At 61.4% G+C, this 57,671-nt stretch carries 50 protein-coding genes (2 of these 50 running past the window's edge); 42 read left to right on the top strand and 8 right to left on the bottom strand.

The genetic code is table 11. The features are described from left to right. From purH to P353_RS05695, 5 genes are all read left to right on the top strand, one after another. Positions 1-654: the 3' portion of a bifunctional phosphoribosylaminoimidazolecarboxamide formyltransferase/IMP cyclohydrolase gene (purH, locus tag P353_RS05715; RefSeq protein ID WP_034366482.1), read on the top strand. Its footprint begins 945 nt before the window's first position; 654 of the gene's 1,599 nt are visible here — the last part of the coding sequence; the start codon falls outside the window, past its left edge; the stop codon is at positions 652-654. A 181-nt stretch (positions 655-835) separates the two neighbouring features. Continuing rightward, on the top strand, positions 836-1,282 hold the full coding sequence (locus P353_RS05710; protein WP_034366480.1) for a c-type cytochrome: 447 nt from the start codon (positions 836-838) through the stop codon (positions 1,280-1,282). Positions 1,283-1,422: 140 nt separating this feature from the next. After that, positions 1,423-2,118, top strand: coding sequence for a hypothetical protein (locus P353_RS05705; RefSeq protein ID WP_052084737.1), 696 nt, complete (start codon positions 1,423-1,425; stop codon positions 2,116-2,118). A 311-nt stretch (positions 2,119-2,429) separates the two neighbouring features. Continuing rightward, the gene (locus P353_RS05700; RefSeq protein WP_034366476.1) at positions 2,430-3,914 is read left to right on the top strand and encodes an amino acid permease; all 1,485 of its coding nucleotides are present in this window, start codon (positions 2,430-2,432) and stop codon (positions 3,912-3,914) included. 138 nt (positions 3,915-4,052) lie between these two features. After that, positions 4,053-4,688: a DNA-3-methyladenine glycosylase I gene (locus P353_RS05695; RefSeq protein WP_052084746.1), complete on the top strand. Its 636-nt coding sequence runs from the start codon at positions 4,053-4,055 to the stop codon at positions 4,686-4,688. A 33-nt stretch (positions 4,689-4,721) separates the two neighbouring features. Here P353_RS05695 and P353_RS05690 read toward each other — a convergent pair whose 3' ends face one another. From P353_RS05690 to thiD, 3 genes are all read right to left on the bottom strand, one after another. Further along, entirely contained in the window at positions 4,722-6,494 is a 1,773-nt protein-coding gene (locus tag P353_RS05690) for an alkaline phosphatase D family protein (protein ID WP_034366600.1), read from the bottom strand. 159 nt (positions 6,495-6,653) lie between these two features. After that, entirely contained in the window at positions 6,654-7,958 is a 1,305-nt protein-coding gene (gene hemL, locus P353_RS05685; RefSeq protein WP_034366473.1) for a glutamate-1-semialdehyde 2,1-aminomutase, read from the bottom strand. Beyond that, the gene (gene thiD, locus P353_RS05680) at positions 7,942-8,910 is read right to left on the bottom strand and encodes a bifunctional hydroxymethylpyrimidine kinase/phosphomethylpyrimidine kinase (RefSeq protein WP_034366470.1); all 969 of its coding nucleotides are present in this window, start codon (positions 8,908-8,910) and stop codon (positions 7,942-7,944) included. Before thiD ends, hemL begins: the two co-directional genes overlap by 17 nt. Before the next feature lie 115 nt (positions 8,911-9,025). Here thiD and P353_RS05675 point away from each other — a divergent pair, with 115 nt between their 5' ends. Genes P353_RS05675 through P353_RS05650 form a run of 6 tightly spaced genes read left to right on the top strand, consistent with a single transcriptional unit; the run spans position 9,026 to position 19,436 of the window. Continuing rightward, on the top strand, positions 9,026-9,178 hold the full coding sequence (locus P353_RS05675; protein ID WP_034366468.1) for a rubredoxin: 153 nt from the start codon (positions 9,026-9,028) through the stop codon (positions 9,176-9,178). Between the two features lie 50 nt (positions 9,179-9,228). Further along, complete coding sequence (locus P353_RS05670) at positions 9,229-9,633, top strand: response regulator (protein ID WP_034366465.1); 405 nt, start codon at positions 9,229-9,231, stop codon at positions 9,631-9,633. After that, a complete protein-coding gene (locus tag P353_RS05665) occupies positions 9,633-9,995 on the top strand; it encodes a response regulator (protein WP_003071159.1) in 363 nt (120 codons plus the stop codon). The genes P353_RS05670 and P353_RS05665 overlap by 1 nt, the downstream gene beginning before the upstream one ends. A 15-nt stretch (positions 9,996-10,010) precedes the next feature. Continuing rightward, on the top strand, positions 10,011-10,538 hold the full coding sequence (locus tag P353_RS05660) for a chemotaxis protein CheW (RefSeq protein ID WP_034366462.1): 528 nt from the start codon (positions 10,011-10,013) through the stop codon (positions 10,536-10,538). A 19-nt stretch (positions 10,539-10,557) separates the two neighbouring features. Continuing rightward, positions 10,558-12,801 carry a methyl-accepting chemotaxis protein gene (locus P353_RS05655; RefSeq protein WP_034366458.1) on the top strand — a complete coding sequence of 748 codons (2,244 nt, stop codon included), beginning with the start codon at positions 10,558-10,560 and terminating at the stop codon, positions 12,799-12,801. A gap of 59 nt (positions 12,802-12,860) precedes the next feature. After that, entirely contained in the window at positions 12,861-19,436 is a 6,576-nt protein-coding gene (locus P353_RS05650; RefSeq protein ID WP_034366456.1) for an Hpt domain-containing protein, read from the top strand. A 181-nt stretch (positions 19,437-19,617) separates the two neighbouring features. On the opposite strand, the gene P353_RS05645 is transcribed toward P353_RS05650, so the two are convergent. Next, positions 19,618-21,108, bottom strand: a complete 1,491-nt coding sequence (locus P353_RS05645; RefSeq protein WP_034366454.1) for a cryptochrome/photolyase family protein — start codon at positions 21,106-21,108, stop codon at positions 19,618-19,620. 22 nt (positions 21,109-21,130) lie between these two features. Between P353_RS05645 and P353_RS05640 the strand changes: the two genes are divergently transcribed. From P353_RS05640 to P353_RS05600, 9 genes are all read left to right on the top strand, one after another. Then, positions 21,131-21,730, top strand: coding sequence for a YqgE/AlgH family protein (locus tag P353_RS05640; protein ID WP_034366452.1), 600 nt, complete (start codon positions 21,131-21,133; stop codon positions 21,728-21,730). Then, positions 21,727-22,239: a Holliday junction resolvase RuvX gene (ruvX, locus tag P353_RS05635; protein WP_034366450.1), complete on the top strand. Its 513-nt coding sequence runs from the start codon at positions 21,727-21,729 to the stop codon at positions 22,237-22,239. The genes P353_RS05640 and ruvX overlap by 4 nt, the downstream gene beginning before the upstream one ends. Then, positions 22,236-22,754, top strand: a complete 519-nt coding sequence (gene pyrR / locus P353_RS05630) for a bifunctional pyr operon transcriptional regulator/uracil phosphoribosyltransferase PyrR (RefSeq protein WP_034366447.1) — start codon at positions 22,236-22,238, stop codon at positions 22,752-22,754. The genes ruvX and pyrR overlap by 4 nt, the downstream gene beginning before the upstream one ends. A gap of 2 nt (positions 22,755-22,756) precedes the next feature. Further along, complete coding sequence (locus tag P353_RS05625; RefSeq protein WP_003051536.1) at positions 22,757-23,719, top strand: aspartate carbamoyltransferase catalytic subunit; 963 nt, start codon at positions 22,757-22,759, stop codon at positions 23,717-23,719. 209 nt (positions 23,720-23,928) lie between these two features. Next, positions 23,929-25,221, top strand: a complete 1,293-nt coding sequence (locus P353_RS05620) for a dihydroorotase (protein WP_034366444.1) — start codon at positions 23,929-23,931, stop codon at positions 25,219-25,221. Between the two features lie 187 nt (positions 25,222-25,408). Continuing rightward, complete coding sequence (locus tag P353_RS05615) at positions 25,409-26,170, top strand: lysophospholipid acyltransferase family protein (protein WP_052084736.1); 762 nt, start codon at positions 25,409-25,411, stop codon at positions 26,168-26,170. A gap of 50 nt (positions 26,171-26,220) precedes the next feature. After that, a complete protein-coding gene (locus P353_RS05610) occupies positions 26,221-27,129 on the top strand; it encodes a LysR family transcriptional regulator (RefSeq protein WP_034366440.1) in 909 nt (302 codons plus the stop codon). Between the two features lie 103 nt (positions 27,130-27,232). Further along, on the top strand, positions 27,233-28,621 hold the full coding sequence (locus P353_RS05605) for an 8-oxoguanine deaminase (RefSeq protein ID WP_034366437.1): 1,389 nt from the start codon (positions 27,233-27,235) through the stop codon (positions 28,619-28,621). A gap of 284 nt (positions 28,622-28,905) precedes the next feature. Beyond that, on the top strand, positions 28,906-30,258 hold the full coding sequence (locus P353_RS05600) for a nucleobase:cation symporter-2 family protein (RefSeq protein ID WP_034366435.1): 1,353 nt from the start codon (positions 28,906-28,908) through the stop codon (positions 30,256-30,258). A gap of 18 nt (positions 30,259-30,276) precedes the next feature. Here P353_RS05600 and P353_RS05595 read toward each other — a convergent pair whose 3' ends face one another. Next, on the bottom strand, positions 30,277-31,287 hold the full coding sequence (locus P353_RS05595) for a Bug family tripartite tricarboxylate transporter substrate binding protein (protein ID WP_034366432.1): 1,011 nt from the start codon (positions 31,285-31,287) through the stop codon (positions 30,277-30,279). Positions 31,288-31,420: 133 nt separating this feature from the next. Here P353_RS05595 and arsC point away from each other — a divergent pair, with 133 nt between their 5' ends. The 9 genes from arsC (at position 31,421) to P353_RS05550 (ending at position 41,269) form a co-directional block, all read left to right on the top strand. Beyond that, the gene (gene arsC, locus P353_RS05590; protein WP_052084734.1) at positions 31,421-31,801 is read left to right on the top strand and encodes an arsenate reductase (glutaredoxin); all 381 of its coding nucleotides are present in this window, start codon (positions 31,421-31,423) and stop codon (positions 31,799-31,801) included. A gap of 162 nt (positions 31,802-31,963) precedes the next feature. Then, entirely contained in the window at positions 31,964-33,505 is a 1,542-nt protein-coding gene (locus tag P353_RS05585; RefSeq protein WP_034366593.1) for a Do family serine endopeptidase, read from the top strand. 285 nt (positions 33,506-33,790) lie between these two features. Next, the gene (locus P353_RS05580; RefSeq protein ID WP_034366425.1) at positions 33,791-35,350 is read left to right on the top strand and encodes an ATP-binding cassette domain-containing protein; all 1,560 of its coding nucleotides are present in this window, start codon (positions 33,791-33,793) and stop codon (positions 35,348-35,350) included. 85 nt (positions 35,351-35,435) lie between these two features. Further along, positions 35,436-35,840 carry a hypothetical protein gene (locus P353_RS05575; RefSeq protein WP_034366422.1) on the top strand — a complete coding sequence of 135 codons (405 nt, stop codon included), beginning with the start codon at positions 35,436-35,438 and terminating at the stop codon, positions 35,838-35,840. 148 nt (positions 35,841-35,988) lie between these two features. Next, positions 35,989-36,648 (top strand): response regulator transcription factor, encoded by a 660-nt coding sequence (locus P353_RS05570; RefSeq protein WP_034348534.1) that lies wholly within the window; start codon positions 35,989-35,991, stop codon positions 36,646-36,648. Then, entirely contained in the window at positions 36,645-38,012 is a 1,368-nt protein-coding gene (locus tag P353_RS05565; protein ID WP_034366419.1) for an ATP-binding protein, read from the top strand. The genes P353_RS05570 and P353_RS05565 overlap by 4 nt, the downstream gene beginning before the upstream one ends. Before the next feature lie 156 nt (positions 38,013-38,168). Beyond that, positions 38,169-39,191: a sensor domain-containing diguanylate cyclase gene (locus P353_RS05560; protein WP_034366416.1), complete on the top strand. Its 1,023-nt coding sequence runs from the start codon at positions 38,169-38,171 to the stop codon at positions 39,189-39,191. Positions 39,192-39,310: 119 nt separating this feature from the next. Further along, entirely contained in the window at positions 39,311-40,780 is a 1,470-nt protein-coding gene (locus tag P353_RS05555) for a sensor domain-containing diguanylate cyclase (protein ID WP_230847565.1), read from the top strand. A 183-nt stretch (positions 40,781-40,963) separates the two neighbouring features. Beyond that, positions 40,964-41,269 (top strand): MliC family protein, encoded by a 306-nt coding sequence (locus tag P353_RS05550; protein ID WP_034366413.1) that lies wholly within the window; start codon positions 40,964-40,966, stop codon positions 41,267-41,269. A 149-nt stretch (positions 41,270-41,418) separates the two neighbouring features. Here P353_RS05550 and P353_RS05545 read toward each other — a convergent pair whose 3' ends face one another. Next, the gene (locus tag P353_RS05545) at positions 41,419-42,309 is read right to left on the bottom strand and encodes a LysR family transcriptional regulator (RefSeq protein WP_034366410.1); all 891 of its coding nucleotides are present in this window, start codon (positions 42,307-42,309) and stop codon (positions 41,419-41,421) included. A 169-nt stretch (positions 42,310-42,478) separates the two neighbouring features. Here P353_RS05545 and P353_RS05540 point away from each other — a divergent pair, with 169 nt between their 5' ends. The 4 genes from P353_RS05540 (at position 42,479) to P353_RS05525 (ending at position 47,260) form a co-directional block, all read left to right on the top strand. Then, a complete protein-coding gene (locus P353_RS05540) occupies positions 42,479-43,477 on the top strand; it encodes a Bug family tripartite tricarboxylate transporter substrate binding protein (RefSeq protein WP_034366407.1) in 999 nt (332 codons plus the stop codon). Between the two features lie 76 nt (positions 43,478-43,553). Then, positions 43,554-44,837 carry a hypothetical protein gene (locus P353_RS05535; protein ID WP_034366404.1) on the top strand — a complete coding sequence of 428 codons (1,284 nt, stop codon included), beginning with the start codon at positions 43,554-43,556 and terminating at the stop codon, positions 44,835-44,837. Between the two features lie 326 nt (positions 44,838-45,163). Then, entirely contained in the window at positions 45,164-46,519 is a 1,356-nt protein-coding gene (chrA, locus tag P353_RS05530) for a chromate efflux transporter (RefSeq protein ID WP_034366401.1), read from the top strand. 123 nt (positions 46,520-46,642) lie between these two features. Beyond that, entirely contained in the window at positions 46,643-47,260 is a 618-nt protein-coding gene (locus P353_RS05525; protein ID WP_052084732.1) for a YdeI/OmpD-associated family protein, read from the top strand. 592 nt (positions 47,261-47,852) lie between these two features. Here P353_RS05525 and P353_RS05520 read toward each other — a convergent pair. Then, positions 47,853-48,353 carry a winged helix-turn-helix transcriptional regulator gene (locus P353_RS05520; protein ID WP_034366397.1) on the bottom strand — a complete coding sequence of 167 codons (501 nt, stop codon included), beginning with the start codon at positions 48,351-48,353 and terminating at the stop codon, positions 47,853-47,855. A gap of 154 nt (positions 48,354-48,507) precedes the next feature. On the opposite strand from P353_RS05520, the gene P353_RS05515 reads away from it, so the two are divergent. From P353_RS05515 to P353_RS05490, 6 genes are all read left to right on the top strand, one after another. Beyond that, positions 48,508-49,293 (top strand): SDR family NAD(P)-dependent oxidoreductase, encoded by a 786-nt coding sequence (locus P353_RS05515; protein ID WP_034366394.1) that lies wholly within the window; start codon positions 48,508-48,510, stop codon positions 49,291-49,293. 27 nt (positions 49,294-49,320) lie between these two features. After that, positions 49,321-49,755 (top strand): tautomerase family protein, encoded by a 435-nt coding sequence (locus P353_RS05510; protein ID WP_034366391.1) that lies wholly within the window; start codon positions 49,321-49,323, stop codon positions 49,753-49,755. A 165-nt stretch (positions 49,756-49,920) separates the two neighbouring features. Further along, positions 49,921-50,691 (top strand): IS5 family transposase, encoded by a 771-nt coding sequence (locus P353_RS05505; protein WP_232776272.1) that lies wholly within the window; start codon positions 49,921-49,923, stop codon positions 50,689-50,691. Positions 50,692-50,726: 35 nt separating this feature from the next. Then, positions 50,727-51,380 (top strand): cytochrome b/b6 domain-containing protein, encoded by a 654-nt coding sequence (locus tag P353_RS05500; RefSeq protein WP_034366388.1) that lies wholly within the window; start codon positions 50,727-50,729, stop codon positions 51,378-51,380. After that, complete coding sequence (locus P353_RS05495; RefSeq protein WP_034366386.1) at positions 51,377-52,159, top strand: molybdopterin-dependent oxidoreductase; 783 nt, start codon at positions 51,377-51,379, stop codon at positions 52,157-52,159. The genes P353_RS05500 and P353_RS05495 overlap by 4 nt, the downstream gene beginning before the upstream one ends. 70 nt (positions 52,160-52,229) lie before the next feature. Beyond that, entirely contained in the window at positions 52,230-52,541 is a 312-nt protein-coding gene (locus P353_RS05490) for a hypothetical protein (RefSeq protein ID WP_034366383.1), read from the top strand. A gap of 125 nt (positions 52,542-52,666) precedes the next feature. On the opposite strand, the gene P353_RS05485 is transcribed toward P353_RS05490, so the two are convergent. Further along, positions 52,667-53,347: a phosphoribosyltransferase gene (locus tag P353_RS05485; protein ID WP_034366380.1), complete on the bottom strand. Its 681-nt coding sequence runs from the start codon at positions 53,345-53,347 to the stop codon at positions 52,667-52,669. 700 nt (positions 53,348-54,047) lie between these two features. Here P353_RS05485 and P353_RS05480 point away from each other — a divergent pair. From P353_RS05480 to P353_RS05470, 3 genes are all read left to right on the top strand, one after another. Continuing rightward, the gene (locus P353_RS05480) at positions 54,048-55,253 is read left to right on the top strand and encodes a tyrosine-type recombinase/integrase (protein ID WP_034366377.1); all 1,206 of its coding nucleotides are present in this window, start codon (positions 54,048-54,050) and stop codon (positions 55,251-55,253) included. Positions 55,254-55,934: 681 nt separating this feature from the next. Next, complete coding sequence (locus P353_RS05475; RefSeq protein WP_052084730.1) at positions 55,935-57,026, top strand: AAA family ATPase; 1,092 nt, start codon at positions 55,935-55,937, stop codon at positions 57,024-57,026. Next, positions 57,019-57,671, top strand: partial view of a S8 family serine peptidase gene (locus P353_RS05470; protein WP_052084726.1) — the 5' end (the start) only. The gene runs 1,597 nt beyond the window's last position; only the first 653 of its 2,250 coding nucleotides appear in the window; the start codon lies at positions 57,019-57,021; the stop codon falls past the right edge of the window. Before P353_RS05475 ends, P353_RS05470 begins: the two co-directional genes overlap by 8 nt.

Here is a 57,671-nt window from a genome sequence, read left to right as displayed (position 1 = left end):
ATCATCGCCTTCAACCGTCCTGTGGACAAGGCCGCTGCCGAAGCCGTGTCCAAGCAGTTCGTCGAAGTGCTGATGGCTCCCGAGTTCAGCGCCGAAGCCCTGGAAATCTTCAAGGCCAAGGTCAATGTGCGCCTGATGAAGATCGCTCTGCCCGCCGGCGGCGCAACCGACTGGGACAACGGCCGCAACGCCATCGAGTCCAAGCGCATCGGCTCGGGCCTGCTGCTGCAGACCTCGGACAACCATGAGCTCAAGCTGGCCGACCTGAAGGTCGTGACCGTCAAGCAGCCAACGCCTGAAGAGCTTCAGGACTTGCTGTTCGCCTGGAACGTGGCCAAGTTCGTCAAGTCCAACGCCATCGTCTTCTGCAAGAACGGCATGACCATGGGCGTGGGTGCAGGTCAGATGTCGCGCCTGGATTCGGCCCGCATCGCCTCCATCAAGGCCGAAGCCGCCAAGCTGTCGCTGCAGAACACCGTCGTGGCGTCGGATGCCTTCTTCCCCTTCCGCGACGGCCTGGACGTGGTGGTCGATGCCGGTGCTACCTGCGTGGCCCAGCCTGGCGGCTCCATGCGCGATCAGGAAGTGATCGATGCGGCCAACGAGCGTGGCGTGGCCATGGTCTTCACCGGCGTGCGCCACTTCAGGCACTAATTGCTTCCCCTGAGGCGCTATCGCGCCTTCCCCCTCTCTGGCGCTGAGCGCCGCAGGGGGACGACAGCCTCGCTGCGAGGCGGCTCTTGCTCGCTGTCCCTTTGATGGGGCATACCTGTTCGGGTAAGGTGCTCAATGGCTGGCGTCTGCCGGCCATACTTTTTTGTGAATCTGCTTTGGTATGACTGATCCTATCGACGACGAAGAAAACTACCCGCCGCGTCCGCGCTGGATTGGCTGGCTGATCGGGCTGGTCATGCTGGCGTCGGCCCTGGGCGTGGCCAATATCGGCTGGCGCATCATGCGCGTCAGCTCTGCCGAGCAGGCCACGGAGGCGCTGGTGCAGAAGCACCCGGAGCTGGCCCAGGGCAAGAAGCTGGTGGAGCAGTCCGACTGCATGCGCTGCCATGGATGGGATCGCAAGTATGTGGGACCGTCCTTTGTCTCGATTGCCCAGAAGCACGAGGCCCAAAGCGATGCGCAAACCTATCTCGCAGGCAAGATTCGCGCTGGCAGCGTGGGTGTCTGGGGCAATGTCATCATGCCGCGTCACCCGCAGATCAGCGAGGAGCAGTCCTTGCTGATGGCGGCCTGGGTGTTGTCGGCCCAGCCGGTTCAGGCCGAGTAGGCTGGTGGATGGAATCAGACGGATGGGGGCGGATCGCTTGTCCGGCCTGAACGCGCAGGCCGCTGGCGTCTGTCGTCGGCCGCCCTTTTTGGCCCTGCCGCCCCTGTCCTGTGCCGCGGCGCTGCTTTCATAATCTGCACATGGCAAAACCCGCGCGTGCTCCCGCTCTTCGTCCCGCCGATCAAGCAGTCCATGGACCCGGGCCTGGTCCGGCCCGCCAGCGTGGCTTTGTCTTCTGGGCCATATGGGTGAACATCGCCACCTATGCGATCTATCCCACGGCCAACTGGCTGGCTAGCCTGCGCGACCAGCGCTATGACTTCATAACGCGCTGGGATGCCATGATTCCGCTGGTGCCGGAATTCATCTTTGTCTATTTCTCGTTTTTCCCGTTTCTGGCCCTGCCGTTCTGGCTGGTGGGGCAGCCCGGTACGGCGGCACTGGGCAAGCGCCAGGTGTTGGGTACGCTGATCTGCGGTCTGATCTTCGTGCTGTTCCCGGCAAATTTGGCCTTCGAGCGCGCGATTCCCGAATTCGAGCCCTATCGCAGCATTTTTGCGACCATGTTCTTTGTGGACAAGCCGCACAATCTGCTGCCCTCGCTGCACATCGTCTACACGGCGCTGACCTGTCTGGCCATCTGCCAGGCGCAATGGCAGCGTGGTCGCTGGGGGCTGTGTCTGCTGATTGCGCTGTGGAGCGCGGCAATCTGCGCCTCAACCATGCTGGTGCATCAGCACCATGTGCTGGATGTGGTCACTGCGCTGATGCTGGTGCCAGTGCTCTGCCTGCTGATTCGCCCGGCCGATGTGCCGCCGCAGCCTCCGCGCATCTGAGCCGGACAGGATCGCTGTGCCGCGGGCCTTTTTTGAATCCTGCGCCAGTGCTCGCTTGCGTGCAGGACTGCAGCGCGATTTTTGAGCGCGGTGCAGGCTTCGTGAAGCGCGGGCCTGACTAGTCTGTTTTGAGATGGGCGTGCAGCCGGGCCTGCACAAAACATGCAGATGCACTGGTGATGCTGCAGGGAATCTGCGCATCATTGGTGAAATCCCTAGGATGCCTTTTTGACAAAAAGGACCGGGCCGAAGACGCCGCGCCAAAAGCGTGGCTAAGAACGTGTTTACGTTCTCAAAGCCCGGGGATATGCATGCAGTGGCTGAAAACCAAAACCATTGAACAGGCGCTGGCCGATTCCGACGAGCCGGGCCGCCAGCTCCAGCGCACGCTGGGTGTTTTCGATCTGATGATTCTGGGCCTGGCCGTGGCCGTGGGCGCAGGGATTTTCTCGGTGGGGGCTCGCGCAGCCGGCAGCTTTGCCGGCCCGGCCGTGATTTTTTCCTTCATTTTGGCGGCCGCGACCTGCGCGCTGGCCATCATGTGCTATGCGGAGTTCGCCTCCACCGTGCCCGTCACGGGCAGCGCCTATACCTATACCTATCTGACGCTGGGCGAGGGCCTGGCCTGGATCATTGGCTGGAACCTGCTGCTGGAGATGATCTCGGCCGCTGCCGTGCTGGCCAAGTACTGGGGTATCTATCTGTCGGCCGTGTTCTCCACTGCAGGGCTGGAGATCGCGCAGAGCGTCGAGATCGGCGGCTTCTCGCTGAACTGGGGGCCGTTCTTCATCGTGGCCGTGTTCACGGCCTTGCTGATTGCGGGCACCCAGGTCTCGGCCAAGGTCAACAACCTGTTCACCGTCATCAAGCTGGCGATCACCGTGTTTGTGATCGTCGTCGGCTTCACCTATATGAACACCGACAACTTCACGCCCTTTGTTCCCGCCGCACAGCCGCCTGTGGTGGCCCATGGCGTCAGCGGCGATGTGTGGGGCCAGCCCATGCTGGCCTGGCTGTTCGGTGCCGAGCCCAGCCAGTATGGCTGGCTGGGCGTGATCTCGGGCGCATCGCTGGTGTTCTTCGCCTTCCTGGGCTTTGATGTGGTGGCAACCTCGGCCGAAGAGGTCAAGGACCCGCAGCGCACGCTGCCGCGCGGCATTCTCGGCGGGCTGGTGCTGGTGACGGTGCTCTACATCCTGGTCACGCTGGCGCTGACCGGCATGGTGCCCTATACGGCACTGGCCAGGGCCGAGAACCCGTCGCTGGCCACTGCATTCATTGCCGTGGGCGCTGGCTGGGCGGCGCAGGTCATCTCGGTGGGCGTGCTGATCGGCATGACCACCGTGGTCATGGTGCTGCTGATGGGCAGCTCGCGCGTGTTGCTGGCCTTGTGCCGCGACGGCCTGCTGCCGCGCAGCTGGGGCGTGACATCGGCCAGGCGCAAGACGCCGGTTCGCCTGCAACTGGCTGTGGGCGTGATCGTGGCGCTGCTGGCAGGCTTTACCAAGGTGGAGCTGCTGGAGGAGATGATCAACATCGGCACGCTGTCGGCCTTTGTGCTGGTCAGCATCGGCGTGCTGGTGCTGCGCAAAAAGCGTCCCGACGCCGGAGCCGGCTACCGAGTGCCTTTTGTGCCTGTGCTGCCTGTGCTCTCGGCCCTGCTGTGCTTTTATCTGATGCTGAATCTGACCACGCTGACCTGGCTGCGCTTTGTGGGCTGGATGGCGCTGGGTGCGCTGATCTACATGGCCTATGGCATGCGCCATTCGCGTCTGGCTCAGGCAGATAAAAAGTGAGCTGCTAACGCTTGATATTCATAGATTTCAATATGTTTTATATCTGAAATCGTTTTATAGCAAGCGTAATAAGCTATCAAAATAAAAGCCCTGCGGGGAATGCTCTGCAGGGCTTTTGCATTGGTTAGAGTGCTGGGCATGAGTACCGAACCCACCGAGACCACGCCGACCCGCACCCCCATCCAGTCCGCCGAAGACGGCCAGCAGCGCTGCCGCTGGTGTCTGGCCACGCCCGGCTATGTGCACTATCACGACCGCGAATGGGGGTTCCCGGTGGACAGCGATCAGCGTCTGTTCGAGAAACTCTGTCTGGAAGGCTTTCAGTCCGGCCTGAGCTGGCTGACCATTCTCAACAAGCGCGAGAACTTCCGTGCAGCCTTTGCGGGTTTCGATTTCCGGCGCGTCGCGCAGTTCGGCGAGGCCGATGTGCAGCGCCTGCTGCAGGACGCAGGCATCGTGCGCCACCGCGGCAAGATCGAGGCCGTGATCAACAACGCCCAGCGGGCCATCGAAATGGTCCAGGCCGAAGGCTCGCTGGCCGCGTTCTTCTGGCGCTATCAGCCGGCGGTGCCCTCGGCGGGAGGGACCATTCAGGCCCAGACGCCGGAGTCGCAAACCCTGTCCAAGGAGCTCAAGAAGCGCGGCTGGAAGTTTGTCGGGCCAACCACCATGTATGCGCTGATGCAGGCCATGGGCATGGTCAACGACCATGCGCCGGGCTGCATCACCAGAGCGGAAGTGGAGCGCGCCAGAGCCGCTTTTCAGAGGCCCTGAGGGCGGGCTTGTTCTGCCTTGCAGGCCCGGGGGTCAGACCTTGACCAGCAGCCCCGGCGCGCTGGCCAGAACTTTCATGGAGGCTTCGGTGCTGGCCGTGAACTGGCGGCTGCTGATGGTGTTCACATATACCCAGTCGGCGCGGCAGGCATCCGCCGTGGCCGTCACCAGCATATAGCCGCGGCGCGAGGTGTCGCAGTATTTGAGCGGCTTGATGAGCTGCTGCAGCGCAGCGGCCAGCGTGGCGGGGTCTTCGCCCGGCAGGTATTGCTCAAAGCCCGGCGAGCTGACCGAGGAGGTCGCAAACTCCACGCCCACGGCCTTGCCGTTCATGTCCTGCAGCTCGCTGGCCCAGGCGTTGTGCGTGTCGCCTGCCAGCACCACCAGCTTCTTGCCGAGCTGACGCGCGGAGCCCAGAACGGTCTCGCGCGCGGCCTGATAGCCATCCCAGGCGTCCAGGTTGTAGGGGATCGAGGGCTGGGCCAGGATGGCCTGCTCCTGAGGCGTGAGTGTGGCCGGCGCGGTCTGCGCCTTGGCCGCCAGCGCTGCATACTGCGAGACCGATACGCCCGCGCCTGCTTGAATGGTTTCCATGAGTATGGGGGCGGGAATGTTCATGCGCCCCATCAGCACCTGCTGGCCCAGCACCTGCCAGGTGGCACGGGAGGCCGCCATCTGCTGTTGCAACCACTGTGTCTGGGTCTGACCCAGAAGCTGACGCGCCGGGTTGGCCATGGCCGTGGCGAAGCCCGCCGAGTCGATGCCGGCAGAGGTCATGAAATCGGCATAGTCCAGCTGCTTGTCGCGGCCTATCACGCGGGTGTCCAGCATGTGCAGCGAGACCAGATCGCCAAAGTCGAAGCTGCGGTAGATCAGCTCGGCGCTGGCAGTGCGCGTAGGCATCCACTCGTGGTAGGCCTGCATGGCAGCGGCCTTGCGCATGGCAAAGTCGCCCTCGCCGGGCTGGTGATTCTCGGCTCCCGCACTCCAGGTGTCGTTGGCAAATTCGTGGTCGTCCCAGATGGCAATCATGGGCGCGGCAGCATGCAGAGCCTGCAGGTCTGCATCGCTCTTGTACTGGGCGTGGCGCTCGCGGTAGTCGGCCAGCGAGAGAATTTCTCCGGCAGGATTGACCAGGCGGCCCATGGCTCCAGCCTGGGCCGAGGCATAGCCGCCGCGCGCGTATTCATAGATGTAGTCGCCCAGGTGTACCGTGGCATCCAGGTCGCTGCGCCTGGCCGCATCGGCGTATACATTGAAGTAGCCGGCCGGATAGTTGGCGCAGGAGAAGACAGCCAGCCTGACCTGGGCCACCGAGCCGGTGGGCAGGGTGCGCGTGCGCGCTGCCGCCGACGTCACGCCATGGGCGCGGAAGCGAAAGTGATAGGCCGTGGCAGGCTTGAGGCCGCCGGCATCGACCTTGACCGTGAAGTCCCTGGCTGCGGTGGCGCTGCTCTCGCCACGCGCCACGATGGAGGCGAACGCTGCATCGCTGGCAAGCTCCCACTGCACGGGAATGTCTGCCTGGTGGCCGGCGGGCGGGGTGATGCGGGTCCAGAGCATCACGCGGTCGGACAGCGGATCGCCGCTGGCCAGGCCATGGGCGAAGCTGACCTTGGGGATGGCTGGCTCCGTCGCCGGCTGGCCGTCATCGCCGCCGCCGCAGGCCGCCAGCGGCAGCACGGTCATGGCGCCGGCGCTCCAGGCCATCTGGCGCACAAAGTGGCGGCGGTTCAAGTCACTGGCTTCGGCTGCAGTGTCTTTGAGCAGGTTGTGCAGCGTCGGCTTGCTGGATTCGTCGGTCATGGTGCTTTCATTGCTGACAAAAACGCGAGCGTGGCAAGCGTCCATGACGTGGCTGTGAAAGCAAACATGTCTTTGCAGAAGGCGGCGCAAGCGCTGTCTGCTGCAGAAAATAAAAAGCCCTGCAGACATCGGCTGCAGGGCCTGGGCGGAGCGGCGAATTTACAGCGTCCTGAACACTTCGCGTGCCGCTTCGATGGTGCGGTCGATATCTTCTTCGCTGTGCGCTGCGCTGACAAAGCCTGCCTCATACAGCGCCGGTGCAAAGTAGTGGCCGCGCTCCAGCATGCCGTGGTAGAACTTGTTGAAGACCTTGCCGTCGGTCTTCATGACCTGCGCGTAGTGCGTGGGCAGCTCGGGCAGGAAATAGAAGCCGAACAGCCCGCCTTGCCAGTCCACGCTGAAGGGAATGCCGGCGGCATTGGCTTCGGCCTTCAGGCCCTGCATCAGGTGGCCGGTCTTGAGGTGCAGCTCGGCGTGGAAGCCGGGACGGCTGATCAGCTCCAGCGTCTTGAGGCCGCAGGCCGTGGCAATGGGGTTGCCCGACAGCGTGCCGGCCTGGTAGACGGGGCCCAGCGGCGAGAGCTTTTCCATGATCTCGCGGCGTGCACCGAAGGCCGCCATGGGCATGCCGCCGCCGATGACCTTGCCCATCACGGTGATGTCGGGCGCAAAGCCTTCGATCTCCTTGGCGTACAGGCTCTGGGCGCTGCCCAGGGCGACGCGAAAGCCCGTCATGACTTCGTCATAGATCAGCAGCGCGCCATGCTCGCGGGTCAGCTCGCTGATGCGACGGGTGAAGTCCACCGAGGCGCGCACAAAGTTCATATTGCCGGCAATCGGCTCCATGATGACGCAGGCGATGTCGCCGCCCATCTTGGCAAAGGCCTCTTCGAGCTGAGCGATGTCGTTGTACTCCAGCACGATGGTGTCTTTGGCCACATCGGCGGGCACACCGGCCGAGGACGAGGCGCCAAAGGTGGCCAGGCCCGAGCCGGCCTTGACCAGCAGCGCATCCGCATGGCCGTGGTAGCAGCCGTTGAACTTGATGATCTTGTTGCGGCCGGTGTAGCCGCGCGCCAGGCGCAGCGCACTCATGCCGGCTTCGGTGCCGGAGCTGACCAGGCGCACCATGTCCATGCTCGGCACGAGGGCGCGAATCTTCTCGGCCAGCACGACTTCACGTTCGGTGGGAGCGCCGAAGCTGAAGCCTTCGAGCACTGCGGCCTGCACGGCCTCGACCACTTCGGGGTGGCCGTGGCCCAGGATCATGGGGCCCCAGCTGCCGATGTAGTCGGTGAACTGCTGATCGTTCTGGTCCCAGAAATAGGCGCCTTGCGCGCGCTTCACAAAGCGCGGCGTGCCGCCCACGGCGGCAAAAGCGCGCACGGGCGAGTTCACGCCGCCAGGGATCACGCCCTTGGCGCGCTCGAACAGTGCAGTATTCAGATCAGTGTTTTGTGTCATGGGAAGGAATCACAAAGCCTTCAATCGGCTTGGAGTCGGGTTCGTCATCGGTGGAGTCTTCGGCCTGCTCGTCTTCGGACTCCTCGTCCTCGGTGGGCTGGGCCCAGAAAAGACGATCCGGCAGATAGTGGCCCATGCCGGGGCGAAAGCCTGCATCCAGGCTGTGGTCCAGGTATTCCAGCGCCTCCAGGGTTGCGGCGCCCAGATCGTTGCCGGTGGCCAGCAGGGCCGTGATCGCTGCGGACAGCGTATCACCGGCACCTGTGAACGTGGCGTCAAACAACTCGTACTTGCTGTTGCCCAATACGGACTGGGCCGTGGTCAGCACGTTGTCCACGAACTGGTCGGGCAGGGGGATGCCGGTCACCAGCACATAAGGCACTTCCAGCGCCTCGGCGGCCATGGCGATGTCGCGCGCCGTGGGCGCGCGGCTGTTTTCCCAGTCCGGCAGCAGCCAGCGCCACAGCGTGTTGTGGTTTCCAACCAACACCGAGGTTTGAGGCAGGACAAGCTCCTTGAACGCATCCAGGTACTGATCCTGCTTGTCGTCCTCCCACCAGGACAGGTCCGGCATGTAGCTGATGATGGGAATGTCGGGGTAGTCCGAGGAGATCGTGGCAATGGCGGCCAGGTTGGCAGGACTGCCCACGAAGCCGACCTTGATGGCGGTGACGGCAATGTCCTCCAGCACCATGCGCGCCTGCTCGGTCACCGCGTCGTCGTCGAGTGCAAAGTGCTCGTAGATGCGGGCCGTGTCTCTGGCGTAGGCGCCGCAGGCCACCGGCAGCGCATGACCGCCGATGGAGGAGATGGTGGCGATGTCGGCCGAGAGTCCGCTGGCTCCGCTGGGGTCACTGCTGTTGAAGGACAGCACGCAGACGGGAGCGGATTCTGTCGCTTCTTCCTGGCGGGTGCGGCGAGGGGGGGGGGAGGAGATGGGATTCAATGCCATGGCGCACCCCAGTTTGCACCCGGGAATGCAAGGGTGGGAGCCGGGGTTGTGACTAGATACAATCGTTGCATTCTATGTGAAGCCCCTTTAAGCTGTGACTGACCCTAAAACCTGGATGTGTTTGACCTGTGGCTGGCTTTATGACGAAGCCCAAGGCAGCCCCGAACATGGAATTGCTCCGAACACCCGCTGGGAAGATGTGCCCATGAACTGGACATGCCCGGAATGCGGTGCACGCAAAGAAGACTTTGAAATGGTGGAAATCTGAGTGCAAGAGCCGCTCACTCCATCAACGACTGAATTGGGAGGAATTTCACCGTGACAGCATCTGGTGCGCCTTTGCGCGTTCTGGTCGTGGATGACAGCAACACCATCCGCCGCAGCGCTGAAATTTTTCTCAAGCAAGGTGGTCACGAAGTTCTTCTTGCCGATGATGGCTTCGATGCCCTGTCCAAGGTCAATGACTACCAGCCCCAGCTCATCTTCTGCGACATTCTGATGCCCAAGCTCGATGGCTATCAGACCTGCGCCATCATCAAGCGAAATGCTCGCTTTGCCAATACGCCCGTCGTGATGCTGTCATCCAAGGACGGTGTATTCGACAAGGCCCGAGGTCGCATGGTGGGCTGTCAAGACTATCTGACCAAACCATTTACCAAAGATCAATTGCTGCAAGCCGTACAACAATTCGCGCTGCATGCTGCAGATGTGGGAGCTGCATGATGACAATTCAAAAAGTTCTGGTCGTTGACGATTCCAAGACGGAGCTGATGGCTCTGAGCGATATTTTGCAAAAGCAGGGCATGCAGGTGCGTACCGCGGAAAATGGCGAGGAAGCCATGAAGCGCCTGGCCGAAGACAAGCCCGACCTGATCCTGATGGACGTGGTCATGCCCGGACAGAACGGCTTTCAGCTGACGCGCGCCATCTCGCGCGATCCTCTGTATGCCGATGTGCCCATCATCATGTGCACCAGCAAGAATCAGGAAACCGACCGGGTCTGGGGTATGCGTCAGGGCGCACGTGGCTATATCACCAAGCCCGTGGATGCAGCCGAGCTGCAAGCCAAGATCGCCGCTCTATAACGAGCTGCGCTGCTTATGGCGAACCGTGAAGCCCTCCGAGATCTTCAATCCCGTCTGGCCGGGCGCCTGCAGGCAGCACGCAGCGAAGGCGTCAGCGTGGCTGCCTGGCTGGCAGTGCAGGCTGGCGGACGGGATTATTTGCTGCCGCTGAATCAGGCGGGAGAAATCTTTCCCTGGACTGGCGTTCAGCCCGTCCCATACACACAGGCCTGGTTTCTGGGCATCGCCAATCTGCGCGGTGCTTTGATGGGGGTTGTGGACCTGGCTCAATTGCTGGGCCATGGCAATGTCCGCAATGAGCAGGAGTTGATGGACTGCAGCCTGCTGGCCTTCAACCCTGCCTTGGAGGTCAACGCGGCCCTGCTGGCCGATCGTCTGCTGGGCCTGCGCGCCGCCGACGCGTTTTCCAGGTCCGAGCCCGCGCCTGAGCACTCCCCGAGTTTCTTTGGAGCCGTCCATATCGATGCGAGCGGCCGCCGCTGGCAGGAGCTGAAATTGCAGCCCCTGTCTCAAACCGCCAAATTTTTGAGCATTCGTGCTTGAGGTTCCTGGATACAGCGCTATGTCCTTTGCACAGAAAATAAATCAGTTGTTCCGACGCAAGCCCATCGGGGCAGCCGCCAGTGGTGATAGCAGCATGATGGGAGACACGGTCGTACAGGATCTGTATGACGGCTCGCTCAACAGCGTGCAGGGGGCACCTTCCGTCTTTGGCGTCGAGGAGGCTGCCCGTGCGGATGAGCTGGTGAGCCTGCCCATTCTCGGCACGGCCACGACGGCCAAGCACCAGCGCACCTTGTTCACCTTGCTCGGTGGCTCGGTGCTGGTGCTGGTGGTGCTGTCGGCCTGGATGCTGCGCGAAGCCAGCAACTCCAACCAGCAGCTGGCGGCAACCGGTCAGGCGCTGATGCAGTCGCAGCGTCTGGCCAAGTCGGTCTCCATTGCCATGACGGGGGCCGCTCCAGCGTTTGCCGACGTCAAGGACAGCGCCGGTGTTTTGGCGCGCAACGTGCGAGCGCTGGCTGCCGGCGATTCCGACCTGGGCGTGAATGCACTGGGCGGTGGTTTGCAGGACGAGCTCAGCTCCATCAGCACCCTGATGGAGCGCGCTGAAAAGAGTGCGGGGCTGATCCTCGGGCAGCAAAAGACGCTGACCCAGGTGGGCGACGCGCTGCGCACCATCAACCGTCAGTCCTCCGATCTGCTGGAAACCGCGGAAACCATTTCATCGCTGAAGCTGCAGCAAGGCGCCGGCGCGGCCGAGATCTCTGCGGCCGGCCAGCTGGTGATGCTGACCCAGCGTATTGCCAAGTCGGCCAACGAATTCCAGACTCTGGAGGGTGTGAGCCCCGAGGCCGTTTTCCTGCTGGGCAAGGACTTGAACTCCTTCAAGGAAATCTCCGAAGGTCTGCTCAATGGCAGCGCCGAGATGCGGCTGTCGGCGGCACGCGATCCCCAGGTGCGTGAACAGCTCGAGACGCTGATCAAGCAGTACGACGATACGCGCACGCAGGCCAGCGCCATTCTGGGCAATCTGCAAGGTCTGGTGTCGGCCCGTGAAGCGCAGACCAGCATCAACAACGACAGCGAACCGCTGCGCCAGCAGCTGGAGCAGCTGCAGACGGCTCTGCAGGGACTGGGCGGGGCCAGCATGCTGCAGCTGGCTTTGCTGGCCATCGCCATTTTGACCGTGGTTCTGAGCGGTATCGGCATCTCGCGCGTGCAACTGCTGGACAGCCGGGCGCGCCAGCAGGAAGCCGAGCGTCACCAGGTCGATGCCCGTTTGCAGGAGCAGGAAGCCAAGCGCATCAACGACGCCAACCAGGCCGCCATTTTGCGTTTGATGAACGAGCTGCAATCGGTGGCCGAAGGCGATCTGACGCAGGAAGCCACCGTGACCGAGGACATCACCGGCGCGATTGCCGACTCGGTGAACTACACGGTGGAAGAGTTGCGCGCGCTGGTGGGCTCGGTGCAGAACACCGTGACCCGCGTGGCCCAGACCACCGAGCAGGTGGACGTCACATCGACCGAACTGCTGGCTGCATCGAACGAGCAGCTGCATGAAATTCGCGAAACCGGCAAGTCGATTCTGGACATGGCCGGCCGTATCAACAACGTCTCGGCCCAGGCGCAGGAATCGGCACAGGTGGCCCGCCAGTCGCTGCAGGCTGCGGACTCGGGTCTCAAGGCCGTGCAGAACGCCATCGGCGGTATGAACTCCATCCGCGATCAGATCCAGGACACTTCCAAGCGAATCAAGCGCCTTGGTGAATCGTCCCAGGAGATCGGTGAAATTACCGAACTGATTTCGGACATTACCGAGCAGACCAACGTGCTGGCGCTGAACGCTGCCATTCAGGCCGCATCTGCCGGTGAAGCCGGTCGCGGCTTCTCGGTGGTGGCCGAAGAAGTGCAGCGTCTGGCGGAACGCTCGGCAGACGCCACGCGACAGATTGCCGCGCTGGTGAAGGCGATTCAGACCGATACCCAGGATGCCGTGGCCGCCATGGAGCGTTCTACCCAGGGTGTGGTCGAAGGGGCCCGTCTGTCCGACTCTGCGGGTACCGCACTGTCTGAAATCGACAGCGTGTCGCGCCGACTGGCCGAGCTGATCGAGCAGATTTCCAGCTCCACTTCGCGTGAAGCCAATATGGCCAACGGCGTGGCGGAAAACATTCAGCACATTTTTGCCGTGACCGAGCAAACCGGCGAGGGCACCCGCACCACGGCACAGCAGGTGCGCGAGCTCTCCCATATGGCTGAAGAGCTGCGTCAGTCCGTTTCCCGATTCAAGATTGCCTGATTTGACCGGCTCTTTCTCTCGTAAAAATGCACGACCCTTGAGGGTTAAGGAACTAGAGCATGTCAGTGGTTGACGACTCGCCAATACGTGCAGCCATGTCTGCAACTGCAGAGCTGGATCTGGGCCCGCTGGCCTGGGTGCTCGACGAAGTGCGCAAGTCGCTGGAGGCCGCGTCCAAGGCGGTGAACCGTTTCATGCGCGATGCGGATGCAGCCCGTTTGTCTGATCTTGAGGAGTTGGATACATCGGCACTGCGCATTGCTCGCCAGCAGTTGCACCAGGCCTGCGGGGCGCTGGAGATGGTGGGCGTCACCGCTCCGGCGCAGGTGATGCGCAGCATGGAAGCTGCGGTCAACCGCTTTGTACAGCGTCCCGAATACTGCACCCAGGAAGCGGCGACTACGCTGGAGCGCACGCACTTTGCGCTGATGGAATTCCTGGAGGCCGTGCTGGCCGGTCAGCAGGTCTCTGCCGTAGCCTTGTTCCCCCAGTATCGTGAGACCCAGGTGCTGGCCGGCAACGACAAGGCACACCCGGCAGACCTGTGGCCGGCGGAGCGCCGTGCGCGCGAGCCCCGCTGGACCGGAGTCATGCCCGAGCCTCTGGCCTATGGCCCGCATGCACGTGGCATGCTGGACGGCGTGGTGCTGCGCATGGTCAAGAGCGACGACCGGGAGGCGGCAGCGCAGATGTGCGAGCTTTGCCGGCGCTTTGCGGCCGCTCAGCCCGAAGATGTGGCGGCGCGCAGTTTCTGGAAGATTGCCGCGGCTTTCTTTGATGCTCAGGCTCGCGGGCTCATCACGGCCGACATCTACGTCAAGCGCATGGCCTCGCGCGTGCTCATGCAGTACGCCAGCATGGCCAAGGGCGATAGCCTGCCGCCCGCACGTCTGCTGCAGGACCTGATGTTCTTCTGCGCGCAGGCCAGGCCCCGCGAGCAGGCCGGCGACAGCCTGAAGGCCGTGCACGAGGCCTATGCCATGGAGCACATGCCGGCGGTGGACTACCACGTGGCACGCTTTGGCCGCTTCGATCCCTCGGTGCTGGTACAGGCGCGCAAGCGCATTGCGGCCGCCGCCGAGACCTGGTCAGCGGTCGCCGGCGGCGATCGCAGCAAGATCAGATCCATGGCCGAGCAGTTCGGGCTGGTGTCCGAGTCACTGGTCAAGCTGCAGCCTGTCAGTCACGGTCTGGCGCGCGCGCTGATTCGTGTCGCCGAGACGGTGGAGCGCATCGGCGAGCCGCCACCGGCCGAGCTGGCCATGGAGGTGGCGACTGCAGTGCTGTATCTGCAGGCCAGCTTCATGACGGCCGGGCATGACGACGAAATACAGGCCGCCCAGTCCAGTGTGCTGGTTCAGCGTCTGGATGCGGCGCTGCATGGCGCTCAGTCCGAGCCGCTGGAAATCTGGATGGAGGAGCTCTACCGTCAGGCCAGCGACCAGCAGACCATGGGATCGGTGGTGGGCGAGCTGCGCATCACCCTGGGCGAGGCAGAAAAGCACCTGGATCTGTTCTTTCGCAACCCCTCCGATACCTCGGTGCTGGCCTCGGTGCCGGGCCAGATGGGCCAAATGCGCGGCGTGCTGTCGGTGCTGGGCTTCGAGCAGGCCGCGACCGCCATGCAGCGCATGCGTGACACCGTCGAGCATCTGATGCTCGGCGAGGTGACGGTCGAGAATCAGCCGCGTATCTTCGAGAAGCTGGGCAGCAGTCTGGGCGCCATGGGTTTTCTCATCGACATGCTCAGCTACCAGCGCAATATGGCGCGCAAGCTGTTCGTCTATGACGAGGAAAAGGACGAGCTGCGCATCGTCATGGGTCACAGCCGCAGTCGCGGCCCCGAAGCCTTCCGTCCGACCGTGGATATTCCCATGGAGGGCGTGCCGTCTGCGCAGCCTGCGGTCTCTGCCTCCGCCACGGCGGCCACCCCAACAGCTGCAGCGGCCGTCGAGCCTTCGGTCGCAGCACCGCAGCCGCCCGCCCTAGTGCGGCCGGTGGCCCAGCCGCAGCCCTTGCAGGCCGGGCTCACTGACGACGAGGACAGCCCGCCATGGGCCGCAACCGAGCCAGGTGCCTTGCCCGACTTCGAGGCCATGGCCGCACCAGTTGTGGCCGAGCCGGCAGTGGCAGGCTCCGATGCTCTGGCCGATGCCATGGCCCAGGTGTTTGCGGACATGCAATCGGGCAGGCCGGCCGCGGATGACGCCGCCACCGCCTCCCATTCAGGCCAGGATCTGGCCGGCCCGAGCGGCGCAGCAGTTGCGGCGACGCAGCCCCCGTCTGTGTCCGCCGAGCTGAGTGCCCAAGAGCTCGATGGCGACGACGAGCTGCTGTCCATCTTCCTGGAGGAAGCCCGTGAAGTCGTGGATAACGGCCTGCAAGCCTTGCAGGCTCTGGCCGATGAGCCCGGCAATCTGAGCGAGCAGACCACGCTGCGCCGGGCGTTTCACACGCTCAAAGGCAGCTCGCGCATGGTGGGGCTGGATGAATTTGGCGAAGCTGGCTGGGCCATGGAGCAGATGCTCAATGCCTGGCTGGCAGAGCAGCGGCCCATGCCGCAGGCCATGCAGCAGCTGGCTCAGGACGCTCTGAAAGCCTTTGCTGCCTGGGCACAGGATATCGAGAACCAGCAGGCGCAGAACTGGTCGGCCACGGCCTTCCGCGCTGCCGCCGACGCCATGCGTCTGCAGGGCGAGCGTGCCGACGTGGCCCTGGTTCCGCGTCGCTCCGAGCGCGCGCAGCGCACGGAGCCGGTGTGGGACGTGGCCGAGGTGTCAGCCGCCGTAGCGCACGAGCCAGTGCAGGAGCTGCCGCCCGCGCTGGCCCAGGAGCTGGAGTGGTCGCCGGAGTCCGGGGCCGTGGCTGCAGAGCCCGGTGTTGATGCTCAGCTTGCCCAGAGCGAGCCCGCATTTGCCATGCCGGAGCTGGACTTCTCCCTGGAGGATCTGTCTGCCGTGCCTGTGCAGGAGCCCGAGCCCGAGCCGGAGCAGACCGAATACGCTGCTGCCGATGCTGTGATCGAGGCTCAGGCCTCGCAAGAGCAAAGCAGCAGTGCGCAAGATGTGCAGGAGCTGGACTTCGCCGCCTTCGAAGCGGCCATGCGCGAAAGCGAACAGGCTGCCATCGCCGCGCAGGCCGCCATGGAGACTGGCCCCGGGGAGACGGCTTCCGCAGAGACGGCCTCCGCAGAGATGGCCTCCGTGGAGACAGCCTCCGTGGACTCGGTGGTCGAGTTGCCGTCCGCAGAGGCAGTGCTTGAGCTGGAGGCGATTGAAGCTTTGCTGGATGGTGTGCCCGAGCCAGTCATGGCCGAAGAACCCGTTCAGGCCGCAGAGCCCGAAGTCTCGGCGATGGAGCCGGTGTCCGGGCAGACAGCCGAGGAGCTGGACGACGGCTATCGCAATATTGACGGCCTGCGCATCAGCGCAGCGCTGTACAACGTCTATCTCAACGAAGCGGATGACTGGTCCGAGCGACTGGGCGAGGTGTTGCAGCAGTGGCTGCAAGAGCCGGCTGCCGCCGTTCCCGATGATGCGATCGCGCTGGCGCATTCGCTGGCAGGCAGCTCCGGCACCGTGGGCTTCAAGGCCTTGTCGGAGCTGGCGCGTTTGCTCGAGCATGCTCTGCTGCATCTGCAGCCTCAGGGCTATGCCAGCGCGCTGCAGATTCAGCAATGCATGACCGCATCCGATGAAGTGCGCCGTTTGCTGCATCAGTTTGCGGCAGGCTTCCTCAAGGACGCTTTACCCGCGGTCGAAGACGCGCTGCGCGAAATCCTGAACACTCCGATCGATGCCGGTGCAGCAGCTGACACTGCCGATCTTGAGCTGTCCGATCTGGCTGAGCTGGCCGAGCTGGATGAGGCAGAGTGGCCCGAGGTGCAGGCGCTGCAGCCGCCTGCAGATCCCAAGGACTTGCCACTGGACTTTGCTGCCGAGCTCTCGCAGGAGGTGACCGAGGCGACCTTGCCCGAGCTTGCGGGTGATGGACTCAAGGATGTGGCCGAGGAAGAGGCGGGAGCATCGGCAGCCGACCCGTTGCTGGATGTCGTGGTGCACGCCGCGGATCCGGCACCGTATTCCATGGTTCCTGCCGCAGGCAGCGTGGAGCATGAGGCCGAGCTGCAGCGCCGCATCGATGAAGCCATTGCTCTGGCAGTGCATGCCGGAGATGACGAAGACGATATCGATGTGCTCGATCAGGTCGATGCCGACCTGTTTCCCATTTTCGAGGAAGAGGCTATCGACCTGCTGCCCAAGCTCGGCGCCGCACTGCGCCGCTGGCATGGGCGCCCGACGCTGGATGAGGCTCGCAACGAAGCCCTGCGCGCGTTGCACACCATCAAGGGCAGTGCCCGCCTGGCGGGTGCCATGCGCATGGGTGAGATGGCCCACCGCCTGGAGTCAGCGGTGGAGCGCATCGACCAGGAGCGTCCCGCAGCCGACGCGATCGAGCCGCTGCTGAGCAGCTTTGACGCTTTGCAAGCCAGCTTCGATGTGCTGCGCATGGCTGGTGAGCAGGAGCCCGAGCAGCCGCTGGCGCAACTGGACGATCTTCTTGCTCAGGCGCCTTTGCATCTGAGCGCGGCGGAATCTGATGTAACGCAAGCAGCAGCGCAAGCTCAAGCCGGAGAAAAGGCTGCCGCAGATCCTGCGCAGGCCATTGAGCTGCCGGCGCCGGTGGTGCCGCGTCCTGCATCGCAGCAGACCGTGCGTGTGCGGGCGCAGCTGCTGGACCGCCTGATTTCCCAGACCGGTGAAGTGCTGATTGCCCGCTCGCGTGTCGATGCGCGGCTGTCGCAGGCGCGTTCGGCGCTCAATGACTTGACGGGCAACCTCGAGCGCCTGCGCACGCAGCTGCGCGACATCGAGGTGCAGGCCGAAAGTCAGATGCAGTCGCGTCTGGCCCTGTCCAAGGACACGGCTGCCGGTTTCGATCCGCTGGAGTTCGACCGCTTCACCCGCGTGCAGGAACTCACGCGCATGATGGCCGAGTCGGTCAACGACGTGGCCACCGTGCAGCGCAATCTGCAGCGCGATCTGGCCGCTGCCGAAGACGATCTGGTGGCCCAGGGCCGGCAGGCGCGTGATCTGCAGCGCGATCTGCTGCGCACGCGCATGGTGGAGTTCGACTCCTTTGCCGAGCGCCTGTACGCCGTGGTGCGCCAGACGTCCAAGGAAATGGGCAAGCAGGTGCGCCTGAACATCCTGGGCGGCACCATCGAAATGGACCGCGGCATGCTCGAGCGCATGATGCCGGCCTTCGAGCATCTGCTGCGCAACTGCGTGGCTCACGGCATCGAATCGCCCGAGCGGCGCCAGGAGCTGGGCAAGCCGGCTGTCGGCACCATCGAGATCGTGCTGGGTCAGGAGCGCAACGACGTGGCGCTGTCCGTGGAAGACGACGGGGCCGGTCTGGATCTGGAGCGGATTCGCAGCAAGGCCATCAGCCTCAAGATGTGGACCGACGAGCGTCCCATGACGCTGGAGGATGCGGCGCGTCTGATCTTCGAGCCGGGATTTACCACCGCCGCCGAGGTGACGGGCGTTGCCGGTCGCGGCATCGGCATGGATGTGGTGCGTTCCGAAGTCAACGCGCTGGGCGGTCGTATCGAGACCCATACCGAACCGGGCAGGGGCAGCGCCTTCCGTCTGGTGCTGCCGCTGACCACGGCCGTGACCCAGGTGGTGATGCTGCGCATGGGCGCCGTATCCATGGGCGTTCCCGCCAACCTGGTGGAAATCGTGCGCCGCGTGCCCGTCGATGTGCTGGAGGAAAGCTACCGCAAGCAGGAGTTCCAGGACGGCAGCGAAGTCATGCCTTTTTACTGGGCCGGCGCGCTGTGGCAGACCTCGCTGCGCAGCGAGGAGAATCTTGGCCGCACGCGCCCCGTGGTGATCGTGCGCAGTGCCTCGCAGCGTGTGGCGCTGCATGTGGACGAAGTGCTGGGCAACCAGGAAGTGGTGATCAAGAACCTGGGCCCGCAGCTGTCGCGCCTGCCGGGCCTGACCGGCATGTCCGTGCTGCCTTCGGGGGCAGTGGTGCAGATCTACAACCCGGTGGCGCTGGCCAACGTCCACGGCGAGCATGTGCGTGCCATGCTGGCCAAGGCCGAGCAGGCCGCAGCCGATGGCGAACTGCAGGCCCGCTCAGGCGGTGCCGATCTGCTGGGCGCCGAAGCTGCGCAGACCACGGTGCCACTGGTGCTGGTGGTGGATGACTCCATCACCGTGCGCCGCGTCACCCAGCGTCTGCTGCAGCGCGAAGGCTACCGCGTCACGCTGGCTGCCGACGGCCTGCAAGCCATGGAGCGTCTGCAGGACGAGCGCCCGACCCTGGTGCTGTCCGACATCGAAATGCCGCGCATGGACGGCTTCGATCTGTTGCGCAATATTCGCGCCGATCAAAAGCTCGAAGGCATGCCGGTGGTCATGATCACTTCACGCATTGCCCAGAAGCATCGCGAAATGGCCCGTGACCTGGGAGCCAATCACTACCTGGGCAAACCTTATTCCGATGAGGAACTGCTGGGGCTGATCCAGCACTACGCCTTGCAGCGCAGCGGCCCTGCACCCGAGCGCAGCCCGCTTGGCGGACTTGCACCGCAGGAATCGGGATTGGCGGCCGAATAAGCACTGCTCCTGATAAGGAAGCGGCTTGCGCTTGTCAGTATTGCTTTTCAGGTTGATATCAATCTGAAATGCATGAAGGACTTGCGCAAGCCGCTTCTTTTTTTGAGTGGCAGCCTATTGGACGGTTGGCAGCCGAGCACACCGGGATGTGGAGCTCCGCAGGGCCTGGAGCCAGGCAAGCTCAAGCTTCTTTCTTGAGGATTCCGTAGCGCGCCAGGGTTTTCTCCCGCGCCGCCGCGTGATCCACGACGGGCAGGGGATAGTCGCGCCCCAGCGTGATGTCTGCCTCGGCCAGCTCCAGCGGCTTGGCCAGCCAGGGGGCATGCCGCAGTTTGGCGGGCAAGGGCGTCAGCTCGGGGACGTAGCGCGCGATAAACTTGCCGTCCGGGTCGAACTTCTCGCTCTGGGTCACGGGGTTGAAGATGCGGAACCAGGGCTGGGCATCGCAGCCCGTGGAGGCCGCCCATTGCCAGCCGCCGTTATTGGCGGCCAGATCGAAGTCATTGAGCTTTTCGGCGAAATAGGCCTCGCCCCGGCGCCAGTCCAGGCCCAGGTCCTTGACCAGAAAGCTGGCCGTGACCATGCGCAGCCGGTTGTGCATATAGCCGCTGGTATTGAGCTGGCGCATGGCGGCATCGACCAGCGGGTAGCCGGTGCGGCCCTCGCACCAGGCGGCGAAGAGGGCGTCGGCCTCGGTTCCCGTCTCCCATTCGATAGCGTCATACGCAGGCTTGAAGCTGCGTTCCACGACATAGGGCTGGTGGGCCAGGATCTGGAAGTAGAAGTCGCGCCAGATCAGCTCGCTGAGCCAGGTGGCCGCGCCTTCGCGCGCGGCGGCAGACCAGTCCTCGTTGTGGGCTGCCTCATGGGCGAGGCGGGCCAGCTCGCGTATCGAGACGGTGCCAAAGCGCAGATGCACGCTGAGGTAGCTGGGCCCCTTGAGGGCCGGAAAGTCGCGCGCCGTCTTGTACTGCGGCAGGCGCGGAAGAAAGTCTGCCAGCAGCTGGCGCGCGCCGCTGACGCCGGTGGGCAGGCGCAGGCCGGCCAGCGTGTCCGGGGCAAAGCCCAGATCCGCAGCCGTGGGGGTCGGGCGGCGCTCGGTGTCGGGCAGATCGGCCAGTCTGGCCGCGAGATCGCGCTCGCTGGGGTAGGCCGAGAGGTAAAAGGGCGTGACCTTCCTGAGGCAGGCGTTCTTGTAGGGCGTGAAGACCGAAAACGGCGACAGGCTCTGGGTCAGCACCTCGTCGCGCGCAAAGATGCGGTGGTCCTTGAAGCGCAGCAGCAACTGCCCCTGGCTCTTGAGGCTGCGCGCCACCTGGGCGTCACGGGCAAGAGCTGCCGGTTCGTCGTCGTCGTTGCAGAAGACGGCACCTGCGCCCAGTTGCCGGGCCAGGGCCGGGATGATGTCCTGGGGCAGGCCGCGCCGGGTGATCAGTCCTGTCTGCGGGCGTCCCGCGGTCTCGCGCAGGGCAGCATCCAGCTCGGCCAGACTCTGGCAGATGAACTCCACGCGGCGGTCGGCGTGGGGCAGGGCGGCAAGAATGCTGTCGTCGAAGACAAAGACGCAATACAGCTTTTCACATTGCTGCAATGCGTGATAAAGGGCCGCGTTATCGGCCAGACGCAGGTCGCGCCGCAGCCAGATCAAGCCCACAGGGTAAGAAGGAGTCATGGATCGCCAGTAAAATCGCCGTATGTCTGCAGAATCTGCGCCTATCAACTTGACGCACCACTTCCTGATTGCCATGCCTGGCCTGGAAGATGAGTCGTTTTCGCGCAGCGTTGTCTACCTGTGCGAGCATAGCGAGCGTGGCGCGCTCGGTCTGATTATCAACAAGCCCTCCAAGCTCAGCCTGCAAGGCCTGCTGCAAAAAGTGGATTTGGGTCTCAAGCGCGATGACTTGCGCGACCAGCAGGTCTTTACCGGTGGCCCGGTGCAGACCGATCGCGGCTTTGTGCTGCATGAGCCCATGATCATCGAAGGTGCACCCGAGAACGAATCGGCCTATGCCTCGACCATGACCATTCCAGGCGGGCTGGAGATGACCACGTCCAAGGATGTGCTCGAAGCCCTGTCGGACGGTGCGGGCCCCAAGCGCGTGCTGGTCACGCTGGGTTACTCCTCCTGGGATGAGGGCCAGCTCGAATCCGAAATCGGCGAAAACGCCTGGCTGACCGTGGAAGCCGACCCCGAGGTGATCTTCAGCACCCCGGTGGACGAGCGCTATGACCGCGCTCTGGGCCTGCTGGGCCTGCAGCGCTGGATGCTGTCGCCGGAGTCGGGTCGCGCATGAACGATATTTCCTCTTCCAACAAGGCCGCCGATGCGGCCTTTTCCTCGACTTTTTCCTCGGCCGAAAATGCGGCTGCCAGGCCTGCGGCGGCGCCCGCGCCGCAAAAGCCCCAGGTGCCGGCCCATTTCCAGCAGTTCCTGGGCTTTGACTTCGGCATCAAGCGCACGGGCTGCGCCTCGGGCAACCGCGTGCTGGGCGGCGCCAACCCGCTGCCCACCATCAAGGCCGAAGGGGCGGATGCACGCCTGGCCGCGGTGGAAAAGCTGATCCGCGAGTGGCAGCCCAATGCCCTGGTGATAGGCGTGCCCTACCACCCCGATGGCGCGGCCCACGAGAACACGGCCCGGGCCCTGAAATTCGGCCGCCAGCTCAGAAGCCGCTTCAAGCTGCCGGTGTACGAGGTGGACGAACGCTACAGCACGACCGAAGCCCTGGCCGGTGGCGCACGCGACGCCGACGCGGCTTCGGCATGCATCATTCTTGAACAGTTTTTGAGGAGTCTCCCATGAGTGAAACCATTGCGGGTCAGGGCAGCCTGATCCTGGACGCCGAAGCCCTGTATAGCGAGCTGCTGCGCGGCGTGCAGCGCATCATGGGCCCCAATACCCGTCTGGCGGGCATCACCTCGGGCGGTGCCTGGCTGGTCGAGCGTCTGCACAAGGATCTGAACCTCAAGGGCAAGCCCAGCGTGCTGTCTTCCTCGCTGCACCGCGACGATTTTGCCCAGCGCGGCATGGCTTCCAGCGCCCAGACCCAGATCGCCTTCGATGTGAACGGCGCCGATGTGCTGGTGCTCGACGATGTGCTCTACACCGGCCGCACCGTGCGTGCCGTGCTCAACGAACTCTATGACTACGGCCGTCCCGCCAGCGTGCGACTGGCCGTCCTGGTGGACCGGGGAGGGCGCGAGCTGCCCATCCAGGCCGACTTTGCCGCAGCGCGCGTGGCGCTGCCGGCCGACCGTTCCCTGGCGCTGGCGCGCGACGAGAGCGGCGTTTTCCACTTCCGCATTCAAGAGGCCTGATCGTGCTGTACAAGCGCAACCCCCAACTCAACAAGAACGGCGAGCTGATCCACCTGCTCTCCACCGAAGGACTGTCCAAGGACATCCTGACCCAGATTCTCGACACGGCCAGCAACTTCGTCAGCGTCAACGACCGTGAAGTCAAGAAGGTGCCGCTGCTGCGTGGCAAGAGCGTGTTCAATCTGTTCTTCGAGAACAGCACGCGTACCCGCACCACCTTCGAGATTGCGGCCAAGCGCCTGTCGGCCGACGTGTTCAACCTGGACATCGCGCGCAGCTCTGCCAGCAAGGGCGAGACCCTGCTGGACACCATCGACAACCTCTCGGCCATGGCGGCCGACATCTTTGTCGTGCGCCACAGCGAGTCCGGTGCTCCTTACCTGATCGCCAAGCATGTGGCGCCCCATGTGCATGTGGTCAATGCCGGCGACGGCCGCCATGCCCACCCCACCCAGGGCCTGCTGGACATGTACACCATCCGCCACTACAAGCAGGACTTCTCCAATCTGCGCGTGGCCATCGTGGGCGACGTGCTGCACTCGCGCGTGGCGCGCTCGGACATCCACGCCCTGACCACGCTCGGCGCTGCCGAGGTGCGCGTGGTAGGCCCGCGCACCCTGGTGCCCTCGGACATGGCCAGCATGGGCGTGCGTGTCTTCCACAATCTGGAGGAGGGCATCAAGGACTGCGACGTCATCATCATGCTGCGTCTGCAGAACGAGCGCATGAGCGGCGCGCTGCTGCCTTCGAGCCAGGAATACTTCAAGAGCTTCGGCCTGACTGAAAAGCGCCTGGAGCTGGCCAAGCCCGATGCCATCGTCATGCACCCCGGCCCCATCAACCGCGGCGTGGAGATCGACTCCGCCGTGGTGGACGGCCCGCAGGCCGTGATCCTGTCGCAGGTGACCTTCGGTATCGCCGTACGCATGGCTGTCATGTCCATCGTTGCGGGGAATGAGGCTTGAACACCCCCTGAGCCGCTGCGCGGCTTCCCCCTCTCTCGCGATGCGGGAGGGGGACGACACCCTCGCGTCGGGGCGGCCCTAGCTTGGTGTCCCGTGCGAAAGTCGACGAAGCAAACTGCAGTGGCTGGTGGTGACGGTTTTTTTTGAGATATTTTTATAGCTGCTAGCGCTTGTGTGGCAAGGGCTGGAAGCCAATTTGGTGCCAAACCATGAAGATTCTGATTCGCAATGGCCGGGTGATGGACCCGGCACGAGGTTTCGACCAGCAGGCCGATATCGCCATCGATGGCAGCGTGATCGCCGCCATCGGCACGGTGCCCGATGGTTTTGTGGCCGAGCGTGAAATCGACGCCTCGGGCCAGTGGGTGCTGCCCGGTCTGGTGGACCTGGCCGTGCGCCTGCGCGAGCCCGGTCACGAGCATGAAGGCATGCTGCAGTCCGAGATGGCGGCTGCCGTGGCCGGCGGCGTGACCAGCCTGGTCTGCCCGCCCGATACCGAGCCCGTGCTCGACGAGCAGGGCCTAGTGGAAATGCTCAAGTTCCGTGCCGAGAAGCAGCACAAGTCGCGTCTGTTCCCCATGGGCGCGCTGACCATAGGTCTCAAGGGCGAAACGCTGACCGAGATGGCCGAGCTGACCGAGTCCGGCTGCGTGGCCTTCGGCCAGGCGGATGTGCCCCTGTCCAGCATCACCACGCTCAGCCGTGCGCTGAGCTACGCCAACACCTTTGGCTATGCCGTGTGGCTGCGCCCGCAGGACAAGGATCTGGGCAAGGGCGTGGCCGCCAGCGGCGCGCTGGCCACTCGCATGGGTCTGGCCGGCGTGTCCGTGGCGGCAGAGACGATTGCGCTGCACACCATCTTCGAGCTGATCCGTGGCTCGCAGACCCGGATTCACCTGTGCCGCATCTCCAGCGCCGCGGGCGTGGAGCTGGTGCGCCGAGCCAAGGCCGAAGGCCTGAACGTGACCGCCGACGTGTCCATCAACTCGCTGCTGCTCACCGAGAACGACATCGGCTACTTCGACAGCAGCGCCCGTGTGGTGCCCGTGCTGCGTCAGCAGCGCGACCGCGATGCGCTGTCTGCCGCGCTGGCTGACGGCACCATCGATGCGCTGGTCTCCGATCACTGCCCGGTGGACGAGGACGCCAAGGTGCTGCCTTTTGCCGAAGCCGAGCCCGGTGCGACCGGCGTGGAGCTGCTGCTGTCGATTGCCGTGAAGTGGAGCCGCGACTACAAGGTGCCGCTGAACCGCGCACTGGCTGTCGTGACTTCGGCACCCGTGGCCGTGCTGGGCAGCGCCCTGGGCGAGCAGCAGTCTTTGCTGGGGCAGCTTAACGTGGGCGGCGTGGCAGATCTGTGCATCGTCGACCCCGAGGCTGAGTGGACGGTCGATCCCAAGGCGCTGCAAAGCCAGGGCAAGAGCACGCCATTCAACGGTTACGAACTGCCTGCGCGCGTGGTAACGACTATCGTTGACGGCGCTGTCGCTTATCAACGATAGGCTCCCCCTGAGCGGCTTTGCCGCTTCCCCCTCTCTCGATGCGTTGCATCGGGAGGGGGACGACACCCTCGGTGCGCGGCGGCGCTTCCTCGGTGCCTCTGACTTTGCATTGCGCCAGTCTTAGGCGCTTGCCGGTTTCAAGTTGGTGCAACTTGTGCGAGGCGAGTCGCTAAACTCTTTGAGAATCATGGCAAACGGCTTGCACAAAATCAGAACCGGCTCGCGCGCGGTATGGCGCGGACTGCGTCTGCTGGCCCATGTGGCCAAGGGCGCCTGGATCGTGGCGTTTCGCTTTCCACAGCTGCACTATCTGCAGCAGCACGAGCATGTGCAGGCCTGGGCCGCAACGATGCTGCTGCGCGCCGGGGTGCAACTGCAGCTCAAGGGGCAGCCACCGGCCAAAGGGCCGGTGCTCATGGTCAGCAACCATATCTCCTGGCTCGATATTCCGCTGCTGCATGCAGCGCGCCATTGCCGTTTCATCTCCAAATCCGACGTCAAGGGCTGGCCCATCATCGGCACGCTGGCGACGGCTGCAGGCACGCTCTACATCCAGCGCAGCTCGCGCCGCGATGCCGTGCGCATGGTGGGAGCCATGGAAGAGGCCTTCAAGCGCGGCGAAATCCTCGCCGTTTTTCCCGAAGGGACGACGGGCGATGGACGCAGCCTACTCTCGTTTCACTCCAATTTGCTCGAAGCCGCCGTGCAATGCGATGCGCCGGTACAGCCCGTGGGGTTGCGCTTTGTCGATGGCAAGACAGGCAGCACCAGCTATGCCGCAACCTATGTCGGCGATGAGACCTTGCTGGGCTCCATCTGGCGCGTGCTTTGCTCGGAGCAGCTGATTGCCGTGGTGCACTATGGCGATGTGCAGAGCGCACAAGGGCGCGACCGCCGCGCCTGGGCCAAGGACCTGCACACCGAAGTGGACAGGCTGCGCCAGAGCTAGGCGCTCTGCCGGCGCTTTGCGCGCCCAGTCAAACCCTGTAGGCTGCGCGCATGCACGCCAGAGTTTTGCGCTATCTCGATGAAGTGGTTCGCCGCGGCTCCATCCGCAAGGCGGCCGAGCACCTGCATGTGGCTCCCACGGCCGTGAACCGGCAGATTCTCGATCTGGAGGCCGAGCTCGGGGCGCCGCTGTTCGACCGCATCCACAACCGCCTGCGCCTGACGCCTCTGGGAGAGATGGTGCTGACCCATGTGCGCAGCACCTTGCGCGAACATGCAGCGCTGCGCGAGCGCATTGCCGACTTCAAGGGCATGAGACGCGGCGAGATCACGGTGGCGGCGACGTCTGGCCTGGCAGGCTCCTTGCTGCCATCGCTGGTGCATGACTTTCGCAGCAGCCATCCGGGGATGGTCGTGCGTGTCATCGACATGCCGACGCAGGCCATTGTGTCGGCCGTGGAAGCCGGGGAGGTGGACCTGGGTCTTGCCTACGATCTGGCCCCCAGGCCCGGTCTGCGCATGCTGGCGGCCAGCGAATGGCAGATTGGAGCCATCCTGCCGATCAAGCACCCGCTGGCCCATCATTCGTCGCTGCTGCTCAGCGAATGCGTGGGCCATCCGCTGATTCTGCCGGCACCGGCGCTGACCATACGCAGTCTGCTCGACGAGGCCTTCGCGCGCAGTGCCATCGAGGTGACGCCGGTGGCCGAGTCCACCTCCATGGCCTTGATGCAGCGCCTGGTCATGCTGGGCGAGGGTATTGCCCTGCTCAACGCGCTGGATGTGCTGGAGGAGCTCGATCGCGGCTCGCTCAGTTTTGTGCCCCTGCGCGATGCGCATCTGCAGCGCCAGACCCTGATGCTGTTCGTGCGCAAGGGCGCGGAGCTGAGTGCGGCTGCCGAGCTCATGGCCGCAAGCATCGAATCCGCGCTGGCGCGGCTTTACGCCAGAAAACACTGATTTTCTGTCCACATTTTGTGGACATGCTTGGCGGAATTTGGCGCTATCGCGCGCTTGGGTGCCTCTCTAGACTTGCGCTTCTTGTTTAGACAGAGAGAGACCCATGACCCTGATAGCCCTGAATGCCGACGTACTGGTCACCATGGATGCGCAGCGCCGCGAGATCAAAGGCGGCGCGCTGGTGGCAGACGGCCCGGCCCTGCTGTGGGTGGGAGCCACGGCCGAGCTGCCGGCGCAATACCGCCGCATGGCCGACGAGGGCCAGGCGCGCGTGCTGGACATGCGCGGCAAGGTCGTGACGCCGGGCCTGGTCAACACCCACCACCACATGTACCAGAGCCTGACGCGCGCCGTGCCGGCCGCGCAGGACGCAGAGCTGTTCTCATGGCTGCAGAACCTGTACATGCTGTGGTCGCATCTGACGCCCGAGATGATCCATGTCTCGACCCAGACCGCCATGGCCGAGCTCATGCTGTCGGGTTGCACCACCACCAGCGACCATCTGTACCTGTTCCCCAATGGCTCGCGCCTCGATGATTCCATCGCAGCCGCGCAGCAGATGGGCATGCGCTTTCATGCAGCGCGCGGCTCCATGAGCCTGGGCCGCAGCAAGGGCGGTCTGCCGCCCGATGTGGTGGTGGAGGAGGAAGAGGCCATTTTGCGCGACAGCCTGCGCCTGATCCAGCAGTACCACGACGGCTCGCGCCACTCCATGCTGCGCGTGGTGCTGGCCCCATGTTCGCCGTTCTCGGTGACGCGCGATCTGATGCGCGAATCGGCGGTGCTGGCGCGTGCACATGGCGTCTCGCTGCACACCCATCTGGCCGAGAACGACAACGACGTGGCCTTCTCGCGCGAGAAGTTCGGCCTGACTCCGGCGCAATACGCCGAGGATCTGGGCTGGGTGGGGCGCGACGTCTGGCATGCGCATTGCGTCAAGCTCGATCCCGAAGGCATTGCGCTGTTTGCGCGCACCGGCACCGGTGTGGCGCACTGCCCATGCTCCAACATGCGCCTGGCCTCGGGCATTGCTCCCATCCGCAGCATGCGCGATGCCGGCGTGCCCGTGGCGCTGGGTGTGGACGGCAGTGCCTCCAACGACGGCGCTCACATGCTGGGCGAGGCACGCCAGGCCATGCTGCTGCAGCGCGTGGGCTACGGCCCGGCGGCCATGAGCGCCCGAGAGGCGCTGGAGATCGCCACGCTGGGCGGCGCGCGCGTGCTCAACCGCGACGACATCGGCGCACTGGCTCCCGGCATGTCGGCCGACTTTGTGGCCTTCGACATGGAGGACGTCGGCTATGCGGGGGCCGGCCACGACCCCGTGGCGGCGCTGGTGTTCTGCACGCCGGCCAATGTATCCAGCAGCGTCATCAACGGGCGTGTGGTGGTCGAGGACGGCCGCCTGCTCACGGCCGACCTGCCTGTGGTGCTGGGCCAGCACCGCCGTCTTGCGCGCAGCTTGTTCGAGCGAGCCGCAGCAGGGCATTGAGACCTTTTCGGTGACGGCCATCGCTGGTGCACTGCGATGGCTGGACATCGGTGAGAGAGATTTCAGGCCTTTTGGCGCTGGAATAAAAGTGGGCTCGGGACTGGTGTCAGGTGACTTGGAGTGCCAGAAGTTTTTTCTCGATGCCTGCCGATCTATACGGCGCCGCGCATGGGCGGTATCGGCAATGGCGTATGAGAGCTCCCGGTTGCGTGCTTAGTCTTGTGGCCTTCGCGGGGAAGCCTATTCCCCGGCGATTGCATACCTAAAAAACAGGAGACAAGACCATGGAAAAACTGCTTTACGGGGTGGAAGACCGTCCGCCCAGCCTCATCACCACCACACTGCTCTCGCTGCAGCATCTGCTCGCCGCCCTGGGCGGCATCATCGCCGTGCCGCTGGTGTTCGGCGGTGCGCTCAAGCTGCCGGCCGACCAGATCGTGGCCCTGGTCAATGCGGCTTTGCTGGGCTCGGGCGTGGTCACCATCATCCAGTGCCGCGGCGTGGGACCGGTCGGCATACGCCTGCCCTGCGTGATGGGTACCAGCTTCGCTTTTGTGGGTGCGGGCATCAGCGTGGGACTGGAGCACGGCGTGCCCGGCATCCTGGGCTCCTCTCTCGTGGGCTCGCTGGTGATGATCGTCGGCAGCTTCTTCATGCCGGTGATCCGTCGTTTCTTCCCGCACACCGTCACCAGCGTGGTCGTGACCATGATCGGGCTGTCACTCACTCCCGTGGCCGTGGACTGGGCCGCAGGTGGCGTGGGCAGCGGCAGCTACGGCGCGGTGGGCAATCTGGCGATTGCCGGCTTTGTGCTGGCGCTGGTGATCGGCTTTGTGCAATGGGGCAAGGGTGTGATCTCTGCATCGGCCGTGGTTCTGGGCATTGCCTGCGGCTATCTGCTGTGCCTGGCACTGGGCTTGATCGATTTCACCCAAGTGCGCGAGGCACCCATCTTCGCGATTCCCCAGCCGCTGCATTTCGGCATGAGCTTTCCCGTATCGGGCATCGTTGCCATGTCCATCGCCTTTCTCGTGACCATTGTCGAGACCACGGGCACTTTCATGGCCCTGGGGGCGGCAACGCAGACGCCTATCCGAGGCAAGCGCCTGGCCAGCGGCATGCTCTGCGACGGCGTGGGATCGGCCTTTGCCGCCGTGATGTCGAGCCCGCCGGTTTCCACCTTCGCGCAGAACGTGGGTGTGGTGTCGCTCACCGGCGTGGCCAGCCGCCATGTGGTGATGCTGACCGGCGTGATGCTGCTGCTGGCCGGACTGTTCCCGGTGCTGGGAGCGCTGGTGGTGACGATTCCCCAGCCAGTGCTCGGCGGTGCGGGCCTGATGATGTTTGCCATGATCATCCTGGCGGGCATCCGCATGCTCAGCAGCGCAGAGCAGACGCGCCGCAGCGGCCTGATCATTGCAGTCTCGCTGGGCTGCGGTCTGGCCGTGACGGTGCGCCCCGATCTGCTCTCCAAGATGCCTGCCTTTGTGCGCGAGGTTTTCGGCTCGGGTATCACCGTGGGTGCGCTGGTGGCCGTGGGCCTGAATCTGCTGCTGCCGGGGCGCGAGTTCGATGCCCACGAGGAAGAGCTGGAGCCGGTGACGGCTGCCGTGACCGCCGCTTCCCCTGCGGTCTGATGCCTCAGAGCTACCCGCTCACAGAGTCATCTTGCTGTCGACGATGACCTTGCGCCAGCGCGCGAGGTCCTTGACGATGAGGTCGGCAAAGACCTTGGGCGTGCTGGGCATGGGCTGGGCGCCTTCGCTTTGCAGACGCTCGAGGATGGCGGGGCTTCGGAGTGAGGCATTGATCTGCTGATTGATCTTGGCGACCACGTCGGCGGGCATATTGGCAGGGCCGACCACGCCATACCATTGGTCGGCCTCAAAGCCGGGCAAACCTGCTTCGGCCACGGTAGGCACATTGGGCAGTGCAGGGATGCGCTGAGGTGATGAAACGGCGATCGCCTTGATCTGGCCGGAGCGAATTTGGGCCAGCACGGCGGGGATGCCGGTGAACAAGGCCTGAACCTGGCCGGCCACCAGGTCGTTGACGGCCGGTGCCGTGCCCTTGTAGGGCACATGCTGCATCTTCAGCCCTGCTTGCAGGCTCAGATAGGCCATGGTCATATGCGCGGCACTGCCGTTGCCCCCCGAGCTGAAATTCACTGCGCCCGGGTTGGCCTTGGCGTAGCTGATGAACGATGCCAGATCATTGACCGGCAGCGATGGATGCACGACCAGCACGTTGGGCACACGCGCTACCCAGGCCAGAGGCGTAAAGCTCTTGATAGGGTCGTAAGGCAGCTTGGGGTAGAGCGTGGGTGTAACGGCCAGCGTGCCGACATGGCCCATTAGCAGGGTGTAGCCATCGGCACTGGCCTTTGCCACGCGGTCCGCTCCAATGCTGCCGCCTGCGCCGGCGACGTTTTCGGGCACCACACTCTGGCCCCAGGCGCTCGTCAGCTCATGACCTATGGCGCGACCCAGAATGTCTGCAGAGCCGCCGGGCGTGAACGGAATGACCATGCGTATGGCCTTGCTGGGGTACCTCGAGTCCTGCGCCAGAGCAGTGCCGGTCAGACTGCCCAAGGCGGTGGCAGCAGCCCATTGGCTCCATTGGCGACGGCTCAGAGTGGAGGGTTCACGTGCGGTGAAAGCGGGCATATTGTCTCCTCATGATGTTTTGCAGACAGTCTATGAGATGGCCCTGTGCCTGGCTCTGGCGCAGCCGGCATAGCTGCTATGCAGTGACTGCCTGCCAAGCCTTGAGCAGGCGCAGGCTCGCTACACTGCAGTCATGACGACAAGTACAGACACCCCCGTGAATCGCCCTGACATCACCATTTTTCACAACAACCGCTGCAGCAATTCGCGCGGCGCGCTGGCGCTGCTGCGCGAGCATGGCATCGAGCCCAATATTGTGGATTACATCGCCACGCCGCTGACGGCGCCAGAGCTGGCAGAGCTGGTGACACACATGGGCGTTCCGGTGCGTGACTTGCTGCGCAGCAAGGAAGCGCAGTTCAAGGAGCTGGGCCTGGATAACGCCGCCGTCAGCGATGTGCAGCTGATTCAGGCCGTGGCCGCGCACCCGGTGCTGCTCAATCGACCCATCGTGGTCACGCCCAAGGGCGCCATGCTTTGCCGTCCGCCGGAGCGGGTGCTGGAGCTGATCTGAGGCTGCAAAGAGCCTGAACACGCCAGACAGCGCGCGAGAGCCGGCGGCTGCCGGATCAGGCCTTTGGCCCAGAGCTGCACGGGCCTAAGTCTGGCCTAAGTGTGCATGTTCAAACTTCCCTTCAACGACACCGATCCGGTGCTTTTCTTTGAAAGGATGACCATGAACACAATTCTGTCCACACCTCGCCGACTGGTGATGGCCCTGGTGGCTGCTGGTGCGATTGGCGCACTGGGCGCCACCGGCGCCGGCCTGGTCGGAACCCGCAGCGCTGCACAGGCGCAGGTGACGCAATCTGCAGTGGCAGCGCAGCCCGCAGCCCTTAACCTGCCCGCGGTGAATGCTCCCAATTTTGCAGATATCACGGCACGCAACGGCGCGGCCGTGGTCAATATCAGCGTGGTAGGTTCCTCTCGTGCCATGAGCGACGATGAAGGCGACCAGGCCAGCGAACGCCAGCAACAGGGTCCGGGCATCAGCCCTGACGATCCCTTCTTTGAGTTCTTTCGCCAGTTCGGCATTCCAGGCATGCCCGGTGGTCAGGGCATGGGGCCGCGTGCGCAGCAGCCCGATACACCCATGCGTGGACAAGGCTCGGGCTTTATCGTGTCCAGCGATGGCGTGATTTTGACCAACGCCCATGTGGTGCGCGGAGCCAAGGAGGTGACGGTCAAGCTCAACGACCGTCGCGAGTTCAGGGCCAAGGTGCTGGGAGCCGACCCCAAGACCGATGTGGCGGTGCTCAAGATTGACGCCAGCGGCTTGCCCACGGTCAAGCTGGGCCAGACCAGCCAGCTGCGTGTGGGCGACTGGGTGCTGGCCATCGGCTCGCCTTTCGGTTTTGAAAACAGCGTGACGGCTGGCGTGGTGAGTGCCAAGGGGCGCTCTTTGCCCGATGATTCCTTCGTTCCCTTCCTGCAGACGGATGTGGCGATCAACCCCGGAAACTCTGGTGGCCCGCTGTTCAACGCACAGGGCGAGGTCGTGGGCATCAACAGCCAGATCTACACCCGCTCGGGCGGGTATCAAGGGGTGTCGTTTGCAATTCCCATCGAGCTGGCAACCCGTGTGCAACAGCAGATTCAGGCAACGGGTAAGGCCCAGCATGCCAAGCTGGGCGTGAGTGTGCAGGAGGTCAATCAGGCCTTTGCCGATTCCTTCAAGCTGGATAAGCCCGAAGGTGCATTGGTGGCCAGTGTCGAAAAGAACGGCCCTGCCGCCAAGGCCGGACTGGAGCCAGGCGATGTGGTGCGCAAGGTGGATGGCAAACCCGTTGTTGGCTCCGGCGATCTGCCAGCCTTTATCGGCCAGGCCTTGCCCGGGCAGGAAGTGACGCTAGAAGTCTGGCGCAAAGGTGAATCCAAGACCCTGAGCGCGACCCTGGGCGATGCCAGCGACAAGGCTGTGAAGGTGGCCAAGTCCTCTGCGGATGCCGACAAGGGAAAGCTGGGGCTGGCTTTGCGCCCCCTGCAGCCTGAGGAGAAAAAGCAGATTGGCGTGGACTCCGGTCTGCTGGTGGCTCAGGCCAGCGGTCCGGCAGCAGCAGCAGGTATCAGCCAGGGAGATGTGCTGCTGTCCATCAATGGCGCACCTGCCGGAAATATCGACGAGGTGCGGGCCGCAGTCGCCAAAGCGGACAAGACCGTGGCCGTGCTGATCTGGCGCGATGGCAACAAGATCTTCGTGCCGGTGCGCCTGGGCTGAGTTGATCCCTTGTCGTATGAAAAACCGCATCCTTATGGGTGCGGTTTTTCTTTGTCTGTTTTTATCGATTAAAAACAAAAAATATATGAATAAATAAACGCTCGTTGAATTTTCGTACGTTTTTGTCATGTTCCTCTAGGGGTAGCGAGTTTATGGGGATGTAATGCCATAAACTGTCAAGTCGAAGCATTCATTTGTCTTTTTGACGTCGTGTGGTGGCGATTCGGCTTGACCGCAAATACATCGTGACGGCTCCCGGAGCAGGCGTTGCGACGGGAGGAGTTTTTGAATCAGCAACACAGTCTGCAGGTGCAAGGCCTGGGCGCTTCATTTGGTCCACGCGTAGTTCTGGCCGAAGTGGACTTCACGCTGCCGCAATCAGGCGTAACCGCTTTGCTGGGGCCTGCGGGCACGGGCAAGTCCACGTTGCTGCGCACGCTGGCCGGGCTGAATGCGAGCAATCCGCGCTTTCGCAGCTGGGGACAGGTGGTCTATGTCGATCAGCCATTGGACATGCCTTGGAGCGCCAACGGCGTGCAGGCCTTGCCGAGCCTGGTACAGCAGCATGCCCGGCTCATGCGCGCCAACACCCTGGATGCACTGATCGAGAAGGCGCGCCAGAGGGATCCACGTGCGCCACTGGAGTGGCGCCATTGGGTGAGCGAGCAGCTGCAGCACTATGGACTGGCCGAGCTCGCCCAGATGCTGGACAAGCCCACCATGCTGTTGAGTGCGGTGCAGCAACGCGTCGTGGCCATTTTGCGCGAGGCCTGGGCCAAGCCGGCGGTGTTGATGATCGATGAGCCCACGGCCGAGCTGGAGGGCTATGAGGCATTTTTGCTGCTGGACGTGATCAAGCAGATCGGTCAGCAGCGCAGTGTGCTGTTGATCACGCACCAGCAGCAGCATGCCCGGGCTGCTGCGCAGCAGATGCTGTTGCTCGCAGGCGGGCGTATCCAGGAAGCCGCAGCAATGGCTGCGTTCACTCAGCGGCCGCTCAGTGCCGCTGGTCAGCAATTCCTGCGTACCGGCAGCTGCGCTGTCCCCATGCCGGGTACCCCTTTGAATGAGCTGGCCGACGATGTGCTGCCGCCACCTCCCTTGCCTGCCGCCGCCTTGGCGGCCATTGCCGAATTTTCTGACCTGCCTGCATCTTCGGCAGCAGTGAGTGAGGTCGTGGCTCCCCTCAAACTGGAGCCCGTGCTGCCTGCGCCAACGTCGGCCTCTGCGCCTGAGCCTGCTCTGTCGCAGCCGGCAGCGGTCGCGTCATCTGGCCTGTCCTCCGCAGCCCGCTACCAGCCTCGCACCCCGAATGCGGCTGTGCTGATGGAAATGCAGCCATTGCTGGCCGCTGAAAATGCCATGCCAGCCAGCCGCGGCCCGAACGGATTTTCCTGGCTGGTGCCAGGGAGGCTGGCAGGTACGCCCTGGCCGGGCGTGGTGCACGACATGGACGCCGACCTCAAAGCTCTGAGCCGTTGCGGTATCACCATGCTGATCACGCTGACGGAAAAGGACTTCCCGCAGGATGCCTTGGCCCGCAATGGGCTCAAGAACTTTCACCTGCCGGTCTATGACCAAGAGCCACCGACAGTGGCACAGATGCAGATGCTGCTGGCACGCATGTCGGTCGCCCTGCGCCGTGGAGAGGTGCTTGCCGTGCACTGCCTTGCCGGATTGGGCCGCACCGGAACCGTGCTTGCCGCCTGGCTGGTGCGCGAGGGCCTGACTGCCGAAGAGGCGCTGCGCCGTGTGCGATTGATTGATGCTCAGTATGTGCAATCCAAGGCGCAGGAAGCGCTTCTTTATGAATTCGAAAACGCACTGCTGCAAAAGATGGCGTGATGTTTTCAAGACCACCAAAGCATGGCCGCTGCGCACTGCAAACGGCCATGACGCGAAAGATTAGCAATAGGAAAGTGAGAACGTAATGAGTTTGGATTCTGTATTGACGAAGGCCGTGGCTTCGGTCCCCGAGTGCCTGGCCGCTGGTTATGTGGATGCTGCTTCGGGCATGTTGCTGTCGATCCGTACCGTGGACTCCCATCCGCGTGAGGTGATTGATCTGGTGGCGGCGGCAACGGCCGACCTGTTCAACGGCCCCAATATCTCCATGATCGAGACCATGTTCAAGCGTTCGCGCGGCCTCAGCGATGATGGTCACCACTATTTTCAGGAAATCATCGTCAACAGCGATAACCTGATTCACGTCTTTCTGCGTAGCAAGGCAGTGCCCGACTATGTCGCAGTCTTTGTCTGCCGCCGTACCGCCAACCTGGGCATGGCATTGACCAAGGCACGTCTGGCAATGCCGAGCATCGAAGCTGCGGTGTAACCGGCAGCCCCTCATGTGAGGTGGCGGCTTGCCCGCTTGGGGGTGAGGCTGCCTCGCTTGCCGCCTTGCGCGGCATGCAGGCTGCGTGCGATGCATCCTTTGTTTCTGGTGCTGGGCATTCCCGCTATAGCGACGCTATCCTTGCGCCATGCGTTTACTGCTCGTTGAAGATGACACCATGATCGGCCAGGCCGTGCTGGCGCTGCTGCGCGGTGAGGGCTATGTGGTGGATTGGGTTCAGGATGGAGCCCAGGCCGATACAGCCTTGCATGGCCACCAGTACGATCTGGTGCTGCTCGACTTGGGCTTGCCCAAGCTTGATGGCTTGCAGGTGCTGCGCCAGTTGCGTGCGCGCAAGGATGCCACGCCGGTGCTGGTGGCGACCGCGAGGGACGCCGTGCGTGACCGCATTGCGGGGCTGGACGCCGGGGCCGATGACTATGTCATCAAACCCTATGACATGGATGAGCTGCTGGCCCGCATTCGCGCGCTAACGCGGCGTGCGGCAGGGCATCTGGATGCGGTGTACGAGCATGAGGGCATCATGCTCAACCCCAATACCCGTGAGGCCAGCGTGAATGGTCAGCCGGTCACCCTGTCAGGCCGTGAATGGGCGGTGCTGCAGGCATTGTTGACAAGGCCGGGGGCCACGCTGTCACGTCAGCAAATCGAAGACAAGCTCTACGGCTGGGGCGACGAGGTCAGCAGCAATGCGGTGGAGGTCTATATCCACGGACTGCGCAAAAAGCTCGGCGCTGCAGCGGTGCTCAATGTGCGCGGTCTTGGATATATGGTGCCCAGACCATGAGCAATAACCAGGCATTGAAGCGGCTGAAGCTGCCAGGTTCGCTGGGCGGACGCCTGCTGCTGTTCATCGGCGTGGCGATTTTGCTGGTGGCTGTTCTGCAGGGTGCTTTTGCCTATCGCAATGCTCTGGAGCAGACCGATACCCTGTTCGACTACCAGATGCAGCAGACGGCGTTTGCACTGCGGGCAGGTCTGCCGGTCGACGCCAAAGGCAGGCCGCAGGGAACGCCGCCCGAAGATGAAAACAACGAGTTCATCGTCCAGGTCTGGACCAATGAGGGACTGAGAATCTTCGAGTCGGCTCTGGGCGATGCCTTGCCACAGATGGCTGTGCTGGGCTTTGCCGATGTGCCTGCGCGTGGCACGACCTACCGTGTGTTTTCACTGCAGACACGCTCTCAGGTGATTCAGATTGCACAGGACATGCGCGTGCGTCAGATGCTCGCGCGTGAAGCCGCCTGGCGCAGCTTGTTGCCTGTGGTGTTGCTGTTGCCGCTGCTGGCGCTGGCCGTGTGGTGGGTGATTCGCCGTTCACTGACTCCCGTGCATCGGGTGCGCAGGGAGTTGGCCCTGCGTCAGCCCCAGGATCTGGCACCCGTGGCGGAGCATGATCTGCCGGATGAGATGCGCCCGCTGGTAGAGGAGCTCAACAGCTTGCTGCAGCGCGTACGGCAGGCTTTTGAGGCCCAGCAGAATTTCGTGGCAGATGCTGCGCATGAGCTGCGCTCGCCGCTGGCCGCGTTGCAGCTGCAATTGCAGCTGCTGCGCAAAGCGACGGACAGCGCTGAGCGCGAGTCAGCGCAGGCCCGTCTGGCGCAAGGGATAGAGCGCGCCAGGCGACTGGTGGAGCAGTTGCTGACATTGGCCAGGCAGGAAGCCAGGCCGCAGAGTGAAGATGCGCCGCTGGCTGACTTGCGCGTGCTGGTCGGGCAGGCCCTGGCTGATGCCGCGCCGGCTGCCCAGGCCAAGGGGCTGGACATGGGCCTGAGTGAAGACCCGCAGCAGCAGTCCTCATTCAGCGTGGCCGCAGACGCCGAGGCACTGGCGGTGCTGCTGCGCAACCTGCTGGACAACGCAATCAAATACGTGCCCGCCGGGGGACGGGTCGATGTGGGCTGGTTGCAGGACGAGCACGGACGTGCACTGGTGGTGGAAGACTCGGGTCCTGGCATTGCACCGGCCGAGCGTCAGCGCGTCCTGCAGCGCTTTGTACGAGGTCAAGGGGCTGGCGGCATGGCCGGCGGCAGTGGCCTGGGACTGGCCATTGCGCAAAGCATTGCGCAAAGCAGCGGTGCCCAGCTGTGGCTTGACGAGTCGCCGCAATTGGGCGGTTTGCGTGTCAGGGTCCTGTGGCCTCAGTCCTAGTCTGACAATCGATTGCTTGAAAATATGAGCGTTGGGATCTGGCTTTCATTGCATGATTGAACGATGGTCTCAGCCGAATGAAAGTGATGATGCCTAGGCTTTAGGCTTTGCTTGAGCTGCCGCACTTGTCGTGCGGCCGTACCCCCAAATTGCACCATGCCATCAATTATTCAACGCCTTTCCCAGACAGTCTCCGCATCTCAGAATCTGCCCAGCTTCACGCGACCTCTTCTGGAAATCATGGTGGAAGTGACTGATCTGGAGTCGGCCTATCTCACCACCGTTGATGAGGCACGCGGTATTCAGAATGTCCTGTACTCCCTCAATACGGGAGGAATGAAGATCCCCGAAGGGCTGGAGGTGCCCTGGCACGACACCTTGTGCAAGCGGTCGCTCGACGAAGGGCGTACCTTTACTGACAATGTTGGCGAGTGCTGGGGCGACTCGGATGCAGCGCGTCAACTGGGTATCCAGACTTATGTGAGCACGCCCGTGCGTTTTTCCAATGGTGCGCTGTTCGGCACTTTGTGTGCAGCCAGCGACCATTCCGTCGCGCTGGCAGCAGAGGCCGAGGATCTGCTGCGCCTGTTTGCCAAGATCATTGCCGGCTTTGCCGAGCGCGAGCAACTGGTGAGATCGCTGCAGCATGCCAACGAGGAGCTGGCCTCGTTGGCCATGCTCGATTCTCTGACTGGATTGCCCAATCGCCGCTGCGTGACCGAGGAACTCAACCGGCTCATTGCTCATTGCCGACGCACCCGTGAATGGGTGCTGGTGGGCTTTGTGGATCTTGACCGCTTCAAGCAGATCAATGACCAGTTTGGTCATGAGGCTGGGGATGCGTTGCTGCGTGCCATGGCCGAACAACTGCGAGCAGGACTGCGCAGCAGTGACATGCTGGCTCGTTTCGGTGGCGATGAATTCGTCATGGTCGGCGCAGGGCCTTTGCTGGATGAAGACGCTGAGGCCGTGATCAGGGAGATGCAGCTGCGACTGAGCAAAGCCTCTGTCGCCAGCTTGCAATTGGCCGACGGACGTGAGATCGAGTACCCAGGAGCCAGCGTGGGCATGGTCTGTTTGATGCCCGATGACACCGATGTGGATGACGCTTTGCAGAAAGCCGATGCTGCGATGTACAAAGTGAAAGCCGCAAGGAAGAGACTGCCTGAGGCGATATGACTTTAAAAGACTCCCCAGGGAGTCTTTTTCATTGCTGCACGACAGTCGATCGACCTAGCAAAGGAGGGTAGCGTGCAGGCTTGAAGTCTCGGTAATAATCGTTGGCGGAGGTATTGTTTGTGAAAAATTCGCTCGCAGAAGGTCTGGACTTCGAGGATATGTTCAACCTGGCCCCGGTATCGCTCTGGATGGAGGATTACAGCGGCCTGAGACAGATTTTCGATCAATGGCGGGCGCAGGGCGTGAGCGATCTGCTCAGTTTTCTCAAAGAAGATCCGGAGCGGCTCAAGCTTTGCAGTCAGTCCTACAAGGTGCTTCGGGTCAATCAATACACGCTTGACCTGTTCAAGGCCGCAGATGAGGAAACCCTGAAGAGCCGGCTGAGCGAGGTCTTTCGCGGCGACATGCTCGATAGCATCATGAACGAACTGCTCGCCCTCTGGGAAGGGGTGCTCAGTTTCGAGACCCGCTCGGTCAACTATGCCCTGGATGGACAGCGACTTGATGTGCAGGTGAGGGCGCGTGTACTGCCGGGCTACGAGAAAAGCTGGAGCCGGGTGCTGGTCTCGCTGGAGGATGTGACGGCGGAGGTGCAGAGCACGGTGAAGCTTCAGCGCAGCGAGCAATACTCCAGAGACCTGTTCGAGTACTCGCCGGTGTCGCTGTGGGTCGAGGACTTCAGCGTGGTCAAGCGCCTGATGGACGATGTTCGAGCGCGCGGAATCACCGATTTCCGGACTTTTCTGAAAGTGCATCCGGAATTCGTGACCCGCTGCATGCAGGAAATCCAGGTGCTCGATGTCAATCGCCAGACGCTGCAAATGTTCGGTGCCGAGAGCAAGCAGCAACTGCTGCAGAATCTGACCAAGGTTTTCAGGGGCGAAATGTACGATTCGTTTGCCGAGCAGCTGATAGACCTTTGGGAGGGCAAGCTGGTGCAGCAGCGGGAAGTGGTGAACTACGGGCTGGCTGGCGATGTGCTCCATATTCATATGGAGTTCGCCATCATGAGCAGTCATGCGGAGAAATGGGGCTTGGTGCTGCTGTCACTCGTGGATATCACCGCTCGCAAGAAGGCTGAGGCTTATCTTGAATATCTGGGCAAGCATGATGTGTTGACCCAGTTGCGCAACCGCGCTTTCTATACCGAAGAGCTCAACAGGCTGTCGCGCAAAGGGCCCTGGCCCTTGTCCATGCTTGCCATAGATATGAATGGACTCAAGGTCGTCAACGACGAGCATGGTCATACTGCAGGCGATGCCATGCTCAGGCGTATGGGAGAAGTTCTCTCCAAGGCAGTGGATGCGCCTGCCTGCGCAGCCCGCATCGGCGGCGATGAGTTTGTCGTGCTTTTGCCGGGAACCGATGAACGCGGTGCCGTGGCATTGCAGGAGCGCATCTTGTCCTTGCTGGAGCTGAACAATCAGTTCTATCCGGGTCACAGCATCCAGGTCTCCATGGGCCATGCCTGTGGCCAGGAAGGCACGCCGATAGAGAGCATTGTTCAAGGGGCGGACAAGGCCATGTATGCTGAAAAAGCACGTCTTTACCGGGACAAGGAGCGCGACAGGCGTGTGAGCTCAGCCTGAGCTCAGGTATGCGTCAATCAAGTTCCGCTTTGCGTTGCAGTCTGACTGCAGGAGCTTGTAGCGGGTTGGAACATTCCAATCTGTCGAGACAAAGGCGATCCGCCAAGTTTGGGAAGTGCTGCAAGACACAGGAGTTCTTCATGGCTGCTTGAGTCTTGCCTTGAAATATCACGGGAGAAGTCTATGAAAGTCATCGGGCTTGCCATGCTTGCCGCAATCGCCGTCAGTGCCTGCAGTTCTGCACCGTCTCAAGATGCAGATCGTGAAGTTGCATTCACCTGTGCAAACGGAGAATCCATTTCGGTGCGTTTCTCGCCTGCCAACAGCAAAGCAGTCTTGATACGCGGTGGTCAAGGCATAGAGCTTGCACAGCAGCCAAGCGGCTCCGGATTTATTTACAGCAACGGGCCCAATACCATCCGAGGAAAAGGACTGGATCTGACAGTCGAGATCGGCCGCATGGTGCCGATCCAATGCAAGGCCCGGTAAGGGCCCTTCTGACTATCGCCGGAATTCAACTGCATCCATGCGTATGCGCTCGGTTGCGGGCGCAGACCTTTGGGGCGCATTTGGCGTTTGCAGCCATCTGACTCTGGAGTTTTCCTGAGTGGTTGGCCTTTGCCGCAGAGCTGGGCTGCTTATGTTGCCAGCTGTTTTTGCAGCTCCTCGACGAAGCATTGCGTGCGTTCCGAAGGTGCCGAATGACTTGGCAGTGCTAGCGCCACCTCTACGGAGCACTCGGGCAGGAACGGTTTGATGCAGAGGCTTGAGGCAAATGTTGCCGCCACGTAGGGGTTCACTACGCCCAAGCCTGTACCTTGCGCTGCGAGGCAGCAGATGGTGGAAGAGTAGGTGGTCTCGACAGTTGAGCTGGGCCGGACATCATGCTCGAGCATGGTTCGCTGCAGTTGCAGGTAGATGTTGTCGTCCGAATTCAAAGTCAGCAGCAGCTGGTTTTCCAAGTCCTGGACATGCAGGCTGCTGTGCTGTGCCAGCGGATGGTCTGGATGCATGACGCAGACGGCCTGGGTCTGATGCAGAACGCTTGCGTTGAGTTCAGGGGAGCCAATGGCCATGGTACTGACCACCAGGTCAAACTGGCCGTGCAGCAGTCCTTCCCGAAGATGTGTAGTGCCTAGCGTCTGCAGACTGATGTGTGTGCCCGGGTAGCGCAGCAGAAAATTGTGCAAGGCCGCAGGAACGATGGACAGTCCCAGTGCCGGGGTGCAGCCTATGCGTAGAGTGCCTGCACCGAACTGCCGCAACCCCTGAAGGTCGCGCTCAATGCGGCCCAGACCTACGAAATGCTGCTGCACCGTCGAAAAGAGCTCCCGTGCCTCTGCAGTCGGGCGCAGCCGCCCTTTATACATATCAAACAGCTTCAGGTCCGCGCCCGTCTGCATCTGAGCCAGCAGACGGCTGATGGACGGTTGGGTGGTGTGCAGCAGCTGCGCAGCGGCGGTCGTAGTGCCGGTTTGCATCACGGCACGAAATGCTTCAATTTCTTTAAAACTCAAAGGGCGTGGCATGACGCAATCGGTTTAATGCGGAGGGCGAAGGGTATACCAGCCGCGTATAGATGAGTTTGAAAAATGAATTTTTCCGAGTAGGTTAGGCTTTCTACACTGACTTCCATACGAATAAGTGCATGCGTTTTCAGGAATTGAGGGCGCATCAATCAATCCAAGGAGTCATTAGATGGTTTGCATTAGCGCTCGTCGCTCTCTGTGTATGGGAATGCTGGCTGCCGCAACGCTGGCGAGTGTGGGTTCAGCCTGGGCTGAAGGCAGCTCCGCATATCCCAATCCTGCTCGTCAAATTCGCATCATCGTGCCGTTCACTGCGGGTGGCAGCTCGGATGTGCAGGCCCGTATGCTTGCCGACAGGCTCGGCCGTATGTGGAACCAGCCTGTGGTGGTTGAAAACAAGCCCGGGGCGGGCGGTCACCTGGGCGGCAAATATGTGTCCGACCAGCCCGCGGACGGCTACACGCTGATGGTGGGATCGATCGGATTGCATGCTGCTTACGCGGTCTACAAAAAGCTGCCTTACGACCCCGCCAAGGAGCTGCGCGTTGTCACCGTGCTGGCGGAGATGCCGCATGTGGTGGTGGCAACCCCCCATCTGCCGGTCAGGAATCTGCAGGAGCTGACTGCGCTTGCCAAGCAGGAGCCAGGCAGCATCAATTTTGGCTCTGCTGGCGTGGGCTCGTCGGTTCATATGATGGGGGAGCTGTACAGGCTGCAGTCCGGTGCGCCTATTGTTCATGTTCCTTATCGTGGCAGTTCTGCCGCGCTCAATGATTTGCTTGGCGGCCAGATCCAGCTGATGTTCGAGAACCCTCCGACAGTGCTGGCGCACGTCAAGGGCGGCAAGCTCAAGGCACTGGCGGTCACAGGCAATGAACGTCTGGCGGCATTGCCGGATGTGCCGACGGCCAGCGAGGCCGGAATGAAGGACTATGTGGCCACGTCATGGACCACGGTCGCCGTGTCCTCCAAGGTGCCTCAGGCCCTGGTGCAAAAGCTCAGTGAAGACATCCGCAAGGTGGTCAATACGCCCGAGTTCCGCAAGGGTCTGCAGGATCAAGGGATGAGTGCCGTGGCCAATACCCCAGCAGAAGCGCAAAGCTTTGTGGCCAGGGAAAAGCAGCGCTGGGATCAGGTGATCGCTGCCGGAAAGATTACGGCGAACTGATCAGAGCCGGGCTTCTTCATGCCCTGCATCGTTTTCGAGTCGCAGCCTGTGCTGCGACGCTACTGCTTGACATCCAATGACGATCTCTTCTCATTCTTCTTTTGCTCCCTGCCGACGCGTGGGTAACGGCAGCCTTCATCACTTCTTCGGCTACTACAACAAGTCCAACTGGGACAAAAGCAATCGCCTGCTGGCAGCCCAGCAAACGCCCTGGATGGACATCTATCTGACGCCGGAGGTCAAGGCCACGATTGGCTATTTCGACACTCAGGACGGTGACCGCTTTCACGCAGTGGGCGAGACCGGTGCCTGGAACTTCCAGATGGGCAGCCAGCTGCAATGGCTTGACGGCGCACCGGGCCGCAAGCTGATCTATAACGATCGCACGGGCGATATGTCCGCTCGTTACCCGGGCTTTGGCGCCGTGGTGGTGGATGTGGATACGCAAGAGCGCCGCGTTATGCCCATGCCTGTGTATGTGGTGGCACCCAGCAGTGCCTGGGCGCTGTCGGTCAACTACCGGCGTCTGTACATCACGCACGAGACCATTGGTTACAGCGAACCCGGCCAGCCTTTTGAATTGCCTCTAGCGCCCCCCGATGACGGCATCTGGCGCATGGAACTGGCGACAGGCGATTGCCGATTGCTGGTCAGCTACGCGCAACTAAAGGCATTCCATCATGTGTCGTCGATGGACAAGGCCATCCACTGGGTAAGCCATATCGAGATCAACCCGGCTTCTTCACGCATCCTGTTTTTGCATCGTTGGACAGAGCGTGTGAAGGATGAGACCTGCTTTTTGCATCGCCTGATCACCATGAACCCGGACGGCTCCGACATGCGCTTGCTGGAGTGCTCGGATCATCCGCTGCCGCAGCTGGCTGACGACTTCGACCCCAGTGCCGTAGGCACGTTTGACTATGAAAAGTCGGAATACCAGATCTCTCATCCCCTGTGGCAGGACAACGAGCACATCATTGTCTGGGGGCCACATGCCGGCGAGATTCACTACCACCTCTATCACGACGTTGAAGGAGGCGAGGTGCAAGTGATTGGCCGCGATGTACTGGTGGAAAACGGCCATATGACGTTCTCGCCGGTGAGCACCCGCTGGATGCTCAGTGACACCTATCCAGACGACAGGACACACGAGCGCTTTCTGTTCCTTTTCGACATGCAGACCGGCGAGCGTCGCAATCTGGGCAGTTTCTATGCCACTCCGGACCTGAGCAAGGAAAACCGCTGTGACCTGCATCCACGTTGGAGCCGTGATGGCAAGCAGGTATGCATTGACTCGGTGCACGAGAGCCAGCGCCAGATGTATGTGCTGGACGTCTCGTCGATTGTGGAAGCGGCCTGAATATTGAAAGCAGCTCCATCGGTGATGTGGTTCTAGTGATCCGAGCTGCGGTGTGCCTCAAGGGGGGAATTCCGGCGCTCGGCGCCTTCGTCGGCGCGAGAGATCTGCCGCGAAAGAGCTCTGGGCGTTGAGGACTGGATTGCATTTCCTTGTGGCGCACAGCAGATACAGCGTTGCTTCATGCTCGGTCGCTGCAGACTTTGTCTTCGGCGTGTATGAGGGCTCAGGAGACTGGGCTAGAATTTCTGCATCGGGAAAGCAGCCTCCCGTCCCGCAAGGGTAGACGGTGTCCCGTCCAAGAGCTGGATATTCCCTATGGAGTTTTTATGGACACCGCTTTGCCCAGGCCTACCGATCCGGTTGCGCCCGCCTCTCTTTCGCTTTCAGAAGCACTGCGTTTTTGGTTGAAGCTGGGCTTCATCAGCTTTGGCGGCCCCGCAGGTCAAATAGCACTCATGCATGAGGAGCTTGTAGACCGCCGCCGATGGATTTCCGAGAAGCGATTTCTCCACGCCCTGAACTACTGCATGCTGCTGCCGGGGCCCGAGGCTCAGCAGCTTGCCACTTACCTGGGGTGGTTGCTGCATCGGACATGGGGCGGCATTTTGGCAGGGCTTCTTTTTGTCCTGCCATCGCTGTTCATCATCATGGCTCTGGCCTGGCTTTATATGGCCCATGGCGACATGCCGGTCATTGCAGGCATTTTCTATGGCATCAAGCCCGCTGTGACGGCGCTTGTGGCACAGGCGGCCTACCGGGTGGGCTCCAGATCGCTCAAGAGCAGCTGGCATTGGGGAATTGCGGCTGCTGCGTTTCTCGCCATTTTTGCCCTCAATGTTCCGTTCCCGCTCATCGTCATTGCGGCTGCAGCCATCGGTTTCATCGGCGGTAAATTGCGCCCCGAGGCCTTTGGTGGCTCCAGCCATGAAAAAGGCAATGCGCGTCAGTCACTCGGGGCTGCATTGATCGACGACGACACTCCCACTCCTGCGCATGCGCGATTTTCCTGGCGAGGATTCTGGAGGGTGTCGCTGGTCTGCCTGACGTTGTGGGCCAGCGTGATGGGCGTGCTCGCCACGGTGTTTGGTCTGGAGTCTGCCTTGGTACAAATGGGGTGGTTCTTCACCAAGGCCGCGCTGATGACTTTTGGTGGCGCATATGCGGTGCTGCCCTATGTTTACCAGGGCGCGGTGGAGCACTTCCATTGGTTGACTGCAACACAAATGATCGATGGCCTGGCTTTGGGGGAGACCACTCCGGGCCCGCTCATCATGGTGGTGTCCTTTGTGGCCTTTGTAGGCGGCTGGACAAAAGCGATCTTCGGTGTGGATTCGCAGCTGCTCGCTGGAGTCGTCGCAGCAGTGATCGTGACCTTCTTCACTTTTTTGCCGTCGTTCTTTTTCATTTTCCTGGGGGGGCCCTTTATCGAGTCCACCCACGGCAAGCTTAAATTCACCGCGCCACTGGTCGGAATCACTGCTGCGGTCGTGGGTGTCATCCTGAATCTGGCGGTCTTCTTTGCCTACCATGTCGTTTGGCCCCAGGGCTTCGCAGGACACATGGAGTGGCCGTCGATTGCCATTGGGCTGGCAGCAGGCATCGCGTTGCTCCGCTTCAAGATCAATGTCATCTACGTCATTGCGGCGGCAGGGCTGACAGGATTGCTTGCGCAGCTGTGGTGATCGCTCGAGCTCCTGGTCTGGGGGCGAGTCGTGGGGCGTTTTACGACTGCCACAGGTCGGGAGCTCTGGTTAAACTTGTCTTTCCCTGCCATCAATCAGGCTCATGTCGCATAGGTCCAGGTGATGCCTACCGTCAAATCCATCATCCCGCTCGAACTTGCTCCCACCCTGTTCACGAGCGCCAAAGCCTTCGAGGCCTGGCTGAAGAAGAATCATGCGACTTCCGATGGCCTCTGGCTCAAGATCGCCAAGCGAGGCTCCAACGAGCCCAGTGTCACCTACCCCGAAGCGGTGGAGATTGCGCTGTGTTGGGGCTGGATCGACGGACAGAAGAAAAGTCTTGACGATCAACACTATCTTCAGCGCTTTACGCCGAGGCGCGCGCGCAGCGTCTGGTCAAAGATCAATGTCGAGAAGGTGCAGGGACTCATTGAGGCGGGCCGCATGCAGGCACCGGGTCAGGCCCAGATAGAGGCAGCCAAGGCTGACGGGCGCTGGGCGCGGGCCTACGACGGTGCGCGTACGTCCACGGTGCCTGAGGATCTGCAGGCTGCACTGGAGGCCGAGCCTGCAGCCAAGACCTTCTTTGCAAGCATCAATGCCTCCAATCGCTACGCGATACTGTGGCGTATCCAGACGGCTGCGAGAGCCGAGACGCGCGCCAGGCGCATCGCTCAGTTGGTGGGAATGCTTGCCCGTGGCGAAACCATCCATCTCTTCAAGCCCCGTGCCAAGGCTTGATTGCGAAGTTCGCACGCGTATGGGCATTTGGTATTGAGCGGCCCGTGTTCCTGTTGTTGTCTGGGTGCCTGCGGCGAAAAGCATGACTCATATACCTGCGCCAGAGAAGGGCTGGTCGATTTCACGCCGACGAGCGAAAGGGTTGGGTGACGGGTGGGGAGATGAAGCCTGGGGACAAAAGCTGAGGGCATTTGGAATGTGCTCCCATTTCCTAAAAATGCGCCCCTAAATGTGCCCCAAATGTGCCCTCAGATGTCCCCGGATTACGGCACGCTTCTATGGACTTTGGCACACTTCGAATTGAAGACTACAGAGGGGAAAAAGAAAAAGGCCGGAAGGTTATGCACCTTCGCGGCCTTGAATTTGGCCTCTCGATAGGAATCGAACCCGTTACACCAGCTTTTCTGCCGAAATCCGCATTGCTTTTCCTGTGTGTTCTCCAGGAGATCATCGCAAAATTCGGGCTTTTGCACTCCTCATGTCCCATGCGATGTCCCACAGCTTGGGGAAAAATGGTTTTTTGACAGACGGCATTCGGCTGTGGATTCAATCGGTCGATGCAACTCCTGCCTTTGTCACGAATTCGATGAGACTATGTTGGTGAGCCAGCGTTTCGTTCTAAACGCCATTTCACCCGCTCATCGGCCCCTGGGCCTGCAATCACAGTGATGTCGCGGGCCTCTACAGGCTGACCTAGTTCACTGTCGATCACTGCAAGTTTCACAGGGTGGCCAGTTTGCTTGTTCACAAATTGCAGAGGTGGGCCCGCCAAGTTGCCCGCGTTCCAGTGGTCACCCACTTGAACGAATGCCTGCATTACCAAGCTGATGTCCTGACCACGTTCTGTAAGAACGTACTCGTAGCGGTCAGGTTTGGATTGATATTTCCTGCGTTCAATCAGACCGGCCGCTTCCAGAGATCTCAGTCGATCTGACAAGGTCGCATTGGTCACGCCTGTCGATTGCTTTAAATCGTCATAACGGGCGAGTCCTAGCAGGAGGTCTCGCATGATCAGCACCCCCCAGCGATCGCCTAAAGCACCCATCACATCGGCGACTGAGCATGTCATTCCCTCAAACCCTTTAGCTCGCATTGCTCACTCCAATTTTCTAGATATGGACCCAACGCGATCCGCAAGAAGGCATTGATTGTAGATCTTCTGCTTGCATAACTCTAGTTATTGGAGTTAGCATGATGTAACTCTAATAATTAGAGTCAATGCTTCGCAACACATCTGGAGATCGATCGTGGAAAAGAATTTAGGAACTGCCATAGTCACTGGTGCCTCCTCTGGCATTGGCGCTGTCTACGCGGACCGGCTTGCCGCACGTGGCTATGACCTCGTGCTAATTGCGCGTCGACGTGAGCGCCTTGAAAAGCTGGCCGTTGCATTACGCATAAAACACCGTCGGCATATCGAGGTTGCGCAAGCAGATCTCGCAAATGAAGCAGATCTGCTTCGCGTCGAAGCATTGGTCTCTGATGCTTCTGACGTAAGTTTTCTGATCAACTGCGCTGGCTCGGGAGCCTTGGGTATGGCTGCTCAGGTTCCCACAAGCGCAGTCGCCGCTATGCTGAAGGTGAATGTGATCGCGCTGACGCGTCTGTCGATGGCTGCAGCAAAACGTTTCGCTGCAGCCAAGAGCGGCAGCATCATCAACATTGGGTCCATCCTGGCGTTGATGCCTGCTCCAGGTGCGAGCAGCTACAGCGGCTCCAAAGCCTATGTGCTCAATTTTTCACGTGCATTGCAAAGCGAACTTCAAAACAGCGGGGTCAGAGTTCAAGCGGTGATGCCGGGTCCCATTCGCTCCGAGTTCTTCGGAGACACACCTGCCCCGTTTCCAGATCAACTTTTCATGAGTCCCGAAACACTGGTTGATACGGCTTTGGCGGCTTATGACCAGGGCGAGGCGGTGACTTTCCCCAATTTGGGCAGCATGGATTCATGGAATGCGTTCGAGCAAGCTCGCTCCGTCATGGTCCACGGTGTCACTCAAAGCGGCGCTTCCGCAGAACGCTATAGCCACTGAGCTTGTTCAATTCACTGAAAGTTCACTATGCCCCTCTGGAAAATTTACCATCCCGCAAAAGCGTTCTCGGAAGAAGACAAGCAATCTATTGCACAGTGCATCACTGGCATGTATGAAAGCTTTCTCCCACGCTTCTATGTCAATGTGTTCTTCCATGAACTATCCAAGTCCAGCTTCTATATTGGAGGCGAGCCAACAGATGATTTCGTGAGAGTGACCATCGCACACCTAGCCCGCTCAATTAAAGATGCAGAGGCTCAACAAAGATTTCTTCAAGGCTGTGCCAAGATCTTGGAGCCGTTTGTTGCTGCACGTGGACTTCGCTGGGAGCTACACGTCGATGAAACGCCGTTTGAACTGTGGACTGTCAATGGCCTGAAACCTCCATTGCCCAACACCCCAGAAGAGCAGCGTTGGAGGAAGGAAAACCGTGCTATTCCCTATGGCTCAGAGGCTTCTTAGAGGAGCCTAGATAAGTGACGTCGGCTAACAACATCAGTTGGCCAACCTTATTTCTGCAAAGTGGCGTCAGTACAGTACGCCACTGTCACCTCCATAGAGTCAGCAAAAAGTGATGTAAATGCAGATCTCAGATCCAGTGGCCTGCGATTCTGGTTGGACTTCTCCATGTGCAAGGCGCTGTTGCATAAATCGCGCTCCGCCGCCGTGCAACCTCGGGCGATGAGTCAGCTCTTTCAGGCCAAGCCTCGTTATCGCACCACCAACTGCAAGCAGTACAACGCTGCGCTCAAGGCTCGCGGCTCCCTGACTATCTGGCTGGATAAAGGCATGTCATGGTTTGCCGCTGCCTGCGGCAAATGCGGGCGCAGGCCCCAATTCTCGGATGCTGCCGTCCAGTTTTGCCTGACCATCAAAAACCTGTTTGGCTTGGCCTTGCGACAGACCACCGGCTTTGTTCAATCGCTGTTGGCGTTGTCTGGGCTGCTGCGGCTTGTTCCGGACTTCAGCACGCTGTGCCGCAGACAACGCAGTCTGGATGTGCAAGTGGCGTGTCTACCCAGCTCGGGCGGGCTGAACTTGCTGCTTGATTCCACAGGGCCAAAATTCCTCGGTGAGGGCGAATGGAAGTGCAAAAAGCATGGCGCAGAACGTCGGCGTCAATGGCGCAAGTTGCACATCGGTATCGATGCCCGACACTGCAGGTGCGAGCCATCTGCGTCACCTCCAACAACGTCAGCGATACGGCCTTGGTGCCGCAATTGTTGGCACAAGTTGGCACCACTGCCGCAGGACGAGCCACTGCTGAGCGTCACAGGTGACGGTGCCTATGACACGCAGCCTGTGTATGCCGCAGTGATGGAGCGCAACGCCATGCCGCAATGCGGCAATCGCTGCATGCAGGCACTAAAGTATCACGATTTATTGAGCTTTCCGTGAGGACTTTGAGACCAGGTGCGCTGAACAATGCACTCATGTCATCCCTCACACATCAATCACCCAAACGCAGCGCCTCTTTGCAGCCGCTGTGGTTGCGCATCACCCACTGGCTGAATGCCGTGGCGGTGCTGATCATGGTGATGAGCGGCTGGCGCATCTATAACGCTTCGCCTATTTTTGACTTCGCCTTCCCAAACGGCATCACCTTGGGTGGCTGGCTGGGCGGCGCACTGCAATGGCACTTCGCAGGTATGTGGCTGTTTGTGCTCAACGGGCTTGCTTATCTGTTGCTGAACCTGATCACCGGCAGGTTTGGACGCCGCATGCTGCCAGTCTCTCCACGGGGCATATTGCGGGATGCTTGGCTCGCGCTGACGGCTCGCTTGTCACATGCAGACATGAGTCATTACAACCAGGTGCAGCGTGCTGCCTACCTCTTCGCCGTCGCGGACCTGATCTTGCTGGTGCTCAGCGGCCTTGTTATCTGGAAGTCGGTGCAATTTCCGCTACTGCGTGAGCTCATGGGTGGCTACGACATGGCCCGGCGTATTCATTTCTTCTGCATGGCGGCCATCGTCTGTTTTGTTGCCGTACATCTGCTGATGGTCATATTGGTCCCACGCTCGCTGCTCGTCATGCTGCTGGGTCGCGCCACATTCCGCAGCACCGATAAGGAGAGCACATCATGAGCACCTCTATCTGGCACCGGGACAATGCCGAAGCCGTAGTTGCGGAAGCTCGCAATCTGATCAACAAGCAACTGCCGCAAGCATCGCGCAGGCAGTTTCTGACGCGTGGGCTCACCTTGGGTGGTCTGGGGTTGCTCAGTGGGTGCAGCATCGACGACAACCCCACCGCCGAAGCGGCACTAACGAGAATCTCGCACTTCAATGATCAGGTGCAGGGTTGGTTGTTCGACTCCTCACGTCTTGCTCCCACTTACCCCGACTCCATGATCACCCGGCCGTTTCCCTTCAATGCTTTCTACGACGAAAGCAAGGTGCCAGAGGTCGATGCGTCCAGCTTTCTTTTGGAGGTTACGGGCCTTGTGGCCAACAAGCGCCGCTGGACACTGGATGAGCTGCGTGCCTTGCCGCAGTACGCGCAGGTTACGCGCCACATCTGTGTGGAAGGCTGGAGCGCCATTGGCAAATGGGGTGGGCCACGTTTTGGCGACTTTCTACGCGCCGTGGGGGCAGACCTCAGCGCTCGCTATGTGGGCTTTCAATGTGCCGACGACTACTACACCAGCATCGACATGGCGACGGCCTTGCATCCGCAGACACTGCTCGCCCTCGACTGGGATGGGCAGCCCCTACCGCCCAAGTACGGCTTCCCAATGAAGCTGCGCATGCCCACCAAGCTTGGCTACAAGAATCCTAAACACATACAGGCCATCTTCGTGAGCAATACCTTCAACCGAGGCTACTGGGAAGACCAGGGCTACAACTGGTTCGGCGGCAGCTGACGACGTTTCCCTTTTCGATCTCCACCGCGGCGTATGCCGTCTATTCCACCTGAGCCAAGAAAGTACCATCATGAAACACGTATTCACCACTACCGCGCTCTCCATGTGTATGGCTTTGTGCGCCGGCTCGGTTTTTGCAGCCGATGCCATGACCAAGGATTCCATGGGTAAAGATCACATGGCTATGGAGAAACCAGCCATGGGTAAAGACTCCAAGAACAAAGATGCCATGGGCAAGGACAAAGGAATGGGTAAGGGAGCAATGAGCAAGGACGACAAGTCCGCCATGGATCACATGGGCAAGGACAAGATGTCCAAAGGTCCCATGGGCAAGGATGGGATGTCGAAAGACTCCATGTCTAAGGACGGGATGAGCAAGTAATCAATATCGGGTGGCGAGCCCTGACTTCCTGCTCGCCACTCCAGCGCCTGCTTATGGCCGATCTGCGACTTTCGCAACTCGTTTCGAGTGCCGTCTTTGACGCGCTACGGCCCGTCACCTGCCGCTTAGGGAGGGGCGCCTGCTTGTCGCGTTTCCCTCCGCCAAGCAAGGCGAAGCAGCGTTTTCACCTCTTCATCCGTGGTCTGCGCGAAATCTCGGTAGTACTGACCAACGGAGTGGAAGGGCTTCGGGGTGAGCTGACAGATCAGTTGGTCGACAAGAGGGCGCAGCATCGTCAGCGTCTCAACGGGGGCGAGCGGCACGGCGACCACGATGCGTGCCGGTGCCTGCTGGCGCACCGCCACAATCGCCGCACGCATGGTGGCACCGGTCGCTATCCCGTCATCGACCAGTATCACCCGTTGCCCGACCATGACTGGCGCAGGACGTTTGCCTCTATAGGCCTGGTCTCGTCGCTGCAACTCCAGAGTTTCCTCGTGAATTGCTGCCTCGATGGCCATTGGGGAGATGCGCAGGTCACGGATGGCGTCATCGTTAAACACCTGTATGCCGCCACTGGCAATGGCGCCCATCGCCACCTCTTCGTGGCCGGGTGTGCCTAGTTTGCGCACTAGGATCAAATCCAGCCGCAGGGCCAGCGCATTGGCAACTTCATAGGCGACTGGAACACCGCCCCGCGGTAAGGCCAGCACGAGCACATCGGCTTGCTCACGAAACTCCCTCAAAGTCGCAGCCAGGGCTTGACCAGCTTCCGCCCGGTCACGAAACGGAGTATCCCACTTCATGTCTCTGGCTCCTCACCGTTCAAAACGTTGAACTACTCCTGATTTTCGCGCTTTGGGTGGAAGCTTGGTTGACTTCTCGAGGCTGATTCAGACCCAGCCCTCAATCCCGTGGCGCGCCATGACGCCCCCGCCGCGCCAGCCCGCTTCGTGGAGCGCAAATTACTACCGGGTCGACCCACCCCTAAGCCGCGCCAATACACGCAATGCATGGCATTTGGGCTGCATCTTGTATTACGGGAAATTATGAGGTTTTCAGCACAAGCTGTGCATCCGCCGCAGTGCTTGCGACGACAGTCGTAAGTTTTGAGATGGCAACCGCAGGGGGTTAAGTGAACCCTGGCCTGTGGGGGTATCTGGCCCGGATCCTTGGGGGTACATCGGCAGGATCTGGGGGGACATCCTGCAGAGCGCCCTGGGGGTACAAATGAAATGTGCCCCCAAATTTCGCTGCAGTACCCTCAAAAGTACCCCCACATGTGCGTGGATGCTATTGGACTCTGATGGACTCTCGTGGAAAGAAAAGGCCGTTTTCAGAGGAAAAATAAAAAAGTCCGGAAGCCTTTGGAAGCTACCGGACTAGAAAATGGTCCCCCGACAGAACTCACACTTAGGCTTGAAACCCGCATGAATGCTCGATAGTCTGGATGTGATTTAGAAATGTGCCCCCAAATGTGCCCCCAGACTGTCGAGGATACCCCCCATGAAGCTGACCGATGCCAAGCTGAGAACCCTGTCCGAACCCGGCAAACACTTTGATGGCGGTGGCCTTTACCTGGAGCTGACCGCAGCTGGTGGCCGCTACTGGCGCTTGAAGTTTCGCATTGCCGGAAAAGAGAATCGGCTGGCGCTGGGTGTCTATCCAGCAGTGAGTCTCAAGGATGCGCGAGAACTGGCCAGCCAGGCGCGCCAGGTCATCCAGTCGGGGGATGACCCCGCCGAGCAGCGCAAGGCCGCCAAGTCCAAGGCCGTCCATGAGTCTGTCAACACCTTTCGGGCCGTGGCCCTGGAGTGGATGGAGCACCAGTCGGCCAGGTGGGAGCCGCTGACGCGAGAGCGCATCCATGCATCGCTGGAGAGCAACGTGCTCAAGGCGCTGGGCGCCCGCCCGCTGGCCAGCATCAAACCGCTGGAGGTGATGAATGCCGTGAAGGCTGTCGAGGCGCGCGGCGCAGGCGAGCAAGCCGGGCGGGTGCTGCAGCGGGTCAAGGCGATTTTTCGCTGGGCCGTCATCCATGGCCGTGTGGACAGCAACCCCATGCTGGACCTGATGCCCGCCGAAATCCTCAAGCCGCGTGAAGTCAAGCACCGTGCCGCGCTCGATGCGAAAGAGTTGCCCGCCTTCCTGGCGCAACTGGATGCCTACGACGGTGACCCCCACACAGTGCATGCCCTGCGCCTGCTGATGCTGACCGCCACACGCCCAGGCGAGGTGCGTGGTGCGCGATGGGATGAAGTGGACATGGATGCAGCCATGTGGACCATTCCCGCCGAGCGCATGAAGATGCGGCAAGAGCACCGCATCCCGTTGTCCAGTCAGGCCCTGGAGCTGCTGCAGTCGATGCATACCCTGAGCGGCGGGCGTGAGCTGATCTTTCCCAGTCCCTTCTATCCCAGCAAGCCACTGAGCGAGAACACCTTCAATTCAGCCATGGCCCGCATGGGCTATAAGAACCTGGCAACAGCCCACGGCTTTCGGGCGCTGTTCTCCACCGTGGCCAATGAAACCGGATGGCGGCCTGATGTGATTGAGCGCCAGTTGGCCCACAAGGAACGCAACGAAGTGCGGGCCGCCTACCACCGCAGCACCTACATGGCCGAGCGCACCAAGCTGCTGCAATGGTGGGCCGATTACCTGGAGGGCTGCAAAACCGGCAAGGTGCTGCACCTGCGCCAGCGCGCCGGGTAGCTTGGCCAGGTCAGACCCAGCCAGCAGCGCCAGCCACACGCCTGCACTCAGTCCAGCAGCCGCCCACCGAGGCGGCTTTTTTGTGCCCCCATGCCAGGCGGCGGCGCGGCCCGAAAGGCAAATCAACTTGCGTAGGAGATGATTTTCTGTGGGGACATGGGGACACGGCGTTGCCTGAAAAGCCTATAGCCTTGAAACACTCATGAATAAAGGATTTAGCGCTATCAAATAGTTTGGGGACATTTTGGGGTCAAAGTGGGATCAAGTTGGGGACATAAGGAAGAGTTTTTCTTCATATGAAATATTCACCTTTTTCTCTTTGTTTGTGGCCTCTTGCCTGCTTGTGCTGCATCTGGCTTTTGGGCGCGTGCATGGCTCCAGAAAAAGGCGCGGCAAAGCCTGGGTGATGGGGCTTGGGCCAATGGCGCGCACCTGTGTCTGGCTGGCCTGTGCTGGCGCTGGGCCGCACGGTGGTGCATGTGGGCGGACAGCGCGGGAAATGCACGCGAAAGGCATTCCCCTGGAGCAGCACCCCTTGCAGGCAAGAACTTCAGGGCACTGCGCGTGCTATTGAGCTGCTCTTGAGGTTTCAAAGCTAAGACTTTGAAATCGAGTGCTCAATTCCTGGTGAATTTGGAACATAATTGCATCTATGTTCCAAAATATTCCAAAGTGCACTAGATGACCATGAAAGAAGAATTAAAAAAAGAGTGGGCTGCACTGATGCAGGAAGGTGCAGGTGGCCACGCCACGCGCTTCAGGCTTCGGGGTATGCGGCTCGCGCAGTTGATACGAAGGACTTCCCCTGAGCTGTCGGAGGCCATCTCTGCAGGCCTGAGCGCTGCACCAAGTTCCTTGACGCGTTTTGCTCCCAATGTCGTTTCACGGCCAAATGTGCCCGAGGCTTTGGCCATAGAAGAGGCTCCACTGCTTCAGCAGGAGCCTATTTGGTCTGATACGGTGGAGGCAGACTTGCACCGGATCACCACTGAGTGGTCGTCACTTTCAGTGCTGCAGGCTGCTGGTCTTACACCGGTACGAAGCGTTCTTCTGCATGGTCAGCCTGGCGTAGGGAAGACCTTGGCAGCGCGTTGGCTTGCCCAGCAATTGGGGCTGCCTTTGGCTACCTTGAATATCTCTTCCACTATCAGCAGCTATCTTGGGAAAACAGGGCAAAACATCACTCAGGTGATCGACTATGCGCAGGCCACACCATGCGTGCTTTTTCTGGATGAATTTGATGCTCTGGGAAAGCGGCGTGATGACTTGCAGGACATAGGTGAGCTGAAGCGGGTTGTTAACGTATTACTGCAGGCAGTGGATTCGTGGAATGGCCCCTCTTTGCTGGTTGCAGCAACCAATTTCGAGGACGTCTTAGACCCGGCAATGCTGCGCCGTTTTGAGCTGAATATTCGCTTTCCTGCTCCTGCGAGATCTCAAATTGCACAGATCCTTAGGACCCTGGATGTACCCGGACCACTGTCAACTGCACTTGCCCCCAAGTTTGAAGGGCGGCCTTTATCGGACGTAACTCGCTTGGTCATGCAGGCAAGGAAACGCGCCCTGTTGGATCAGATGGATTTCTCCACAGCACTGCAGTTGTGTGCGCAAGAGCAGAGTACTCAGAAAACGACTATTCAAACGCGTCGAGAGATGGTTCGCCTGCTTCATAGTGCAGGGCATAGCTCCCATCAGATCGCCAAGCAGCTTCGTACTACTCATACCACTGTGTTACGAGATTTGAAAACTATTCAGGGAGACGATCATGGCTGAGTCAAAAGGGAATCTGTTGATTGGTAAGGGTGAAAAGCTCATCGAAAATGGGGACTGGAAAGCCAATAGCCGGCCTAAGCCAAGGCCCTACACCATCGAGCAGCAACGTTCCCTTTTTGGGCCGATGCTGGACAAGTTGGCCCAGACCGCCTTGCACCAAAACCCCAAGCTGGCACCTCGCAGCGAGATCGCTGCCAAGATCACTATCCATCCCGAGTTCTTGGCTAAAAGCTATTTCCCAACCTCGTTGTTAGGCAATGCTGGGCTGCGGCTTATTGGATCTCGTGCCGTGGATATCACCCCGCGCAAGATGGTGAGAGGTAAACCTCCAAGGCGTTTGCCGACGGCAGTGCTCATCGTGGCAGGGACAGCCGAAAGCTATGTGCGGGCGTCGGCGTTGCTAGCGGATACGGAGACGTCCAAGAAGGTGCAAGATTGTTTCGTTTGCTTGGAAAGCATTGATCCTTTTTCTCCACAGGATCGCAAGCATGGTTTGAATTTCACGAAATTCGACGGTAACGTCGAGGTCGTTTTGCACGCATCGCTCAATGATTTGGATATCAACCGGGCATTTTTTGATCTAGCTCGTGGACTGAATGCCCGTTTTGACGATCAACGCGCCAGAACAATTGGAGGGCTGACGTT

The sequence above is a fragment of the Comamonas testosteroni genome, assembly GCF_000761245.1.
GTDB classification, from domain to species: Bacteria; Pseudomonadota; Gammaproteobacteria; order Burkholderiales; family Burkholderiaceae_C; genus Comamonas; species Comamonas testosteroni_C.
This window is presented reverse-complemented; position numbering and strand designations above follow the sequence as displayed.

What these genes read in the sequence shown, in the direction of transcription:
- P353_RS05650 (WP_034366456.1), top strand. Translation starts at nt 12,861, where the DNA reads ATGTCAGTGGTTGACGACTCGCCAATACGTGCAGCCATGTCTGCAACT.
- pyrR (WP_034366447.1), top strand. Translation starts at nt 22,236, where the DNA reads ATGAGTGAAACCATTGCGGGTCAGGGCAGCCTGATCCTGGACGCCGAA.
- ruvX (WP_034366450.1), top strand. Translation starts at nt 21,727, where the DNA reads ATGAACGATATTTCCTCTTCCAACAAGGCCGCCGATGCGGCCTTTTCC.
- P353_RS05545 (WP_034366410.1), bottom strand. Translation starts at nt 42,309, where the DNA reads ATGCCACGCCCTTTGAGTTTTAAAGAAATTGAAGCATTTCGTGCCGTG.
- P353_RS05500 (WP_034366388.1), top strand. Translation starts at nt 50,727, where the DNA reads ATGTCATCCCTCACACATCAATCACCCAAACGCAGCGCCTCTTTGCAG.
- P353_RS05600 (WP_034366435.1), top strand. Translation starts at nt 28,906, where the DNA reads ATGGAAAAACTGCTTTACGGGGTGGAAGACCGTCCGCCCAGCCTCATC.
- P353_RS05575 (WP_034366422.1), top strand. Translation starts at nt 35,436, where the DNA reads ATGAGTTTGGATTCTGTATTGACGAAGGCCGTGGCTTCGGTCCCCGAG.
- P353_RS05550 (WP_034366413.1), top strand. Translation starts at nt 40,964, where the DNA reads ATGAAAGTCATCGGGCTTGCCATGCTTGCCGCAATCGCCGTCAGTGCC.
- P353_RS05475 (WP_052084730.1), top strand. Translation starts at nt 55,935, where the DNA reads ATGACCATGAAAGAAGAATTAAAAAAAGAGTGGGCTGCACTGATGCAG.
- P353_RS05690 (WP_034366600.1), bottom strand. Translation starts at nt 6,494, where the DNA reads ATGACCGACGAATCCAGCAAGCCGACGCTGCACAACCTGCTCAAAGAC.
- P353_RS05585 (WP_034366593.1), top strand. Translation starts at nt 31,964, where the DNA reads ATGAACACAATTCTGTCCACACCTCGCCGACTGGTGATGGCCCTGGTG.
- P353_RS05660 (WP_034366462.1), top strand. Translation starts at nt 10,011, where the DNA reads ATGGCGAACCGTGAAGCCCTCCGAGATCTTCAATCCCGTCTGGCCGGG.
- P353_RS05710 (WP_034366480.1), top strand. Translation starts at nt 836, where the DNA reads ATGACTGATCCTATCGACGACGAAGAAAACTACCCGCCGCGTCCGCGC.
- P353_RS05705 (WP_052084737.1), top strand. Translation starts at nt 1,423, where the DNA reads ATGGCAAAACCCGCGCGTGCTCCCGCTCTTCGTCCCGCCGATCAAGCA.
- P353_RS05640 (WP_034366452.1), top strand. Translation starts at nt 21,131, where the DNA reads ATGTCTGCAGAATCTGCGCCTATCAACTTGACGCACCACTTCCTGATT.
- hemL (WP_034366473.1), bottom strand. Translation starts at nt 7,958, where the DNA reads ATGACACAAAACACTGATCTGAATACTGCACTGTTCGAGCGCGCCAAG.
- P353_RS05535 (WP_034366404.1), top strand. Translation starts at nt 43,554, where the DNA reads ATGACGATCTCTTCTCATTCTTCTTTTGCTCCCTGCCGACGCGTGGGT.
- P353_RS05495 (WP_034366386.1), top strand. Translation starts at nt 51,377, where the DNA reads ATGAGCACCTCTATCTGGCACCGGGACAATGCCGAAGCCGTAGTTGCG.
- P353_RS05485 (WP_034366380.1), bottom strand. Translation starts at nt 53,347, where the DNA reads ATGAAGTGGGATACTCCGTTTCGTGACCGGGCGGAAGCTGGTCAAGCC.
- P353_RS05615 (WP_052084736.1), top strand. Translation starts at nt 25,409, where the DNA reads ATGGCAAACGGCTTGCACAAAATCAGAACCGGCTCGCGCGCGGTATGG.
- P353_RS05645 (WP_034366454.1), bottom strand. Translation starts at nt 21,108, where the DNA reads ATGACTCCTTCTTACCCTGTGGGCTTGATCTGGCTGCGGCGCGACCTG.
- P353_RS05700 (WP_034366476.1), top strand. Translation starts at nt 2,430, where the DNA reads ATGCAGTGGCTGAAAACCAAAACCATTGAACAGGCGCTGGCCGATTCC.
- P353_RS05665 (WP_003071159.1), top strand. Translation starts at nt 9,633, where the DNA reads ATGACAATTCAAAAAGTTCTGGTCGTTGACGATTCCAAGACGGAGCTG.
- P353_RS05560 (WP_034366416.1), top strand. Translation starts at nt 38,169, where the DNA reads ATGCCATCAATTATTCAACGCCTTTCCCAGACAGTCTCCGCATCTCAG.
- P353_RS05570 (WP_034348534.1), top strand. Translation starts at nt 35,989, where the DNA reads ATGCGTTTACTGCTCGTTGAAGATGACACCATGATCGGCCAGGCCGTG.
- P353_RS05605 (WP_034366437.1), top strand. Translation starts at nt 27,233, where the DNA reads ATGACCCTGATAGCCCTGAATGCCGACGTACTGGTCACCATGGATGCG.
- P353_RS05675 (WP_034366468.1), top strand. Translation starts at nt 9,026, where the DNA reads ATGTGTTTGACCTGTGGCTGGCTTTATGACGAAGCCCAAGGCAGCCCC.
- thiD (WP_034366470.1), bottom strand. Translation starts at nt 8,910, where the DNA reads ATGGCATTGAATCCCATCTCCTCCCCCCCCCCTCGCCGCACCCGCCAG.
- P353_RS05505 (WP_232776272.1), top strand. Translation starts at nt 49,921, where the DNA reads ATGTGCAAGGCGCTGTTGCATAAATCGCGCTCCGCCGCCGTGCAACCT.
- P353_RS05510 (WP_034366391.1), top strand. Translation starts at nt 49,321, where the DNA reads ATGCCCCTCTGGAAAATTTACCATCCCGCAAAAGCGTTCTCGGAAGAA.
- P353_RS05525 (WP_052084732.1), top strand. Translation starts at nt 46,643, where the DNA reads ATGCCTACCGTCAAATCCATCATCCCGCTCGAACTTGCTCCCACCCTG.
- P353_RS05655 (WP_034366458.1), top strand. Translation starts at nt 10,558, where the DNA reads ATGTCCTTTGCACAGAAAATAAATCAGTTGTTCCGACGCAAGCCCATC.
- P353_RS05610 (WP_034366440.1), top strand. Translation starts at nt 26,221, where the DNA reads ATGCACGCCAGAGTTTTGCGCTATCTCGATGAAGTGGTTCGCCGCGGC.
- P353_RS05565 (WP_034366419.1), top strand. Translation starts at nt 36,645, where the DNA reads ATGAGCAATAACCAGGCATTGAAGCGGCTGAAGCTGCCAGGTTCGCTG.
- P353_RS05695 (WP_052084746.1), top strand. Translation starts at nt 4,053, where the DNA reads ATGAGTACCGAACCCACCGAGACCACGCCGACCCGCACCCCCATCCAG.
- arsC (WP_052084734.1), top strand. Translation starts at nt 31,421, where the DNA reads ATGACGACAAGTACAGACACCCCCGTGAATCGCCCTGACATCACCATT.
- P353_RS05595 (WP_034366432.1), bottom strand. Translation starts at nt 31,287, where the DNA reads ATGCCCGCTTTCACCGCACGTGAACCCTCCACTCTGAGCCGTCGCCAA.
- P353_RS05520 (WP_034366397.1), bottom strand. Translation starts at nt 48,353, where the DNA reads ATGCGAGCTAAAGGGTTTGAGGGAATGACATGCTCAGTCGCCGATGTG.
- chrA (WP_034366401.1), top strand. Translation starts at nt 45,164, where the DNA reads ATGGACACCGCTTTGCCCAGGCCTACCGATCCGGTTGCGCCCGCCTCT.
- P353_RS05620 (WP_034366444.1), top strand. Translation starts at nt 23,929, where the DNA reads ATGAAGATTCTGATTCGCAATGGCCGGGTGATGGACCCGGCACGAGGT.
- P353_RS05480 (WP_034366377.1), top strand. Translation starts at nt 54,048, where the DNA reads ATGAAGCTGACCGATGCCAAGCTGAGAACCCTGTCCGAACCCGGCAAA.
- P353_RS05490 (WP_034366383.1), top strand. Translation starts at nt 52,230, where the DNA reads ATGAAACACGTATTCACCACTACCGCGCTCTCCATGTGTATGGCTTTG.
- P353_RS05540 (WP_034366407.1), top strand. Translation starts at nt 42,479, where the DNA reads ATGGTTTGCATTAGCGCTCGTCGCTCTCTGTGTATGGGAATGCTGGCT.